Source organism: Flavobacterium silvaticum (assembly GCF_012911565.1).
GTDB lineage: Bacteria > Bacteroidota > Bacteroidia > Flavobacteriales > Flavobacteriaceae > Flavobacterium > Flavobacterium silvaticum.
On record NZ_JAAMPU010000107.1, the window covers coordinates 173,015 to 230,685 of the forward strand.

General features: G+C 43.9%; 53 protein-coding genes and 1 tRNA gene (2 of these 54 running past the window's edge). 27 read left to right on the forward strand and 27 right to left on the reverse strand.

What is annotated here, in order from left to right:
• On the forward strand, window positions 1-10 hold the 3' end of the coding sequence (locus tag G6047_RS12545; RefSeq protein ID WP_169527973.1) for a PLP-dependent cysteine synthase family protein. It extends 1,031 nt beyond the left edge of the window; the window shows 10 of its 1,041 coding nt (coding positions 1,032-1,041); its start codon lies beyond the left edge, outside the window; the stop codon is at window positions 8-10.
• A 58-nt stretch (window positions 11-68) separates the two neighbouring features.
• Here the strand turns inward: G6047_RS12545 and G6047_RS12550 are convergent, their stop codons facing one another.
• The 6 genes from G6047_RS12550 to recG form a co-directional block, all read right to left on the reverse strand.
• A complete protein-coding gene (locus G6047_RS12550) occupies window positions 69-308 on the reverse strand; it encodes a cytoplasmic protein (RefSeq protein WP_235946542.1) in 240 nt (79 codons plus the stop codon).
• A 97-nt stretch (window positions 309-405) separates the two neighbouring features.
• Entirely contained in the window at window positions 406-1,269 is an 864-nt protein-coding gene (locus G6047_RS12555; RefSeq protein WP_169527974.1) for a bestrophin family protein, read from the reverse strand.
• Window positions 1,270-1,345: 76 nt separating this feature from the next.
• Window positions 1,346-2,674, reverse strand: a complete 1,329-nt coding sequence (locus G6047_RS12560) for a TolC family protein (protein ID WP_169527975.1) — start codon at window positions 2,672-2,674, stop codon at window positions 1,346-1,348.
• A complete protein-coding gene (locus G6047_RS12565) occupies window positions 2,671-5,775 on the reverse strand; it encodes an efflux RND transporter permease subunit (RefSeq protein WP_169527976.1) in 3,105 nt (1,034 codons plus the stop codon). The genes G6047_RS12560 and G6047_RS12565 overlap by 4 nt, the downstream gene beginning before the upstream one ends.
• Entirely contained in the window at window positions 5,772-6,836 is a 1,065-nt protein-coding gene (locus G6047_RS12570; RefSeq protein WP_169527977.1) for an efflux RND transporter periplasmic adaptor subunit, read from the reverse strand. Before G6047_RS12570 ends, G6047_RS12565 begins: the two co-directional genes overlap by 4 nt.
• A 115-nt stretch (window positions 6,837-6,951) precedes the next feature.
• Window positions 6,952-9,057, reverse strand: coding sequence for an ATP-dependent DNA helicase RecG (recG, locus tag G6047_RS12575; RefSeq protein ID WP_169527978.1), 2,106 nt, complete (start codon window positions 9,055-9,057; stop codon window positions 6,952-6,954).
• Between the two features lie 143 nt (window positions 9,058-9,200).
• On the opposite strand from recG, the gene G6047_RS12580 reads away from it, so the two are divergent.
• The 3 genes from G6047_RS12580 to G6047_RS12590 all read left to right on the forward strand — a co-directional run bounded on the left by G6047_RS12580 (window position 9,201) and on the right by G6047_RS12590 (window position 14,132).
• The gene (locus G6047_RS12580) at window positions 9,201-11,291 is read left to right on the forward strand and encodes a M1 family metallopeptidase (protein WP_169527979.1); all 2,091 of its coding nucleotides are present in this window, start codon (window positions 9,201-9,203) and stop codon (window positions 11,289-11,291) included.
• The gene (locus tag G6047_RS12585) at window positions 11,288-12,193 is read left to right on the forward strand and encodes a patatin-like phospholipase family protein (protein WP_169527980.1); all 906 of its coding nucleotides are present in this window, start codon (window positions 11,288-11,290) and stop codon (window positions 12,191-12,193) included. Before G6047_RS12580 ends, G6047_RS12585 begins: the two co-directional genes overlap by 4 nt.
• Window positions 12,194-12,389: 196 nt before the next feature.
• Window positions 12,390-14,132: a carboxypeptidase-like regulatory domain-containing protein gene (locus G6047_RS12590; protein ID WP_169527981.1), complete on the forward strand. Its 1,743-nt coding sequence runs from the start codon at window positions 12,390-12,392 to the stop codon at window positions 14,130-14,132.
• A 100-nt stretch (window positions 14,133-14,232) separates the two neighbouring features.
• Here the strand turns inward: G6047_RS12590 and G6047_RS12595 are convergent, their stop codons facing one another.
• Entirely contained in the window at window positions 14,233-14,754 is a 522-nt protein-coding gene (locus tag G6047_RS12595) for a DUF7935 family protein (RefSeq protein ID WP_169527982.1), read from the reverse strand.
• 148 nt (window positions 14,755-14,902) lie between these two features.
• Between G6047_RS12595 and G6047_RS12600 the strand changes: the two genes are divergently transcribed.
• The 3 genes from G6047_RS12600 to G6047_RS12610 all read left to right on the forward strand — a co-directional run bounded on the left by G6047_RS12600 (window position 14,903) and on the right by G6047_RS12610 (window position 18,964).
• On the forward strand, window positions 14,903-15,652 hold the full coding sequence (locus G6047_RS12600; protein ID WP_169527983.1) for an OmpA family protein: 750 nt from the start codon (window positions 14,903-14,905) through the stop codon (window positions 15,650-15,652).
• A gap of 33 nt (window positions 15,653-15,685) precedes the next feature.
• Window positions 15,686-16,501 (forward strand): alpha/beta fold hydrolase, encoded by an 816-nt coding sequence (locus G6047_RS12605; protein WP_169527984.1) that lies wholly within the window; start codon window positions 15,686-15,688, stop codon window positions 16,499-16,501.
• Window positions 16,502-16,633: 132 nt separating this feature from the next.
• Window positions 16,634-18,964, forward strand: coding sequence for an ATP-dependent helicase (locus tag G6047_RS12610; protein WP_169528275.1), 2,331 nt, complete (start codon window positions 16,634-16,636; stop codon window positions 18,962-18,964).
• Here the strand turns inward: G6047_RS12610 and G6047_RS12615 are convergent.
• Window positions 18,954-19,934, reverse strand: coding sequence for an alpha/beta fold hydrolase (locus G6047_RS12615; protein WP_169527985.1), 981 nt, complete (start codon window positions 19,932-19,934; stop codon window positions 18,954-18,956). The genes G6047_RS12610 and G6047_RS12615 overlap by 11 nt on opposite strands.
• 44 nt (window positions 19,935-19,978) lie before the next feature.
• Window positions 19,979-20,833: an aldose 1-epimerase family protein gene (locus G6047_RS12620; RefSeq protein WP_169527986.1), complete on the reverse strand. Its 855-nt coding sequence runs from the start codon at window positions 20,831-20,833 to the stop codon at window positions 19,979-19,981.
• A gap of 96 nt (window positions 20,834-20,929) precedes the next feature.
• On the opposite strand from G6047_RS12620, the gene G6047_RS12625 reads away from it, so the two are divergent.
• On the forward strand, window positions 20,930-21,211 hold the full coding sequence (locus G6047_RS12625; protein WP_169527987.1) for a hypothetical protein: 282 nt from the start codon (window positions 20,930-20,932) through the stop codon (window positions 21,209-21,211).
• A gap of 38 nt (window positions 21,212-21,249) precedes the next feature.
• Here the strand turns inward: G6047_RS12625 and G6047_RS12630 are convergent, their stop codons facing one another.
• Window positions 21,250-21,732 (reverse strand): energy transducer TonB, encoded by a 483-nt coding sequence (locus tag G6047_RS12630; protein ID WP_169527988.1) that lies wholly within the window; start codon window positions 21,730-21,732, stop codon window positions 21,250-21,252.
• 142 nt (window positions 21,733-21,874) lie between these two features.
• On the opposite strand from G6047_RS12630, the gene G6047_RS12635 reads away from it, so the two are divergent.
• On the forward strand, window positions 21,875-23,107 hold the full coding sequence (locus G6047_RS12635; RefSeq protein ID WP_169527989.1) for a T9SS type A sorting domain-containing protein: 1,233 nt from the start codon (window positions 21,875-21,877) through the stop codon (window positions 23,105-23,107).
• Between the two features lie 446 nt (window positions 23,108-23,553).
• Here the strand turns inward: G6047_RS12635 and clpB are convergent, their stop codons facing one another.
• The gene (gene clpB, locus G6047_RS12640; RefSeq protein WP_169527990.1) at window positions 23,554-26,160 is read right to left on the reverse strand and encodes an ATP-dependent chaperone ClpB; all 2,607 of its coding nucleotides are present in this window, start codon (window positions 26,158-26,160) and stop codon (window positions 23,554-23,556) included.
• A gap of 152 nt (window positions 26,161-26,312) precedes the next feature.
• On the opposite strand from clpB, the gene ytxJ reads away from it, so the two are divergent.
• Window positions 26,313-26,699, forward strand: a complete 387-nt coding sequence (gene ytxJ, locus G6047_RS12645; protein ID WP_169527991.1) for a bacillithiol system redox-active protein YtxJ — start codon at window positions 26,313-26,315, stop codon at window positions 26,697-26,699.
• Here ytxJ and G6047_RS12650 read toward each other — a convergent pair.
• From G6047_RS12650 to G6047_RS12660, 3 genes are read right to left on the reverse strand one after another with little or no spacing between them, the layout of a single operon-like run.
• The gene (locus G6047_RS12650) at window positions 26,696-27,874 is read right to left on the reverse strand and encodes a hypothetical protein (protein ID WP_169527992.1); all 1,179 of its coding nucleotides are present in this window, start codon (window positions 27,872-27,874) and stop codon (window positions 26,696-26,698) included. The genes ytxJ and G6047_RS12650 overlap by 4 nt on opposite strands.
• Window positions 27,875-27,917: 43 nt before the next feature.
• Window positions 27,918-28,652, reverse strand: a complete 735-nt coding sequence (locus G6047_RS12655) for a hypothetical protein (RefSeq protein WP_169527993.1) — start codon at window positions 28,650-28,652, stop codon at window positions 27,918-27,920.
• A 5-nt stretch (window positions 28,653-28,657) separates the two neighbouring features.
• Entirely contained in the window at window positions 28,658-30,700 is a 2,043-nt protein-coding gene (locus tag G6047_RS12660; RefSeq protein WP_169527994.1) for a T9SS type A sorting domain-containing protein, read from the reverse strand.
• Window positions 30,701-30,772: 72 nt separating this feature from the next.
• Between G6047_RS12660 and G6047_RS12665 the strand changes: the two genes are divergently transcribed.
• Window positions 30,773-31,666, forward strand: coding sequence for an EamA family transporter (locus G6047_RS12665; protein ID WP_169527995.1), 894 nt, complete (start codon window positions 30,773-30,775; stop codon window positions 31,664-31,666).
• Window positions 31,667-31,726: 60 nt separating this feature from the next.
• Here the strand turns inward: G6047_RS12665 and fahA are convergent, their stop codons facing one another.
• Window positions 31,727-33,010 carry a fumarylacetoacetase gene (gene fahA / locus G6047_RS12670; protein ID WP_169527996.1) on the reverse strand — a complete coding sequence of 428 codons (1,284 nt, stop codon included), beginning with the start codon at window positions 33,008-33,010 and terminating at the stop codon, window positions 31,727-31,729.
• Between the two features lie 119 nt (window positions 33,011-33,129).
• On the opposite strand from fahA, the gene glyA reads away from it, so the two are divergent.
• The 5 genes from glyA to G6047_RS12695 all read left to right on the forward strand — a co-directional run bounded on the left by glyA (window position 33,130) and on the right by G6047_RS12695 (window position 38,344).
• A complete protein-coding gene (gene glyA / locus G6047_RS12675) occupies window positions 33,130-34,404 on the forward strand; it encodes a serine hydroxymethyltransferase (RefSeq protein ID WP_169527997.1) in 1,275 nt (424 codons plus the stop codon).
• 116 nt (window positions 34,405-34,520) lie between these two features.
• Complete coding sequence (locus tag G6047_RS12680) at window positions 34,521-36,962, forward strand: TonB-dependent receptor (protein ID WP_169527998.1); 2,442 nt, start codon at window positions 34,521-34,523, stop codon at window positions 36,960-36,962.
• Between the two features lie 31 nt (window positions 36,963-36,993).
• The gene (gene miaE / locus G6047_RS12685) at window positions 36,994-37,587 is read left to right on the forward strand and encodes a tRNA-(ms[2]io[6]A)-hydroxylase (protein ID WP_169527999.1); all 594 of its coding nucleotides are present in this window, start codon (window positions 36,994-36,996) and stop codon (window positions 37,585-37,587) included.
• Window positions 37,587-37,850: a zinc ribbon domain-containing protein gene (locus tag G6047_RS12690; RefSeq protein ID WP_169528000.1), complete on the forward strand. Its 264-nt coding sequence runs from the start codon at window positions 37,587-37,589 to the stop codon at window positions 37,848-37,850. Before miaE ends, G6047_RS12690 begins: the two co-directional genes overlap by 1 nt.
• Before the next feature lie 5 nt (window positions 37,851-37,855).
• A complete protein-coding gene (locus G6047_RS12695; protein WP_169528001.1) occupies window positions 37,856-38,344 on the forward strand; it encodes a GNAT family N-acetyltransferase in 489 nt (162 codons plus the stop codon).
• Here the strand turns inward: G6047_RS12695 and G6047_RS12700 are convergent.
• A complete protein-coding gene (locus G6047_RS12700; protein ID WP_169528002.1) occupies window positions 38,341-38,625 on the reverse strand; it encodes a hypothetical protein in 285 nt (94 codons plus the stop codon). The two genes, G6047_RS12695 and G6047_RS12700, sit on opposite strands and share 4 nt — an antisense overlap.
• Window positions 38,626-38,810: 185 nt before the next feature.
• On the opposite strand from G6047_RS12700, the gene G6047_RS12705 reads away from it, so the two are divergent.
• The 3 genes from G6047_RS12705 to G6047_RS12715 all read left to right on the forward strand — a co-directional run bounded on the left by G6047_RS12705 (window position 38,811) and on the right by G6047_RS12715 (window position 39,510).
• Window positions 38,811-39,212 (forward strand): hypothetical protein, encoded by a 402-nt coding sequence (locus G6047_RS12705; protein ID WP_169528003.1) that lies wholly within the window; start codon window positions 38,811-38,813, stop codon window positions 39,210-39,212.
• A gap of 5 nt (window positions 39,213-39,217) precedes the next feature.
• Entirely contained in the window at window positions 39,218-39,364 is a 147-nt protein-coding gene (locus G6047_RS12710; RefSeq protein ID WP_169528004.1) for an SsrA-binding protein, read from the forward strand.
• 72 nt (window positions 39,365-39,436) lie between these two features.
• Window positions 39,437-39,510 (forward strand) — tRNA-Arg (locus G6047_RS12715).
• Between the two features lie 230 nt (window positions 39,511-39,740).
• On the opposite strand, the gene G6047_RS12720 is transcribed toward G6047_RS12715, so the two are convergent.
• Window positions 39,741-40,217: a DinB family protein gene (locus G6047_RS12720; RefSeq protein ID WP_169528005.1), complete on the reverse strand. Its 477-nt coding sequence runs from the start codon at window positions 40,215-40,217 to the stop codon at window positions 39,741-39,743.
• A gap of 115 nt (window positions 40,218-40,332) precedes the next feature.
• On the opposite strand from G6047_RS12720, the gene G6047_RS12725 reads away from it, so the two are divergent.
• Window positions 40,333-41,544: a hypothetical protein gene (locus G6047_RS12725; protein WP_169528006.1), complete on the forward strand. Its 1,212-nt coding sequence runs from the start codon at window positions 40,333-40,335 to the stop codon at window positions 41,542-41,544.
• A 191-nt stretch (window positions 41,545-41,735) separates the two neighbouring features.
• Window positions 41,736-42,296, forward strand: a complete 561-nt coding sequence (locus tag G6047_RS12730) for a pentapeptide repeat-containing protein (RefSeq protein WP_169528007.1) — start codon at window positions 41,736-41,738, stop codon at window positions 42,294-42,296.
• A 47-nt stretch (window positions 42,297-42,343) separates the two neighbouring features.
• On the opposite strand, the gene G6047_RS12735 is transcribed toward G6047_RS12730, so the two are convergent.
• From G6047_RS12735 to G6047_RS12745, 3 genes are all read right to left on the reverse strand, one after another.
• Window positions 42,344-44,287 carry a M56 family metallopeptidase gene (locus G6047_RS12735; RefSeq protein WP_169528008.1) on the reverse strand — a complete coding sequence of 648 codons (1,944 nt, stop codon included), beginning with the start codon at window positions 44,285-44,287 and terminating at the stop codon, window positions 42,344-42,346.
• 1 nt (window position 44,288) lies between these two features.
• Entirely contained in the window at window positions 44,289-44,648 is a 360-nt protein-coding gene (locus G6047_RS12740) for a BlaI/MecI/CopY family transcriptional regulator (RefSeq protein WP_169528009.1), read from the reverse strand.
• Between the two features lie 139 nt (window positions 44,649-44,787).
• Entirely contained in the window at window positions 44,788-46,011 is a 1,224-nt protein-coding gene (locus tag G6047_RS12745; protein ID WP_169528010.1) for an MDR family MFS transporter, read from the reverse strand.
• 93 nt (window positions 46,012-46,104) lie between these two features.
• On the opposite strand from G6047_RS12745, the gene G6047_RS12750 reads away from it, so the two are divergent.
• The 5 genes from G6047_RS12750 to G6047_RS12770 all read left to right on the forward strand — a co-directional run bounded on the left by G6047_RS12750 (window position 46,105) and on the right by G6047_RS12770 (window position 49,408).
• A complete protein-coding gene (locus tag G6047_RS12750; RefSeq protein WP_169528011.1) occupies window positions 46,105-46,710 on the forward strand; it encodes a DUF1684 domain-containing protein in 606 nt (201 codons plus the stop codon).
• Window positions 46,710-47,351, forward strand: coding sequence for a TatD family hydrolase (locus G6047_RS12755; RefSeq protein ID WP_169528012.1), 642 nt, complete (start codon window positions 46,710-46,712; stop codon window positions 47,349-47,351). Before G6047_RS12750 ends, G6047_RS12755 begins: the two co-directional genes overlap by 1 nt.
• A 17-nt stretch (window positions 47,352-47,368) precedes the next feature.
• Complete coding sequence (locus tag G6047_RS12760; RefSeq protein ID WP_169528013.1) at window positions 47,369-48,091, forward strand: tRNA threonylcarbamoyladenosine dehydratase; 723 nt, start codon at window positions 47,369-47,371, stop codon at window positions 48,089-48,091.
• 93 nt (window positions 48,092-48,184) lie between these two features.
• A complete protein-coding gene (locus tag G6047_RS12765) occupies window positions 48,185-48,712 on the forward strand; it encodes a hypothetical protein (protein ID WP_169528014.1) in 528 nt (175 codons plus the stop codon).
• Between the two features lie 27 nt (window positions 48,713-48,739).
• Window positions 48,740-49,408: an HAD family hydrolase gene (locus G6047_RS12770; RefSeq protein ID WP_169528015.1), complete on the forward strand. Its 669-nt coding sequence runs from the start codon at window positions 48,740-48,742 to the stop codon at window positions 49,406-49,408.
• A gap of 92 nt (window positions 49,409-49,500) precedes the next feature.
• On the opposite strand, the gene G6047_RS12775 is transcribed toward G6047_RS12770, so the two are convergent.
• Entirely contained in the window at window positions 49,501-50,790 is a 1,290-nt protein-coding gene (locus G6047_RS12775) for a cryptochrome/photolyase family protein (RefSeq protein ID WP_169528016.1), read from the reverse strand.
• Window positions 50,787-51,263, reverse strand: coding sequence for an SRPBCC family protein (locus G6047_RS12780; RefSeq protein WP_169528017.1), 477 nt, complete (start codon window positions 51,261-51,263; stop codon window positions 50,787-50,789). Before G6047_RS12780 ends, G6047_RS12775 begins: the two co-directional genes overlap by 4 nt.
• Before the next feature lie 124 nt (window positions 51,264-51,387).
• On the opposite strand from G6047_RS12780, the gene G6047_RS12785 reads away from it, so the two are divergent.
• Complete coding sequence (locus G6047_RS12785; RefSeq protein WP_169528018.1) at window positions 51,388-52,230, forward strand: DUF2911 domain-containing protein; 843 nt, start codon at window positions 51,388-51,390, stop codon at window positions 52,228-52,230.
• Window positions 52,231-52,294: 64 nt separating this feature from the next.
• Here the strand turns inward: G6047_RS12785 and G6047_RS12790 are convergent, their stop codons facing one another.
• The 5 genes from G6047_RS12790 to G6047_RS12810 all read right to left on the reverse strand — a co-directional run.
• Window positions 52,295-52,654 (reverse strand): DoxX family protein, encoded by a 360-nt coding sequence (locus G6047_RS12790; protein ID WP_235946543.1) that lies wholly within the window; start codon window positions 52,652-52,654, stop codon window positions 52,295-52,297.
• A 17-nt stretch (window positions 52,655-52,671) separates the two neighbouring features.
• Window positions 52,672-54,390, reverse strand: coding sequence for a sodium:solute symporter (locus G6047_RS12795; RefSeq protein ID WP_169528020.1), 1,719 nt, complete (start codon window positions 54,388-54,390; stop codon window positions 52,672-52,674).
• Window positions 54,391-54,493: 103 nt separating this feature from the next.
• A complete protein-coding gene (locus tag G6047_RS12800) occupies window positions 54,494-56,992 on the reverse strand; it encodes a PIG-L family deacetylase (RefSeq protein WP_169528021.1) in 2,499 nt (832 codons plus the stop codon).
• A gap of 94 nt (window positions 56,993-57,086) precedes the next feature.
• The gene (locus G6047_RS12805) at window positions 57,087-57,455 is read right to left on the reverse strand and encodes a hypothetical protein (RefSeq protein WP_169528022.1); all 369 of its coding nucleotides are present in this window, start codon (window positions 57,453-57,455) and stop codon (window positions 57,087-57,089) included.
• A gap of 166 nt (window positions 57,456-57,621) precedes the next feature.
• Window positions 57,622-57,671, reverse strand: the final stretch of a protein-coding gene (locus tag G6047_RS12810; protein WP_169528023.1) for a hypothetical protein. Its footprint extends 367 nt past the window's final position; the window shows 50 of its 417 coding nt (coding positions 368-417); the start codon falls outside the window, past its right edge — the gene reads right to left on this strand; its stop codon occupies window positions 57,622-57,624.

The window sequence follows — 57,671 nt, forward strand, 5'->3', positions numbered from 1 at the left end:
CATCAAGTAATCGCTTTATGGTATAGAATAAAAAATCCGGATTGAATGTCCGGATTTTTTATGTCGTATCAGAACCAATACAGATGCATCTCGGCCAGAAAGTGTTCATCGGTTACCGGAAAGGCTGAACCCAATACGGAATCGATGCCGCATTTGGGACAAATAGCTGTTTCTGTCCCGTCTTTTTCCCTGATCCAATCCTGGATCTCCATTGGGCTGAATGTCTCCATGAAATGGAAACAGCCGCATAAGTGATCGCCCAAAAGATCAGCCTTGTTACGCATCGATTCTTTATGGGCGAATTCCAAAAAATCGTTGGTATATTTTTTCGGACATGGGCGATGGGTGTTTTCTTTTTTAAGAACCTAATAATCGTGACTTACCCACATTCAACAGAATAGGAAATCAGATCAACTCCGCCACATGTTTTGAAATATTCTCCGATATCTTCTGTGTCGGCAAATCGTTTTCATCTGTCCCGAACGGATCTTCTATTTCTTCGGCAATCAATTCCAGACTTGCCAGAACATAAAAGATAAAAATGACGATCGGCCCAACGAGATAGCCAAGGCTGAACGCATAGCCAAACGGAAGCGTGATGACGTAAAAGAAAATAAATTTCTTTATAAAGGCACTGTAAGAGTAGGGAATAGGCGTATTCTTGATTCGTTCGCAGGCGCCGCAGATATCGGTAAACGAAAGCAATTCAGGATTGATGAACAGCAGTTGCTCGCCGGAAATACGACCTTCACGATACATTTCATTCGCCCGCTCCATCATGGTTTTTGCCACTTGGTTCGGCTTGTGTTTGTGGTGGTCGATTTCAAGATCGAGATCGTCAAACAATTGTTTAGAGGTTTCCTCATCTTTCAAATGGGCGTTGAGCACAAAGGCATAATCGGAAATAGCCTTGCGGAAAAAAGCCCGGTCGTGTTCATTGGCGCTTACCGAAGCGATTTTCATGGCCAGGTTGCGGCTGTTATTGACAAGCGAACCCCACAGCCGTCTGCCTTCCCACCATCTGTCATAGGCCGTATTCGTCCGGAAAACAAGCAATAGCGAAAGCACGAATCCGAGAAGGTTGTGCATCAGGTTGAAATTGCGCAGGTAATGATCGCTTCCCAATTTCCAATGTTCGACTTCGAGATAACCAACGAGTCCGGCATAGATGCCAATTCCCAACATCATTGGGATAAGCTTGATAAACGTATCCGATTTATGGAAATTGAAAATAAACGAAAGCCAGTCTTTGGTGGAATACGAATGCATAAACTCGGTCAGATTGTTTTATGGGTTGGAATCTGAACCAAAAATAAAGCAAATTTCAGAGTTAGCTGCAGCAGGATCAAAAAGAGAGATTTCCCGCAAGTTCGCGAAGCGCTACTTCGGATACTTTTGCATTGTACCTGGCAACACTGTGCCGGACCTGTGCATTGAGAAAATTAAGTTGGGCCGTCCTGTATTCAATGGTCGGAATAGTGCCGATGCGGTATTTGTCCATCGTAATACTGAGGTTTTCTTTTGCGATCTCTTCGTTTTTGGCTTCCAGATCGATCAGGCTGATATTGGTCAGATATGTTTGATACGCCGTACCAAGTTGGGCAATTACGGCCTGGTTTTGTTGTTCGGCGGCTAATTTGGCGTTTTCGATAGCTATTTTTGCTACTTTTTCGTTCCTGTTCTGATTGAAACCGTTGAAGATAGGAACGCTCGCGGTAAATCCATACGTAAGCCCTTTGGCCGATGTGGATGTGGTAAAACCAAGGCTTGATTGGGTTTCGGCAAAATTATATCCGGTACTGACCCCAACAACCGGATAACGTTGCGCTTTGATGACTTTCAAATCGAATTCGGCCACCTGTTTGGAAATAATCGTGGCCTGAAGCTGTGGGTTTTGCCTGAGAGCGGTCTCTTCCAAAGCCGGAAGCAACAATGTCCTGTCCGTCAGGAATTCGTCCCCAACCTTAAAATCGATTTTGGTATCGCGGGCAAGCACCTGGTTCAACTGGATCTTGGCGCTGGCGAATGTTTCTTTCTGGCGCAACAGATTGGTTTGGTCCGTATTCAGGTCGACCTGTGCGTTCAGCACTTCAAGCTTGCTGGCCTTGCCGATGGTATAACGGTTGTGGGCCAGTTCTACCCGCTGTTTTGAAATCACAAGAGTCGTATCCAACGATGCCAAAACCTGTTGCTGTTGTACCAAATCATAATATCTGTTGACGACATCAGAAATCCGGTCGAGTATCATTCCCTGTAATTCGGCCTGACCTAACTTTTCCAATTCCTGCAAACGGTCGTATCTGGCGAACATCCCGAGGCCGTCAAAAACCGTCCAGCCCAAACTGACGCCATATTGCAGGCTGTTGTTTTTTGCGTTGTTGAGTTCCGTACGTGTTCCGTCGCTTCGGACCTGGGTGCTGTTCTGAAGTCCGTTATTGTCAACCAGATTGGCATTTAACTGAGGCAAAGCACCTGCATTTCCCCAACTTACATTCGTCTGGTCAATCTTTAGATCGTTTTTGGAAATCCGGATATCGAAATTATTTTCCAGGGCGATTTTTATGGCATCGGAAACGGTCAGCAATGGTTTTTCCTGCTCTTGTTCCCTGACCGTAGTTTGGGCCTGGCATATTCCAGATGCAGCTATCGCGATGTATATCAACACTCGTTTCATATTCCTGCCTGTGCTTCTTTTTCGTATTGTTCGGCGTGTTCGAATTCCGGACGATGGACACGTTCACGTGACCACATGGAATAAATGGCCGGGATGACAAACAATGTAAGTATAAGTGAAAATATGGTTCCGCCTACAATGACGACTCCCATCCCTATACGACTTGTGGCTGCGGCTCCAAGTGATAATGCAATCGGTAAGGCACCGAGTGAAATAGCCAGAGATGTCATTAAAATGGGTCGTAAACGTGCTTCCGATGCTTCGACAATCGCTTCCATTTTGGATTTCCCCTGTTCGCGAAGCTGGTTGGCGAATTCCACGATCAGGATTCCGTTTTTGGTTACAAGCCCAATAAGCATCACGGTCCCAATCTGGCTGAAGATATTCCACGTCTGCCCGAAAAGCCATAGCGAAAACAAGGCTCCGGCAACTGCCATAGGAACGGTCAGGATGATAATCAGCGGATCGAGGAAACTCTCGAATTGAGCCGCAAGAATCAGGTAAATCAATAAAAGCGCGAGGCCGAAAGCGAATAAGGTATTTGAGGAACTCTCGACGAAATCACGTGATTCGCCTCCAAGATCTGTCGTAAAGGTATCGTCGAGCACTTTGGCCTTGATGCGATCCATGGCATCGATTCCGTCGCCCATGCTTTTTCCGGGAGCAAGGCTGGCGGAGATGGTTGCAGACATATATCTGTTATTGTGATACAACTGAGGTGGATTGCTTTTCTCATCGATTTTGACCACATTATCGAGCTGTATCAACTGGCCCGAAGTATTCTTTACAAACATTGAGGTCAGGTCCAGTGGCTTGGCGCGATCCTGCTCCTCGAACTGCCCCATGACCTGATATTGCTTGCCGTTCATCATAAAGTAACCGAAACGCTGGCCGCTGAGCGAAAGTTGCAGCGTTTGTGCCACATCAAGCACCGAAATTCCAAGGCTTTGCGCTTTTTCCCGATCGATGGTCACGTTGAGTTCGGGCTTGTTAAATTTAAGATTAACGTCGGTGTTTGAGAATGTCGGATCGTTGGCTGCTTCATCCATGAACTCAGGGATTTTCTTTTGTAATTGTTCGAAATCCTGTGCCTGGATTATGTATTGTATCGGAAAACCTCCGCGTCTGTTGACCGCAATGGTAGGTTGTTCCGAAACACTGACACGGGCTTCAGGATAACGCTTTGTCCATTTGGTCAAATCGGCTGCAATTTCCTTTTGGCTTCGGGTTCGCTCGTCGGGTTCGGTCAGGGCGATGCGGATTCTTCCGCTGTTTACGGCAGAGGAACCGAAACCTGGCGATGTAATGACCAATGCGACTTTCTTTTCCGGGATCGAATCGTCGATCAACCGCGACATTTCATTCATGAACCGATCCATGTACTGATACGTTGCACCTTCGGGTCCGGTTACGTTGACACCGACGAAACTCCTGTCGTCATAAGGTGCGGTTTCTTTCGGAAGGATAGAGAAGAAGAGTACGATAAGGCCAAGACATACTAATATGATAGGGAAACTGAGCCAGCGCCTGCCCATGAATTTCTTTAATGAAGCGGCATAGCCATCGTTCATTTTCTGGAAATACGGTTCGGTCAGGTCGTAGAATTTCGATTTTTTATGGACACCGCCTTTCATCAGGTACGCATTCAGCATTGGTGTCAACGTGAGCGATACGAATGCCGATATCAATACGGCCGCCCCAATCACGACACCGAATTCGCGGAACAATCGGCCCACAAATCCTTCAAGGAAAATAATAGGCAGGAAAACCGCGGCAAGCGTAATCGAAATGGAAATGACGGCAAAGAAGATTTCATTTGATCCGCGAATGGCCGCTTCAATAGGCGACATGCCTTCCTCGACTTTCTTGAAGATATTTTCGGTGACGACGATTCCATCATCCACAACCAAACCTGTCGCGAGAACAATGGCCAGAAGCGTCAGTACGTTTACCGAAAATCCCATCAGGTACATGATAAAGAACGTCCCGATCAGTGAAACCGGAATATCAATCAGCGGACGGAAAGCAATGGCCCAATCCCTGAAAAACAAGTAGATAATCAGGATTACCAGAATCAATGCGATAATCAGCGTTTCGGCTACTTCAGTTACGGAACGTTTGATGAAAACCGTATTGTCAATGGCAATATTGAGTTTGAAATCAGGAGGCAACGTCTTTTGCAGATGATCATACTGCTTATAGAATTCATCGGCAATGTCAATGTAATTCGTACCTGGTTGCGGAATGATGGCAAGGCCAACGAGGGGCAAACCAGATTCCTCCATGCTTGTCTCAAGGTTTTCAGGGCCTAATTCAGCATAACCGATGTCGCTGAGTTTGACGATGCGATCGCCTTGTGCCAGGATGATGATATTGTTGAACTGTTTCGGATCGGACAGGTTTCCCATCGTTTTGACCGTAAGCTCCGTGTTCACGCCAGTGAGTTTACCCGATGGCAGTTCGACGTTCTGTGCTTCAAGTGCCGTACGCACATCAGAAACTGTCACGCCGTATGCATTGAGTTTCACCGGATCTATCCACAGCCGCATTGCATATTTTTTCTGTCCCCAGATTTGGACGGAACTTACGCCGGGAATCGTCTGCAACCGTTCCGCAATCACGTTTTCGGCATAATCGCTGAGTTGCAATACATCACGTGAATCGCTTTGGACAGTCATCGTGATTATAGGTTCTGAATCGGCATCTGCTTTCGAAACCACCGGAGGCGCATCGATATCCTGTGGCAAACTTCGGACAGCCTGGGAAACCTTGTCGCGAACATCGTTGGCCGCTTCTTCAAGGTTTTTTTCGAGCTTGAATTCGATGGTGATATTACTTGAGCCCTGGTTACTCGAGGATGTAATGTTACGGATACCGTCGATTTGGTTGATCGCTTTCTCCAGAGGTTCGGTAATCTGTGATTCGATGATGTCCGCATTCGCACCGGTGTATGTCGTACGAACCGATATCTGGGCCGGATCGATAGAAGGAAATTCCCGGATTCCTAAATACGTATAACCAATCACGCCAAAAAGAATGATCGCAAGGTTCATCACTATCGTCATCACCGGACGCTTTATGCTCGTGGTAGAAAGACTCATTTGGTGATCTGTTTTTGGATCGAGACTTTTACCGGCGTACTGTCTTTGAGTGTCATGACTCCCGTTGTGATTACCGTATCACCGGCTTTGATACCGCTTAAAACCAATATCTCAGCTTGTGTGCGTGTCGCGGTTTCAACCATGACTTCTTTCGCTTTTCCATCTTTTGAAATGAAAACCTTCTTTCCGTTCTGGACTGGGACGACGGCTTCGGTAGGAACCACGATGGCATTGGCAATCTGTTGTAACGGCAAAAGCACATTGGCAAACGTTCCGGGCAAGAGTTTACCATCGGGGTTTTGTGCAATGGCACGAAGACGCAACGTTCTGGTGTCTGTCGCGATTTCAGGTTCTATTGCGTAAATTTTGGCAGAGAATTTTTTGTCCTGTCCGGCAATGGTAAAAGCTATTTCAGAACCCGTCTTGATTTGTGATGCATATTTTTCAGGAACCGAGAACGTAATCTTGACCTGTGAGCTGTTGACCAGTTTGGCGATGACAGTCGTAGGATCTACATATGTTCCGGGGGAAATGGCACGAAGCCCGATGGTTCCTGAGAACGGCGCACGCACACTCGCTTTGCCAATCTGGGCCTGGATCAATTGGGTTTCCGCTTTTGCCGATTTGAAATCTGCGGTCGCGATATCGAATTCCTCTTTGCTGATGGCTTCTTTGTCGAGAAGCAATTTGGCGCGCCTGGCATTTTCCGAAGCAAGGCTCTGTGCTGTTTGCGCTTTTGATAATTGGGCGCGCAGTTCAATGTCGTTTACGGTGAATAATACCTGTCCCTGGCTCACGTGGTTGCCTTCTGAAAACAATATCTTTTCCACGATTCCCGATACTTCGCTCCGTATATCGACCTGTTCGTTAGCCTCGATTGACCCAGCAATTTCAAGATTGTTCTCAAAATTCTGTGGTGTCGCGACAATGCCGGAAAGTGCCGTGGGTTTCTTTGGGCCGTTATCTTTGGCGGTTTCTGATTTATTCTCAGAGATCCGATGATAAATGAGATAGGCAAGACCAAGTGCCAGAATGGTATAGACAATGTATTTTATCTTCATATATAAAGGCGTAAACCGTTGAAGCAAAACTAAGGTTCTGACAAAGCCCTGACGAAACCGTTAGAAATTTTTTAACATCAAGTTGCTTATAAATCTGACGAAATGCATTCGTCATTTAACTGATGTAATTCCAGATGTTCGATTTTCGTGTCAGTTCGTGATAGACTTTTGCAACAATAGCGTGTTCCGGCTTTACCAATGGGGCATCTTCTTTAAGTAATTTGAGTGCGACATTTCTCGCAAGCTGCAGAATATCCCTGTCCCTGACGATATCGGCGATGCGAAGGTTCAAGACGCCGCTTTGCTGTGTCCCCATCAAATCACCAGGGCCGCGAAGTTTAAGATCGACTTCGGCAATTTCAAATCCGTCGTTGGTGCGCACCATGGTTTCCAGACGGGTTTGCGTGTCCGACGACAATTTGAACGACGTCATCAAAATACAATAACTCTGTTCGGCCCCACGACCCACACGTCCGCGCAGCTGATGCAATTGGGACAACCCGAAACGCTCGGCACTTTCAATGACCATGACACTCGCATTCGGGACGTTGACACCCACTTCAATCACCGTTGTCGCTACCATTATGTTGGTTTTGCCTTGGGAGAAGCGTTCCATTTCGGCATCTTTTTCGGCAGGTTTCATCTGTCCGTGCACCATTGAAACCGAATATTGGGGCAACGGAAAATCACGTGAGATGCTTTCATATCCGTCCATCAAATCTTTGAAATCCATTTTTTCTGACTCCTGTATCAGTGGATAGACGATGTACACCTGTCGGCCTTTGGCAATTTCATCCTTGAGGAATTTCCAAACTTTGAGCCGGTTCGAATCATACCGATGCACCGTCTGTATCGGTTTTCTTCCGGGCGGCAATTCATCTATGACCGATACATCCAGATCGCCGTACAAACTCATGGCAAGCGTCCGCGGGATAGGAGTGGCCGTCATGACAAGAACATGGGGAGGTATTTCACTTTTCTTCCAAAGCTTCGATCGTTGCTCGACCCCAAACCGGTGTTGCTCATCAATTACGGCCAGCCCAAGGTTTTCAAACTGCACCTTGTCTTCCAAAAGCGCATGGGTACCTATTAATATATGCAGCTTTCCGGTGATGAGTTCTTCGTGGATGAGTTTGCGTTCGGCAGTTTTGGTCGAACCCGTCAATAGCTTTATGTTGATGCCAAGGCCGTTTGCCAAATCAGATAATCCCCGGAAATGCTGGTTGGCGAGGATTTCCGTAGGTGCCATCAAACAACTCTGGAAACCGTTGTCTAGCGCAATCAGCATGGACATCAAAGCTACGATTGTCTTTCCGGAACCTACGTCGCCCTGGAGCAATCGGTTCATTTGTGCATTAGTCGCCATGTCGTTGCGGATTTCCCTGATGACTCGTTTTTGGGCATCGGTCAGTTCAAACGGCAAATGCCTGTGGTAAAATGCGTTGAAATAGTCGCCTACGACCGTAAAGGCATGACCCTGGATTTTGTGTTTCCGGATCAGGTTGTTCATAAGCAGGCGAACCTGGATGTAAAACAATTCCTCGAATTTGAGCCGGAACTGCGCCTTTGCCAGATGTTCGTTGCTTTTTGGGAAATGGATGTTGAACAAGGCGTCCGGTTTTTTCATCAGGTTCATTTGCTCAATCTGGTAATCGGGCAAGGTTTCGGCAAAATTTCCACCGGTTTCCAGAAAAAGATTTTGCATCATATTCGAAACCACACGGGAAGTGATATTTTTTTTACTGAGGTTTTCGGTAGACGGATAAACGGCCTGCAAAGCCGATCTCAATTGCTGCTGATGCTGGTCGAGCGGCTCCATTTCCGGATGCGCCATGTTGACCTGGTTCCCGAATTGGTTGATCTTTCCGAAAACAACCATCGGAACGTTGATTTTTATGGTGTCGCGGATCCATTTCTGGCCCTTGAACCAAACGAGTTCGAGTTGGCCGGTATCATCAACAAAAGTTGCAGTCAACCGATTTTGTCCGCGTTTGCCTTCGATGGTCTTAAGATGCACTATTTTGCCGATAATCTGGACTTCGGCCATAGTGTTGCGAAGTTCAGCGATCTTATAGTATTTGGTCCGGTCGATGTATCGGGTGGGGAAGAATTGCAATAAATCTGCGTAAGTACTTATTCCGAGTTCCCTGCGAAGCAACTGTGCACGGTTCGGCCCAACGCCTTTGAGATATTCTATGGGAGTTTGCAATTGGTCAGACATAACTGTATGGCGAATAAAAAACGAATATAAGACATTTGGGAATCCGGAAGAAACCGTGACGTTAAATTGAATCAGATGTGCCGGTCGTTTTCGTCGGTTTTGCGTATTTTTATCGGAACCAATCTTCGAATACGATTTCCTGAATGAAATATTTACTGCTGCTTTGCTTTACTTTTTGCTTTGCCCAAAAATCAGCTTCGGACAAAAAACAACAAATTGATTTTGTAGACTTTAAATCGGTTCACGCGAATCTATCGTTCCATTTTCAAAAACAGGAAGTTTCCGGCGACGTCACCTTTGAGTTCGAGGTAAAAAAGAATCCCGATACCATTTCGATCGATGCCGTTTCGATGGAAATCCCCGATGTTACCCTCAACGGTAAAATTTCACCTTTCATCAATTCCGGCAAAAAAATAAAACTGTACAAGGGCTACAAAAAAGGGAAGAACACGTTGGTTTTCCATTATTCGGCTCACCCAAAACAAGCATTGTATTTTGTATCGGCACCTAATAATAACATTCAGATCTGGACTCAGGGACAAGGAAAATACACGAGTAACTGGTTCCCGAGTTTTGACGATGCCAATGAAAAGCTGATCTTTTCCCTATCGCTGACATATGCTTCCGATTATACGGTAATCAGCAACGGTCAGCTTAACAAATCGCGTGAATTCAACGGCCAGAAAATCTGGGATTATAGCATGGATGACCCAATGAGTTCCTATCTGCTTATGCTCGCCATTGGAAAATTCGATAAGAAAACCATAACGGCAGACAGCGGAACGACATCCGAACTTTATCTCGAACCTACCGAAATGGCTGATAAATGGGAACCGACATACAGGTATTCCAAACAGATTTTCGACTTCCTTGAAAAAGAAACCATTCCATACGCGTGGAAAATGTACCGTCAGATTCCGGTTCGGGATTTTTTATACGGAGGCATGGAAAATACCTCTTCGACTCTATTTACAAGGGATTATGTGGTTGACAGTATTGGGTTCAACGATCGCAATTATGTGAATGTAAATGGGCATGAACTTGCGCATCAGTGGTTCGGTGATTTGGTTACGGCAAAATCAGGCGAGCATCACTGGCTTCAGGAAGGATTCGCGACTTATTATGCATTGTTGGCCGAACGCGAGGTTTTTGGGGACGATTACTTCTATTGGAAATTATACGAAAATGCAGAAACCATCCAGCAAGCCTCAAAGACCGATACGATTCCGATCCTAAATGCCAAGGCCAGTTCGACGACGTATTATCAAAAAGGAGCGTGGGCGCTGCACATTTTAAGGGAAACGGTAGGGGAAGATAATTTCCGCAAAGCCGTGAGGAATTACCTGGACAAATACAAATTCACGAATGTCGATACAAAGGAATTCCTTGACGAAGTGTACAAAGTGAAATCATTCGACCGCGACCGATTTGAAAAAACGTGGCTTAAGAGCGGAAAATTCGAAGTGGCCGAAGCCTTGCAATCGTTATCTAAAAATCAATTCATGCGCGATTATTTCGAACTTGGGAGCCTTGCGGACAAACCATTTGCAGATAAGAAAAACCGGTTTATGGACGTATTGCATTCGGATGCCTATTACCCGATAAAACAGGAAGTCATTTATCAGTCCATCGAAATCCCTTTTGAAGAAAAAAAGGAATTGTTGCGTGCGGCAATGGCCACAAAAGACGTGGAAGTGCGACAGGTTGTGGCCCAGACACTCAAGAAAATACCTGCTGAATTCCAATCGGAATATGAAAGTTTACTGACGGATGCATCGTACATAACCCGTGAAATAACGTTGAATGCCTTATGTCGGGAATTCCCTGAAAAACGTTCTTTCTATCTGGACCAGACTGACGGACAGATTGGCCTCAACGACAAAAACATCCGGTTGCTCTGGCTGACGCTGGCTTTGAAGACTGAGGGTTATCGTCCGGATAAAAAAGCAGCGTATTACGATGAATTGCTTGCAAATGCCCAACCGGGCGAAGAAGGAAGCGTGCGTCAAAGTGCCATGCAGAAGTTGCTTTTCATAGACAAAGGCGATTCCAATGTATTGCCGTTACTCGCAAAAGCACTTGTCCATCAAAAATGGCAACTGACGAAATTTGCCCGGGATACCATCCGCGAAAAACTCAAACTGACAAATACCCGAAAGTTTTACGAAGAGCTTCTGCCTTCATTGTCAGCAGATGAACAAGTCCAACTTAAAAGATTACTCGACGAAAAATGAGGGCACTTGTCATATCAGGAGGCGGCAGTAAAGGTGCATTCGCAGGTGGTGTCGCACAGTATCTAATGGAAGAAAAAGGGTATTTGTATGATTTGCTTATCGGCACATCTACAGGAAGTCTATTGATCCCGCACCTGGCATTGGGGAATGTGGATAAAATCCGGAGCATCTATACCAATGTCAGCATGGAGAAAATTTTCAACATCAATCCGTTCATCGTCAAGAAGCGCAATGGTGTTGAATCTGTAGCCATCAATCATTTTAATGTCATCTGGCAATTCATACGCGGCAGGAGGACGTTTGGCGAAAGCAAAAAATTGCGTTCCTATATCCGCAAGAATTTCACCAGGGCGGAATTCGACCAGCTTAAAGCCTCGAACTGCAATATCGTGGTCACCGTAACCAACCTGTCGCGAAATGAGGTAGAGTATAAGTGCATCAAAGATTTCAATTATGACCAGTTTTGCGACTGGATCTGGATTTCATGCAACTATGTTCCGTTTATGAGCCTGGTGCGTAAACAAGGTTCGGAATATGGAGACGGCGGATTTTCAAGCCTTGTTCCGATTCGGGAGGCTATCGAACGCGGTGCAACCGAAATTGATGTGGTAATCCTGGAGACTGAAACGTTGGCATCTCCAAAAGCCATCGGGAAGAACCCTTTTTCTCTTATGGTAAATTTGTTTGGCACGTTGCTCGACCAGGTTGAAAAACACGACATCACCATTGGAAAACTCGCTGCCAACAACAAAAACGTCAAGCTTAATCTGTACTATACGCCAACCTCACTGACTACCAATGCCTTGGTTTTCAATAAACACAGCATGACGCGCTGGTGGAGAGAAGGGTATGAGTATGCGCAGAATAAGAGTGAATTGATGAGCGAAGTTAAGGCGCTTTAAATAATAATCCTGCGCAACCTTCTGAACCGTTTGTGACAAAAAAAATATTTTCAAAAAATTGTCACACCAACTGTGACAAAAAAATATTTTTAAAATAAATGTCACACAACCTGTGACAAAATTCTGTTTTGATTTTTTTTGTCACGCAACCCTTTGAGTTATCTCTCGTCCGGTTATCACAACCAATAAATAGCTCATGAAAAAGATTCTTTTACTGATTGCAGCCTCGTCTTTGCTGTTTTCCTGTGATCCGGTTGACGACGGTTCTTCCTCATCCGGACAATCCGACACCACATTCCGCCAGAATTTCGGCCCATCGGTTTCCCGCGACTTCATCGGCCAGGTGGTTGATGCATCGAACAGTCCGATTGTATCGGCAACCGTAAAAATCGGCTCGACGTCTGTGCAAACCGATGTCAATGGTGTTTTCATCATCAACGGGGCATCCGTCAATGAAAAATTCGCTTACGTAACTGCTACCAAAGCTGGTTATATAGATGGTTCGCGTTCGTTGGTTCCGACATCGGGCAAAAACAATGTAAAGATTATGCTGATCGAATCGGGTTCGCTTCAAACCGTGCATTCCGGAGAAGCCAGCGAAGTTTCTATTTATTCCGGAACCAAAGTCAATTTCGATGGTTCTTTCGAGGATGAAAACGGAATTGCCTATTCGGGAGATGTCGCTGTTTCCCTGTTCCATCTCACGCCATCAAATCCGGATGTTTCAAGCCTGATGCCGGGAATGCTCTATGCCGAAACAGCTACCGGAAGTGAGGCCGTTTTACAGACTTTCGGGATGATCAACGTTGAACTGCGCGGATCTGCAGGGCAAAAACTTCAGATTGCAGAAGGCCATACAGCACAGATTACGTTACGGATTGACGACGATCAACTGGCAAACGCACCAGCTACGATTCCATTATGGCATTTCGATGAAGAAGCCGGTTGGTGGAAAGAGGATGGACAGGCTGCGAAACAGGGGAATTATTATGTGGGGAATGTTGGGCATTTTTCGTGGTGGAATTGTGATGCGCCGTTTCCGACGATAGCTTTAACGGTCACTATACAAGACGCTACCGGCCAACCTGTAGCAAATGCGGGCGTGAAGATTCAATCTGCGTTAGGCAACAGCGAGATAGGTACTACAAACGAAAATGGTCAGATTTCCGGACAAGTACCATCTAATATGCAGTTAATGATTGAATTGTTTAGTCCATGCGGCAATGTTGTCAGCACAATGCAGATTAATTCCCTGACCTCAGATACGATTTTGCCACCGATGATCATGTCAGCGTCAACAACAACTATTGTGCAGGGATCATTGTTGCAATGTGATGGCAATCCAATTACCAACGGTTATCTTATTTACGGGAACGACGTGATTCCATCCACCACGGTTCCGGTCACTAACGGCAGCTTCAGTTTTTCGATTCCGACATGTTCAGAGGATAGTGTTATAACAGTATTTGCATATGATGCAAATAATCAGAAGTCTACAGGTAATATACTTTATACTATCCAATCCATCCCTATCACAAATCTAGGAAGCATCCCCGTTTGTTCAAGTGATAGTGAATACTGGTCATATCAAATTGATGATGGACCAGTTATACTGAATCCAGGAGGTGAATTCTCATTGCTATACTCCAATAATGTAGTCCACTATTTTAGTTTTGGCTTTTCAAATGCTCAGCAAACCGGATTTGAAATTTATAGTCCCGAGGCCACAGTCGGTACTTACACAACTGCTGACAATTTTAACATCACAGGCGAGTCAAATGGTATTACAGTTAATGCCAGCACGCCTAATACGTTATTATTTGTTATTAGTTCGGCATTATTAGGAGGATATGTCGATTTAACCATCAACGGCACTTTTCAAGATTCGCAAGGAGTATGGCACACATTAAACGTAACCGCTCATAGATGGCTGTACTGATTACAAGATGAAAAGCCTCTGCAACAACAGAGGCTTTTTTTATAGTAACACGTAAATAGATCTTCAAATTAACAAATCGTCAGATTAACAAAAAACAACTTTAAATAATCTCCCTTACCTCATTCCGTATAAAAGCCAAAGCCGCCGAACTCGGGCTTGGGTTATCAAACGATTCGCCCAAAACCTTTTCACGGAATTTATCGGCTTCCGTTATGGAAGCATCCGATGCTGCCTTGCGCAACACCTGTATCGTGGCGTTCTTGGCAGTCGAAATAAAACCCCAGCATTCGTCCGAAATATAAATCTGTTGTGTCAGGTTATGTTCGAATTCCTGTTCGATCTGCGCAATGACATAATCAACGTAATGTGATTTTTCATCAGATATAGGAGTGACGCGGATAAGCAATTTCGCCGGATCGATTCGTTCCAGGAACAACGTCATTCGCTCATAAGCCTGGAGTTTAAGCGGAAGCGTATCTTTTCTGTTTTGCCTAAGGATCATGAATTTGCGCTTGTTGTCTTCGTTCTCCACGAACATCTGGAAAAAATAATAGGCTACTCCGCCTGTAATAAGCGCCGGAATGCAATAGAATAAAAGCTCGATGACTTTGTCTGTGTTCATTTTGGTAGAATTTGAACGCAAAAATAGTTCAATTAGATAATTGGGCAATTAGAAAATTGGATAATTGGCAAGTCGGTAAAAATCTTAACTTGGGTTTTTATTTGGAGCCGATCCGGAAGGTGAAATACAACAACCAGTTTTATATAGTATGCCCCGATTCTTTATACAAGTAATGTTGCTTTCCACCACGATCGGATTTGCCCAAAACAAAATCGAAATTTATTTTGAAACCGACAGCTCACAACTGACGGCATCAGCCCAAAGCCAGCTCGAACACATTACCGCAGACAGCCAAATAGCTTCCATTTACGGCTATTGTGACTTTCGCGGATCTGAGAAATACAACGACAGTCTTTCGCTTAAAAGGGCAGAAAGTGTCTCTGCATTCCTGACAAATCGCGGATTATCGGTAACGAACAATCAAATTAAAGGATTCGGTGAAAGTCAGGCCCAAAAAAAGCTTTCAGGTTCCGACAGGAAAGTTGTGCTTACTTTCTCTCAAAAATCAACAGATTTCAAATCCCGGATATCGTCTGCCCAAACCGGAAATAAAATTGTGCTTAAGAATCTTAATTTCCACAACATGAGCGATAAATTCCTGCCGGAATCGATTCCCGTAGTGCAGGAACTTCTGGGCATTATGCAGGCCAATCCAAAACTCCGTATCGAGATTCAGGGACACATTTGCTGCACCATTCAGTCCAATGACCACTATTATGGTGTCTCTACTGCAAGGGCCAAAGCGGTTTATGATTTCCTGATCCAAAACGGGATAGATAAATCACGACTGTCATATAAAGGGTTTGGTGCCACGCGGCCGCTTCATCCAATACCCGAAAAAAGCGAGCAGGAGCGCAGTGAAAACCGTCGTGTCGAAATAGAAATCATCGCCAATTAAAATAAAACGAAAATTATGTAAAATCAGTGGTCAATGCCTGTAGTATTTTGGCTTCAAATTCCAAAGACAATGCAGTTCGACCACACCTCAGGCAAGATCGTTTCGATCGATGATGCCGACTTGTACTATGAAACCAAGGGTAACCCATCCAATCCCATCTTATTGCTGCTTCACGGCGGTGGCGGTACCATTGAAGATTTTAATCCGGTAGTTGAATATTTATCCCGATATGTTTACCTCATTGGGCTTGACAGCCGGGGGCATGGACGTTCATCTGCGGGCTCGGAACCACTCACATATGAACGGCTGCAACATGATGTTGAAATTTTTATTTCCCAGGCCCGCATCGGTAAAGTTTGTATTTTGGGTTTCAGCGACGGCGGGATTGTCGGGTATCGCATAGCCATAGAAAAAAAAGTCAAAATCGAGCACCTCATAACCATAGGTGGTACCTGGAGCCATGAAGATGTGACTTCCCAAAAAGATTTATTTGAAGGTTTTACCGTAGATCGCTGGAAGGAACTGATGCCGCGTACTTTTGAAATCTATGCCGATTATTTTCCTGATCTGGATATGGAAACCCATCTTGAAAAGATCAAGAAAATGTGGTTGGATATTTCTGATTCCGGTTATCCGGACAACAAAGTAGGCCAGATTAAATGCCAGACCCTTGTTGTGAGAGGAGATCAGGATCATATGTTCTCCAGGCAAAGTGCCGTGAGGCTTTGCGAAAGTATAAACGATTCCATTTTTTACAATATGCCCTTTGCCGGCCACGGTGTCATACAAGAACAAAAGCAAGCATTTCTGGATGTATTCTGTACATTTCTCAGACTCCGGAAAAAGTAATCGCTGAGAAAACCTGACCTGTTACTGATAGTATTCCTGAAAGCAATAAGCGGATCAAAAATAGTTTCCAAATTGACAAACCTGCTTGGGAATTGGCAGTCGGAATTCGTACTTTTGCCCGTCTTGGAAAACATTCAGAAACATATAGCCCAACTCAACGAAGCCCAGGCCGCACCGGTCTTGCAAAAAGACGGTCCCATGATCATCATTGCCGGTGCAGGATCCGGAAAAACCCGTGTGCTTACCATCCGGATCGCTTATCTCATGAGTCTTGGTGTAGATTCGTTCAACATCCTGGCACTTACGTTTACGAATAAAGCGGCACGTGAAATGAAAAACCGTATAGCGGCTATCGTGGGAAATAATGAAGCGAAGAATTTATGGATGGGAACGTTCCATTCCGTGTTTGCAAGAATTCTTCGGGCCGAGGCTGACAAACTCGGTTATCCGTCGAACTTCACCATTTATGATGCACAGGATTCCGTCCGCCTCATTGGTGCCATCATCAAGGAAATGCAACTGGATAAAGACATTTATAAACCAAAGCAGGTATTCAGCCGCATTTCGTCATATAAAAACAGCCTGATCACCGTTAAGGCTTACTTCAATAATCCGGAGTTACAGGAAGCCGATGCCATGTCCAAAAAGCCCCGACTTGGTGAAATCTACCAGAATTACGTGGAAAGATGCTTCAAGGCTGGCGCAATGGATTTTGACGATTTATTACTTAAGACAAATGAACTTCTTGCGCGTTTCCCGGATGTCCTTTCCAAATACCAGCAACGATTCAAATATATATTGGTAGACGAGTATCAGGATACGAACCATTCACAATACCTTATTGTGCGTGCGTTGTCAGATCGTTTCCAGAATATCTGCGTCGTGGGTGACGATGCACAAAGTATCTATGCGTTCCGTGGTGCCAACATTAACAACATCCTCAATTTCCAGAAAGATTATAACGATGTGCAGACGTATCGTCTCGAACAAAATTACCGTTCGACCAAAAACATCGTAGAAGCCGCAAATTCCATCATCGATAAAAACAAAACCAAGCTAGACAAAATTGTCTGGACGAATAACGATGACGGGCCAAAGATAAAAGTACACCGTTCGGTAACCGATGGGGAAGAAGGGCGTTTCGTAGCTGGGGAAATCTGGGAGCAGAAAATGCAGAACCAGCTTGACAATGGGAAATTCGCTATTTTATACCGGACTAATGCCCAATCAAGGGCCATGGAAGATGCTTTGCGCAAACGCGATATTCCGTACAGGATTTACGGTGGCTTGTCTTTCTATCAGCGAAAGGAAATCAAGGATGTGCTTTGTTATTTAAGGCTTGTCATCAACCCGAACGATGAAGAGGCTCTTATCCGTGTAATCAATTATCCGGCAAGAGGAATAGGGGATACGACCATTGAACGGCTTACCGTAGAGGCCAATGAGCGCAAGGTTTCGATGTTTACACTTATGGAGAATCTCGATAAGACCGACATCAAGCTGAATTCCGGAACACGTAACAAACTGCTTGATTTTGTCGTGATGATCAAAAGTTTCCAAATCATCAACGAAACACAGGATGCCTTTTACCTGGCAGATCACGTCACCAAAAAAACCGGCCTGGTCCAGGAACTTAAGAAAGATGCGACGCCGGAAGGAATCGCACGCATCGAAAACATCGAAGAGCTTTTGAACGGTATCAAGGATTTTACCGAAGGCCAAAAAGAAATCGACGGGGCAAGAGGCGCGTTATCTGAATTCCTCGAAGATGTAGCTCTGGCAACAGATCTTGACAAAGATACAGGCGATGACGATCGTGTAGCCTTAATGACGATCCACCTGGCAAAAGGACTTGAATTTCCATACGTTTTTATTGTAGGCATGGAAGAAGATTTGTTTCCGAGCGCCATGAGCATGAATACAAGAAGCGAACTCGAAGAAGAACGCCGCCTGTTTTATGTAGCCTTGACAAGGGCAGAGAAACAGGCTTACCTTACGTATGCCCAATCGCGTTATCGCTGGGGAAAACTGACCGATAGCGAACCATCGCGTTTCATTGAGGAAATCACGCCCATATATCTCGAATACCTGACGCAGCCTGAAACCAATTACAGGTACAAGCCTATGATCGACATCGATATTTTTGGGGATGTGGACAAATCGAAGTTACGACAGAGCAAACCGGTAAGTTCGACACCTCCAAAATGGATTACGGACAACCAGCCGAAACCAGATACGAATATCCGTCGCCTCAAACCAATGGGCAGACCTTCCAACGGACAGATTTCGTTTGATGAAAGCGGCCTGGCTCCCGGGAATGTGGTCATGCACGAACGATTCGGCAAAGGTGAGATCCTGAGCCTTGAAGGTGTCGGGGGCGATAAAAAAGCAGAAATCCGATTTGAAGTAGGCGGAATCAAAAAGCTGTTGCTTCGGTTTGCAAAGCTTGATGTCATCGGCTGAGGAACTGGCTTACGACACGATTGACTTCTTCAGGCTGATCTGTCGACATAAAATGTCCTGAATCCGGAATTTCGACAAAAGTCATATTGCTAAAATATTTTTTGGCTTTCCGTACCGCTTTTTTACCGTTCATTACGTCCCGCGAACCTACCATATACAAGACGGGAATTTTTATTTTCTCCAAATCGGAACCTGAGAACGGGGTCATATGGGTTATCTGCGCCTTGCTGTTTCCGGCCTGGCTCGCGAAAAGGAATTGATCTTTATATGCCTGCTCGATTTTTTCCGGATGCGTCGCAAAAACAGCGAGCGTATTTTTAAGGCTGTTTCTTGTGGGGAACATTTTAAATACGATAGCGGGCCATATGGCAGGTTTGACCATTCCGCAAACCTGGGCCGGGCTCATAAGTACCAGATTTTCGACCCGTTCCGGAATTTTGAGCGCCAGGTAACAGGCAATCCACCCGCCACGTGAAGTGCCAAGCACCGATGCTTTTTTTATTTTGAGCTGATCGAATACATCACTGTAAAAAAGTGCGATTTCCTGTTTCCGCAACGGGCCGTTCTTTAAAACAGATTTCCCGGCATCCATGATGTAATCTATGGCGATGACCCGGAATGAATGGCTCCAGTATTCCATATTCGGATACCACATGGTAGAACTGGCATCCATGCCGTGGAGCAGAATAAGCGGAGGGGATTTTTCATCGCCCATGACTAAGACATGGGCCGTTCCAAAGCGCGTAGGTACATCTGCTTCTGTTGGCTTGACAGGAAATAAATCCAAAGTTGCCGCATATGATTTGAGATAACGCTGCTTTTCTTTTTTGGTATGAAAGAGGTAGGCGTGCCTGTATTCCGGATCGATACTATCTTTAGTAGCAGAACAGCCCGTCAAGGTTATGGAAACCAAGGCAAATAAAAAATTCAGGAAGTTTGGTTTATTGGTGCTGAATCCGGGATGCTGCATAAATAGAGTGGTACTTACTCAAATATAGGCATTCCAAAACCGCGTTAAAATAGCTCTATTCCAAAATTGGTGTTAAATACGCCTCCGGGTTCGAGTGTCAAAAGGCTTTCTTTTTCAAATAAGACGCCTGATGAATCTACAGGATCGGAATATCCGTACCAGGGTTCGATGCAAAGAAAAGGAGCGTTGTTTACGGTCCAAAGCCCAAGATGCGGAAATCCGTCGAATTCAATACTGAGTTCTTTTTGCCCTTTATGGAATAGCGAAAGTTTTCTGTGCGAATTGTTCTTTAAGATTAAAGCATCGTTTTCAAAAAGTGAATAATCAAGTGCAAGGCAATGATTTTTGTATAACGGCAGTATTTTGGACTGTTTGGAAATAAGACCGCCTTCAAGTGTACTGACTTGTAAAGATTCTGCTTCACCGAAATCTATGGCATAATCTGAAAATTTTCCATCAAGAAGAAAAGCCGGATGTGCGCCAATGGTAAATGGCATCTTTCGGTCGCCATCGTTTATCACACTGTAACCAATGAGAAGCGAATTGTTCAACAGCCTGTAATTAATCTGGAGCCAGAACCGGAACGGATACATTTCCAGCGTCTGCGCATTGTAATGCAGCGAAAATACTGCCTGATTTTCCGAATGATGCGTCAGGTCGAACGATTGGTCGCGCGCAAATCCATGCCGCGGCATTTTATATGTCTGGCCTTGATAGGAGTAGTTCCCGTCCTTAAGGCTTCCCACAATAGGAAACAAGACTGGGGAATGCCTATTCCAGAAAGCAGGATCTCCATTCCAGATGAATTCTTTGCCGGAAGGATTTTTGAATGATAGTAATTCGGCTCCTTTAGAATCTATTTCTACAGAAAATCCGTTATGTCGTAATGTTGTTTTCACAGTATTCTCTTCTTTTTAACATATTTTTTCGGAACGTATTCTTTTTTTTATAAATTTACAATCCCTCAAATCATTATTAACCTACTAAAAAAGATTATGATACCAAATTTCGAAACCATCCACAAGGAGCAAATCCCCGAATTACATTTTCCTAAGGCAGACGTCCTGCCTGACCGGGATGCCCAAAAACAAAGATCGTCTGACTTGCAACGTGCACTCGCGCTGGGCAATCTGGAACATTCAAAAATAAAGATTTATTTTGAAGATGCCGAATCCAAAAAAGTAGTTGAGACTACCGTTTGGGGCGTGACCGACGACAGGGTCATTCTCAAAAAAGGAGTTGGGATTCCCATCAACAGGATTTACGAATCTTATTAATAAAAAAATCCATCTTAGACAGATGGATTTTTTTTTGCCTATTCCAGATTGAAATTAATAGGATAATTATACTGGCATCTTACCGGTTTGCCATTCTTAATCGCCGGATTCCAAGGTTTTTTAAAACCGGATATCACCCGGACCGATTCGGCTTTCATGGTATCCAACAACTCGGTTTCTTTTTTCTTTTGCTCCGGTGTCTGGGCCGCATCCGTTCCTTCTTTAAGAGGAGTCACACTTTGATGGATGAACTTTACATTTGAAATGGTGCCGTCTGTTTCAACAACAAAACCTACGAACAACTTTACCTTTTTGTTGTGTACGTCCGGCAATTTAAAATTCTGGCTTACATATAAAGGTAAGATGTACATACCTTCCTGTATTTCCGGTTTTGAATCTACTTCTGGTGTTCGATAGAGCTTTTCCTCGGCATTTCCAGGGGAAACGGTAGGGGCAATTGCTGTTTTTTGGGCAAATCCGAACTGCAAAAACAGGCAAAACAGAAAATAAAATTGTTTCATAGGGGTACACAATTGACTCGCAATATATTCATTTAAAATTTTTTAACATTCTATTCTTGAAAAAAAAATTGTTAAGAGCGAATATCACTATTGAAAAAGCAAATAATTATCCTTATGTTTGAAAAAAAATAACATATTCATCATGAAGAAAATTACACTTTTATCTTTATTACTAGTTTCCGGGTATGGTTTTGCCCAGGATACATGTGCAGAAGCTGTCCCGGTTAGCCTTGGTCTGACTGTTGTCGGCGACATTGACGGGAACCCTGCAGATGAGACATCTGAATGCTGGGGAACTCCTGGTACCGCTGCAGAATGGTACAGCTACACACCTACGGAACTTCAGGTTCTTAAAATCAGTACTGCCGGTGATGTCAATCCATTTGACAATGACGCTTACGATACACGTTTGAGTATCTATACAGGTACTTGTGATGCACTTACTTGTTTCAATGGTAATGATGATGTCTCGGACAGCGACTACCGCTCAGAACTTATTTTTGTTGCAGAAGCAGGTGTAACTTATTATTTTGCCTGGGATGACAGATGGTTGGCTTCAGGATTTACATTCAGCCTTGAAGTACTTAATCCAGATTGTAGTACAGCACTTCCTTTCACAGAAGATTTCGAAGCACCAGAAGATTTTTACGGTTGTTATCAAACGTATGACCTTGACGGTAACGGAGCTGCTATGATCCAACAAAATCTTGATCTTGATGGAGATGGTGAAGACGAAACATTCCTTACTGCAGGTGTTGCTACTACAGATGATGCCAATGACTGGACTTTCTCTCCTGCAATTGCAATGGTGGCAAATGGAACATATAATGTAAGCATTGCATACAACGGAGCTGATTCAGATGCTGTTGGTGATGCAAATGAAGCATTTGAATTGGTTTGGGCAGATGCTCCAAGCCCAGATGCACCTAACCAAACAGTTGTTGGTACTTACACTGACATTATCCAAAATGGTCTTTTCGAAGAACTTCAATTCAACGCGACTGTTTCAGATTCAACTCCATTCACACCACCAGCCGCAGGTAACTATTACCTTGGAATCCACGTAAATTCTATCGTTGGTGGAGGTTTCCTTTTGATATTCAACTATACAGTTACTGAAACTCTTGGAACTCAAGACGTAACCCGTAACGTATTCTCTACGTATCCAAATCCAGCTAAATCAATGTTGACTTTGGTACAAAATGAGACTATCAATTCTTACGAAGTATTCGATATGTTGGGTAACAAAGTAATGAGCGAAAAAGTTAACGCTTCTTCTGTAAACGTTAATGTTACTTCACTTGCTACAGGAACTTATGTTGTGAAAGCCCAATCAGCTAGCGGAACTCAGGTTTCTAAATTCGTTAAGTCTTAATTACAAGATTGACATAAATAAAGAGCCACCTTTTTGGGTGGCTTTTTTTATTGTCATAAGTGTGCAGTGTTTTATTTCGGGCGGCTTTCTCAAGCTACCGCCTTTAGTCCTCGCACCACATTTAAATTTTTGTGAATTTGGCGCGAGCTCCCATGGTCGCTGCGCCAAATCTCAAAAATAAAAAATTCGGTTGCTGCGGGCTATCGTCTCATATCTTGGCCGCGCACCTATCACGCGAGGAATAAACTTTCAGCCTGTAACGTTAATCCCACGACTGAATATCAAATTAGCTACAAAAGTTCCATTTTCCTGGCGTTAAACACATATTTCAGTATAAAAAACAAACCATCGAATAGCTAATTTGCTATAAAACTGTGAGTCATAAAAAATGCCCGCAAAACCCGCGGGCATTCAATCACTAATTGTCACGGGCTAACTATTACCCGTTAACTGTTCACGACCTCGGTCTGATTCCTGAAAACCAATTCCCCGTCAAAGCTATCGAGTAATATTATGCTTTCGGCACTTACCTTACCGGCTAAAATCTCTTTTGAAAGTTTATTGAGCACTTCACGCTGAATGACACGTTTTACAGGTCTTGCACCAAAATGAGCATCAAAACCTTTATCAGACAAATATTCGATTGCTTCAGGAGTTGCATCGAGCGTAATGTTTTGCTGTGCAAGCATTTTAGTCACACTCTTTAGTTGCAGACTTACAATTTGGTTAATATTTGCTTTGCTCAACGGTGTGAACATCACAATTTCATCGATCCGGTTAATGAATTCCGGACGGACGGTTTGCCTTAGCAAAGCCAACACTTCTTCTTTAGCTACTTCGGAAGCAGCTTCAACACTTCCTTTTAAATTCTCGAATTTCTCCTGAATGATCTGGCTTCCCATATTGGAAGTCATGATGATTATCGTGTTCCGGAAATCAGCCAGACGACCTTTGTTGTCGGTCAATCGGCCTTCGTCGAGAACCTGCAACAGGATATTGAACGTATCGGGATGCGCTTTTTCTATCTCGTCTAACAGCACTACGGAATACGGTTTCCTGCGAACGGCTTCGGTCAATTGTCCGCCTTCGTCATAGCCCACATATCCCGGAGGCGCGCCAACCAGACGACTTACGCTGTGTCTTTCCTGGTATTCGCTCATGTCGATGCGGGTCATGGCATTTTCGTCGTCAAATAAATATTCGGCAAGCGCTTTCGCCAATTCGGTTTTACCAACGCCTGTAGTACCAAGGAACAGGAAAGATCCTATTGGTTTTTTGGAATCCTGCAATCCGGCGCGGCTTCTGCGGACAGCGTCTGAAATCGCTTCAATGGCTTCTTCCTGACCGACGACTCTTCTGTGCAATTCTTCTTCAAGATGTAACAGTTTTTCACGTTCACCCTGAAGCATCTTTGTCACAGGAACGCCTGTCCATTTGGCAACTACTTCGGCAATATCTTCGCGCGTGACTTCTTCTTTTATCAGTGAAGCACCGCTTTGGTTCGCGGCAAGTTGTTGTTGCAATTGTTCAAGTTGCGTTTGTGCATCCTTGATTTTTCCATATCTCAATTCGGCTACTTTTCCATAGTCTCCATCGCGTTCGGCCCGTTCGGCTTCTGCCTTGAAATCCTCGATTTGGGTTTTGACGTTCTGGATGTTATCGACCACATCTTTCTCGCTTTTCCATTTGGCGAAAATCTCGTTGCGCTCTTCTTTCAGATTGGCGAGATCCATTCCAAGGATTTTGAGCTTACTTTCATCATTCTCGCGCTTGATAGCTTCAATTTCAATCTCAAGCTGCATGATTTTACGATCCAAAACATCGAGTTCTTCTGGCTTGGAATTGATTTCCATTCTAAGTTTTGAAGCGGCTTCATCCATCAAATCGATAGCTTTATCCGGAAGGAAACGATTTGTGATGTAACGTTGCGACAATTCAACTGCAGCGATTATCGCTTCGTCTTTGATCCGGACTTTGTGATGGGTTTCATATTTTTCCTTGATGCCGCGAAGTATCGAAATAGCACTTTCGGTATCGGGTTCATCGACCAGAACCTTTTGGAAACGGCGTTCGAGTGCTTTGTCTTTTTCGAAATACTTTTGGTATTCGTCAAGTGTCGTGGCACCTATGGCACGTAATTCACCTCTGGCCAATGCAGGTTTTAAGATGTTTGCGGCATCCATCGCGCCTTCGCCACCGCCGGCTCCGACCAATGTATGTATCTCGTCAATGAAAAGCACGATATCTCCATCTGAAGTCGTGACTTCTTTGACGACAGATTTCAACCGTTCCTCAAATTCGCCTTTGTATTTCGCCCCGGCAATCAAAGCACCCATATCAAGCGAATAGACAATTTTATCTTTAAGGTTATCCGGAACGTCACCATCGACGATTCTGTGGGCGAGACCTTCGGCTATAGCGGTTTTACCAACTCCTGGTTCACCTACGAGCATCGGATTGTTTTTGGTGCGACGTGTCAATATCTGTAACACACGACGGATTTCTTCATCACGCCCGATTACCGGATCGAGTTTTCCCGTACGAGCGAGCTCATTGAGGTTTTTGGCGTATTTGTTCAGGGAATTGTAGGTTTCTTCGGCAGACTGAGAGGTGACACGTTCGCCTTTTCTAAGTTCGTCTATAGCCGACTTCAGGGCTTTTTCGGTTACGCCCTGGTCTTTCAATTGCTGAGCAACTTTACTTGACGATTGTAAAATCGCAAGCATGAGGTGTTCGATAGAAACGAATTCATCGTTCATTTTCTGGGCGATGATTTCGGCTTGGTTCAGTGTTTTTCCTGCCTCCCGTGAGAATTGGATATCGCCTCCGCTGACTGTCGGGAAGCTTTGTATCGTGGCATCAAGAACCTGTTGGAACAATGGGACATTGACATTTAATTTTTTAAGCAGGAAAGGAGCGACATTTTCATCGACCATAAAAATGGCTTTCATGATATGTTCGTTCTCTATCTGCTGCTGGCCGGAAACCTGTGCAAGCTGATGTGCCTGTTGGATAGCTTCCTGGGATTTGATCGTAAATTTATTTATGTTCATATTTTACTTTCTGATTAACAGTCGTATTGTGATTTGTATCTTATTTTTGTTTTTTCCGCCTGCTTGTCAATTGGTGTTCCGATACGTAATTTCTGACAAAATAGCAGTTCGTTTTCAAAATTAAATGTCAAATTGACTTAAATCACGACAGAATGGGACTTTTTTCCTTTACTAAAGATACAAACCAAAGCAGCCTAGACTGGAATGAATTAACACATTTGAAACAGTTGGATCGGCTGTCGGAAGAATCATTCCGTAATCCGGTCGCCATTTTCAAGCACAGCACGCGCTGTGGTATCAGCCGGATGTCACTAAAGACTTTCGAATCGGAAATGCCACAATTGGAATCTGATATTTCGTTGTATTTCCTTGACTTGTTATCGCATCGCGATATTTCATCTGCAATAGCCCAAAAATTTGGCATTACTCACGAATCGCCACAAATCATCCTGATCCGCAACGGAAAAGCGATATTTCATGAATCACATTCAGGAATTGCAGCCGGGGATTTGGTCGAAGCCTCTAAAAAAGAAAATTAGTTCCTGAATTTATTACGGATAATGATGTCCTTGAGTTTCGCCTTGAGGTCTTCACCCGTATCGTATACCATTTGCTCATTAGTAGGAAATGGCAACGGACGCTGGTTTAAAAACGGCAGATAATCTTTATCGATGGCTCTTTTGTCACCTTTGTAACGCGCATAACGGTTGCTGAAAACAAACTCGCTGCTGACTGGAAAAGTCTGTAAGAGCTGATTCGTACGCACATCGGAATAATCCACTTTCGCAACAACCTGGCTCGCTTTGTACTGTTCGTATTCCACAACGAAAGCTTTTACCTTTTTAAAGACATCGATCATAACCGCATGACCCAGGCTGTCTTTTACCACATGGCCACGAACGATTTTCTTTTGCTGTCCGACCTTTATTTCCTTTTCAAAGGTACGCTGCGTTTGGTTGACACGTTCCGGACTGATGTTTATCTCGCGAAAATTCAACCCTATTGAAAAGTCATACTCCACGTTAGGCTGTGGATTGCTTTGATAAACGGTCCATTTATCATTTAACCCGTAAGTGCTGAAATCGAGAAGGTCGCGTTCCAATTGAACCGGAATCATGATTCGCGTTTCGTTGCGGGAAACCACTTTTACATAATCGGTTCCTTTTTGCAACGCTTGTTGCATCAGTTGCGGAACATCACGGAAATTCGGGTTGATCTGGTTTAAGTAATTCAAATCCTCATACGCACGCCGGTAATTCATTTTATCTTTTGTCAGTAAAAGCGCTTTTGTATTATCGTACAGATACTTGGAAAGCGCATTTTTACTGTTGGCTATCTGATCTGAATAATCGCTGAACTCGAATTTCGCATCGCGGTTTTCCTGGGCTTTATGCAACGGAAGCAACGGCCGGATTTTTTCCTGGCGGTTGTTCATCTGCACATAGGTATTGAAAAGTTCCTCCAGGTTGCGTGGGTTGGCATCTTTACCCAACAACTGAACCTGTCTGTTATCGCGATCCACTGCTTTTGCATATGCATCTTCCAGAATGTAGATGTATTCCTGGTTTCCTTTCTTGTCTTTGTTCTTTGAAAGGGCATAGGCCGCGCGGTCAATTGCATTGTCATAATCGCCGGAACGCAGCATTTCCTGCGTATTTTTCAATCCGCAGGAGAAAAGGAGGAATAAGAAAGCGTAGGGTAGAAGTCGGTTCATTGAAGTTGGTTTGGTGGCTTAAAAGTAGGATATTTTAAAACGCTTAGTGCTTATACAGCCCAAAATCGTCTGTCAATTTCGCAGCAATATTGTATATGATGGCAAATACGAGCGGAAGCAACCACCAAATCTTTCTTTTGATCCTGTAACTAATATTCTTGCTTGTCCGGATTGCATAAAATCCATATCCTAAAATGCCGAGCAACATGATTCCGGTTGTAATAACTATAAATTTGTTTGGGGAAAGAGCCTGGATAAAAAACAGGATGATCGCAAAAACGGGAAGAAGCGGTATCAGCTTATCGAAACCATTTTTGGGATTGGGTGGTGTAATGGGATGAATGTCATTCAAAACTTTTTCAAGGCGCTCGTGATCCGTGATTAAAGAAGGGATAATGAATATTTTCAATCCGGATTTTCCTGTAATGCTAAGACTTCCGTTTGCGTAAGTTGTAATTTTAGATATGTCCTTGCGTGGAATCGACACTCCAGGCATATTGAATTGTTCGCGACGAATTGATTGATCATCAATAGTCAAGACAAAACTGTCGATCATTTTTTTCTGCATTTTCAAATTCCGCATGACAGAAAAATAAATCAGGACCGCCGCCAGGCAAATTCCTGCCGCAAATGGAATCGGGTTATCCAAGGCTTTTGCATTGAATGCGGCAATTGTCAGGAAAAGCCCCGCGAAAAGGATAAAAATCGGAATGCTTTTACTCAATTTCTGTTTTCTGGCAATCTGGAATTTGTCCGGATTAAAGAAAAATTGTTCCATGTAAATCAGTTTATAATAAGTCGCTTAACAGAAGTACTGTCTCCCTTTTTTATTTTTAGCAAATAATTCCCGGAAACCATGTCCGATAGATCAAGATGTAGGGAATCGACGGAAATCATTTCAGATTTTATCCTGCGTCCGTCAATAGAAAACACTTCAATCAAAGCTGATTGATCAATTCCTTTAAAATTAAGTATAGATTTGGCAGGATTCGGATATATGGTAATTTCGTCAGATGAAAATTCCGTATCAGATAACACAAATTCGCCCAAAACAGAAGCCCCGTTCCCAGCCATAAGGAACGATCCGCAACCACTTTCTTTAACCGAAACCGGACGCACCATATACCAATAGGTGTGATGATAATCGGCAATCTGGTACGTATTTCCTGTGATCGGTGCCGATGTAAGCCGTTCATATTTCCCAAATTCAGTCACCGATTCATAAACATGGTAACCAATGGTTTCTCCATTGACGGATTCCCAATCCAGGACCGCCTGATTGCCAACTTCCGAAAGAGTGACGGAACCAATTGCCGGAACCTGATACAACCGTATCGTCGGGTCGCCATTGAAAGCGAAATGTGTCCGGTTCTGCCAGGCGGCCGTATCCCAATTTTGTGGTACGCGTTCCAGTTTGTTATTCTGGGCGTTGTGATTCATGATTTCACGCACGGCAAACCCAATCGGTTCTCCTGAACATGCCTGCTGAAACGTATTAACTCCTGTCGTGGTCCAGATAGTCGCGACAACCTTTGTTGGAGTTGCCAACAACGCGCGGATGCGGCTGTAGATATAATTGTCCTGAGGCACATCGTTCCAGCCCCAATAACTCTGGTCACTTGAATAAATGGCGGCTTCCATTCCATAGGTATTCCATTGGTTCATATCGGGAACTTCCTGGTTCTGCATATAGAATTGGAACGGGCCGTTCTGGGAAACCCATTGCGGATGCGTCTGGCCGGACGGTTCCTGAAATACGTTTTCTGGTTTTGAGATATTTGGAAGGCTTCTGTAGGATCCGTCGTTGGAATTATCGTATCCTATGAAGAATGCCGATTTTTCACCCATATTCCAACCGGCGGCAACCGTTTTATAATTGTGGAGTTTGTCGAGATAGGTTTCCATCATCGTCAATTCAGATCCGGCCACATCGTCAACATCTTCAAAATCGACACGACCGAAAGCCATTTCAACATCGGAAGGGAAAAAATCCTGGTCCCATTTAAAATCGCCGGGAAGATTTATAGCCAGCGGAGTCTGTAATCCTCCGGGATTAAAGGTTTGTGTATCGGTGAAAATTCCGTCCACATCGGCATAATAGGCATCGCAACCACGCGCACCTTTGTTCTGGTCGTGTTCATCGGGAGCTACCGCAGACCCTGTTCCCGAACGCGGCATCGGCACATGCCCGAGGATAAAAAGTGCTTTGGGTTTGTCATCGGATGGTGCTTCATTATATACAGCTATTATCTGATTCCGGATTCCAACCACTGTATTTCCGCTGTCCCAGGAAGTCGCTTTGGGAACGATGATTTCATCAATCTGCCAGCCATCACCTGATAATTCCTTTTTAAGCCGATGGTATTTTTCTGCAAGACCCGATGCAATATTGTCTGCAACAAGTAAAATGACCTGGCCAGAATAGTTCGTATGATCCGACAACAAAGACCCGATCGTGTATCCGATAGCATCATGTGATTCACCCGCATAAAACCACGTATTGGTTCGTCTGGCCTGATATTCCCAGGTTTCACCGGCATTGACGTTGGTATCTGTCCATTGGACTGTTCCCGCCGGAATCGCATCGGCAACCAAAACCCAATCGGAGCCGTTCCCAAACATCGGCCGGCGATACAAACGCGTAGGATGATTGGTATTCGAGGCCGCATCAAGAAATTTTATCGTAACCGATGGCGCTTGCGTATCGACTTCTGCCGAAACCAGGCAAACACGTTGGCCCGTGGTGTTGAAATTAAAATTGAAATTCTGTCCAACAGACTGAAAGCAAACGGACAAGACGATGATTTGGAGTAGTTGTTTTACCATGAAGGCTAAAATAACAATTTAACCAGAGGTTAGGACAGGGGTAAAGCCAGATTGTTTCCTGATATTTGCAGCGTGAAATCCAAATACTACCTTTCGGCAATTACGGCTTATTCGGTCTGGGGCTTGTTTAGCCTTGTGCTGCGGCCATTGAAGACCTTTGTGCCACTTGATATTTTGTACAATAGGGTAGCCGCATGTACAGTAATCATTTTTCTGATCATTGTTTTTTTCAGAAAAGAACAATTGAGACAGCTAAAGCAAAAATTCGCGTCGCTTTCCAAAAAAGAAAAAGTCAAATTGGTGCTCTGGAACATTTTCATGGGCCTTTTACTCACCGGAAACTGGTTCCTGTTTATTTACGTGATGAACTATATCAGTGTCCGGGCCACATCGCTTTCCTATTTGGTGTGTCCGATATTGACCGCTTTGCTAGCCGCGATTTTACTCAAAGAAAAATTGGATACGTTTCAATGGTGCGGGATTTTCTTAGGTATCTCAGGTTGCGGTATTTTATCATTCGGGCATTTTTACGACCTGATGCTGAGTGTTCTCGTTGCTTTATCCTATGCATTGTACCTGATTTTGCAAAAGAAGAATGCAGGCTTCGATCCGGTTTTGTTACTGTCGTTCCATTTCCTGATTGCTTTGGCGGCCTTGTCACCTGTGGCTGGCTTCCATTTGATGGAATTTCATCCCACGATTTTTTATATACTCATTGTTGTCATCGCGGTTTTCTTTACCGTGATGCCGCTATGGCTGAATCTGTTTGCACTCAAAGGCCTTGATTCGGCGACGGTCGGGATGTTGATCAACGTAAATCCGATCATTGCATTCACGCTGGCGATTCTTTATTTTAGGGAAAAAGCGAGTGTATTGGAAATTGTCGGCTATTCGGTGGTTTTCGTATCTGTAATCGTATTTAACCTGAAGGCGATTTTGGGCAGACGAAAAACGCAAACACTTTAAAACAAAAATTCCGGATGAGCAATCGTCCGGAATTTATATTAGTTATTCATTTTAAGTAGATCAATTTCTCGCAAAAGGCGGCAACAATTTACTTCTGACTTCACCGAATCCGATACGTACCTCGTGATTCTTACAATAGCCGCAAATGGTTACGGTATCATTGTCGTTGATGAATTTGCGTTCGGTTCCGTCTTCCATTTTGATTGGATTTTTTCCGCCCCATGTCAGTTCCAGCATCGATCCAAAACTGTCCGGAGTTGGGCCTGAAATAGTTCCCGAACCCATCAAATCACCCGAATTTACGCGGCATCCATTAGATGTATGATGCGCCAACTGCTGGCTCATGCTCCAATACATATATTTGAAATTGCTTTTGGAAACCACGGTCGGTTTTGCGTTTTCAGGCTCGATTGAAACCTCTAAATGAATATCGAACGATTGTTTTCCTTTTTGTTGCAGATACGGAAGTGGCATAGGATCCTGTTTCGGGCCTTTGGTTCGAAACGGTTCCAAAGCATCCATCGTAACGATCCATGGAGATATGGACGAAGCAAAGTTCTTGGCAAGGAAAGGACCAAGCGGAACATATTCCCATTTTTGTATATCTCGCGCACTCCAGTCGTTCAACAGCACCATACCGAAAATATGGTCGGCGGCTTCGTGGACGGGAATATTTTCGCCCATGATGTTGGCATCGGTCGTGATGAAAGCCGTTTCGAGTTCAAAATCGACGAGTCGGCTTGGCCCGAAAACCGGGGTTGTTTCTCCATTCGGAAGCGTCTGACCCATTGGCCGGTGAACCGGAATACCTGAAGGGACTATCGTGGAACTGCGCCCGTGATAGCCAACCGGAATGTGAAGCCAGTTCGGAAGCAACGCATTTTCCGGATCGCGAAACATTTTACCTACGTTGGTCGCGTGTTCACGGCTGGAATAAAAATCGGTGTAATCGCCAATCAAAACCGGCAATTGCATCTCGACATCGGCCATATTGAAAATGATGATGTCACGGTGTTTCGGATTATCCCTCAGTGTCGGGTTTTCAATGTCGAAAATATCTGCGATACGGTTACGCACGAGACGCCAGGTTTTCTTTCCGTCAGAAATAAAGTCGTTGAGCGTGTCCTGCATGAACATATCGTCGGTCAGTTCGATACCGTCAAAGTAGTCTAGTTGCTGCAAGGCTCCCAAATCTATCGCAAAATCCCCGATCCGGGTTCCGATGGTTACGACGTGTTCTTTGGTGAGGAATACGCCGAATGGGATGTTTTGTATCGGAAAATCGCTGTCAGGTGCTGTTTCCAGCCATGATTTGCGATGGGGATCGTTTGCGGTTATAGGCATTTTTGTGTGTGATTTGTATGGTTTTTTGCCGCAGATTAGGCGTACCAAATATAAAATTAACATTCAGTTTCCCAAACGGATTTCGTACTTTTGACGGCACTTTAACGAAACTTTATTATATGCGTCAGGATCAGGAAATTTTTGATTTAATACTTGATGAACAAGACAGGCAACAACATGGTTTGGAGCTTATCGCGTCTGAAAACTTCGTAAGCGATGCAGTCATGGAAGCCGCCGGAAGCTGTCTTACGAATAAATATGCCGAGGGTTATCCGGGACGTCGTTATTACGGCGGATGCGAGGTTGTGGACATTGTCGAGCAGATTGCGATAGACCGGGCCAAGGCGCTTTTTGGAGCCGAATATGCCAACGTCCAGCCGCATTCAGGTTCACAGGCCAATACAGCCGTTTATGCCGCTTGCCTGAAACCCGGCGATAAGATTTTAGGTTTCGATTTGTCCCACGGCGGACACCTGACACATGGTTCGCCTGTGAATTTCTCAGGGAAACTATACCAGCCTGTTTTTTACAGCGTTGAAAAAGAGACGGGGCGTTTCGATTATGATAAGATCCAGGAAATCGCCACTCGCGAACAACCAAAGATGATCATCGCAGGAGCGTCTGCTTATTGCCGCGACATGGATTTCAAAAAATTCCGCGAGATTGCCGACAGCGTTGGAGCTTTGTTACTTGCCGATATTTCGCACCCGGCCGGGTTGATTGCAAAAGGTCTCATGAACGATCCTGTTCCACATTGCCATATCATCACCACAACAACACATAAAACACTTCGTGGCCCACGCGGCGGAATGATTCTTATGGGTAAAGATTTCGAAAATCCCTGGGGATTGACCGGGCCGAAAGGCGATATCCGCATGATGTCTGCTTTACTTGACCTGGCTGTATTTCCGGGTAATCAGGGCGGTCCATTGATGCATATCATCGCTGCAAAAGCGGTTGCATTCGGGGAAGCATTGAGCGACGAATTTTTCCAGTATGCCATGCAGGTACAAAAGAACGCCAAGGCTATGGCTGAAGCTTTCGTGAAAAGAGGTTATGATTTGATTTCAGGCGGAACCGATAACCACATGATGCTTATCGATTTAAGAAACAAGGGCATCACTGGGAAAGAAGCTGAAAATGCTTTGGTGAAAGCAGAAATTACCGTCAATAAGAATATGGTTCCGTTTGATGATAAGTCGCCTTTCGTAACTTCCGGAATCCGTATCGGGACGCCGGCGATCACAACACGTGGCCTTGTGGAATCAGACATGGAAACCGTTGTGGATCTTATCGATCGTGTGCTTATGAACATCAACGACGATGCTATCATTGAGGAAATCGGGGAGGAAGTAAGCGACATGATGAGTGAACGCGCTATGTTCGTTTTTTAGTCCGTTTACCATATAAATTAAAAAAGCCTGCTTAATAAGTGGGCTTTTTTGTAACTAAATGTCTCATCAGCATACAAAGGTTACAATCATCAATCAACCCATCATCAATCTAATCAATGAAAAAACTAATCGCGCTGGTGTTCCTTTTTTGGAACCTGTCCGGCATTGCCCAAAATCAAACTGAAATTTCCGGATCATTCCAATTCCCTCAAGGAGCGAATCCTTCCGAAGTAGCCATTTCACTACTGTCTTCCGGAACGAACGAACTCGTAAAAACACAACTTTCCGATACTTCCGGAAACTTTACTTTTTCAAATATCGAATATGGAAGCTATCTGATCGTAGTGGAAGATCTGGCTTTTGAACCGTATCAAACGGAAGCTATAGTTGTATCTGTAGAAAATCCAATCTTAAAAATCCCATCGATCAAGCTTTCCAAAGCAGCCACCAATCAACTGAATGAGGTCACGATACAACGCAAAAAACCTATTGTAGAAAACAAAATCGACAAAGTAGTCGTGAACGTAGATGCCATGATTTCAGCGGCTGCGGGCGATGCACTTGAAGTATTGCAGAAATCTCCGGGAATCATGGTCGATCAGAACGGGACGATTACATTCAAAGGAAAATCAGGGGTTTCTGTTTTCATCGATGGAAAGCCCACTTATATGTCCGGGGCCGAACTCGAATCTTATTTAAAATCATTGCCAGCAAGCACGCTCAACCAAATCGAACTCATGACGAATCCGCCGGCTAAATATGATGCGGCTGGTGGCGGCGGATTGATCAACATCGTCACTAAAAAATCCAATGCTCGTGGTTTCAATGGAAGTTTCACGTCGGCATTTACACAGGGAAAACGCACGCGGACACGGCAAAACCTGAGCCTGAACTATCTTAATGACAAGATCCGCATCTTTGGAAACATCGGTTACAGCTATTCCGATAACATAAACGACCTGACTATCTACAGGCGTTTTCGCAACGAGGACAATTCGGTTAAAGGCTATTTTGACCAAAACAGCATCATGACCAATACCTCAAGATCCGGCAACCTGAATTCCGGAATCGATTATTATATGTCTGAAAAAACGACTATCGGAGCCAGGCTTACCGGTATTTTGAGATCATCCGACGGGAACTCGGATGTCAACAGCATCATAAAGAATGCGGCCAACCAACTTGATTCCACTGTAGTCGCGAACAATGGAACTGCAAATCAATTTAAAAATCTCGGGGTCAATCTTAATGTCCGACATGAATTCAGCAGCACAAGTAAGCTTACCGCAGATGGCGATTATCTGTCCTATAAAAATACGACGGACCAGATTTTCAGGAATTTCATATACGAACCGGACGGCACGCTGAACAACCAGGATCAGTCGAACGGGTATTTGCCATCGGACATCGATATTTTTTCGTTCAAGACCGATTACTCGAAGCAGTTCAAAAACGATATTACCTTTGAGGCCGGTTACAAAATCAGTTCCTCCAAAACAGATAACATAGCCGATTATCGCGACCTGATCGATGGCGCATCGGTTCCGAATTACAACCAGAGCAACCATTTCAAATACGACGAAACCATCAACGCGGCTTATGTGAATGGAAGCGCGAACTACAAACGGTTCAGTTTCCAGCTCGGGCTACGGCTTGAAAACACAGTATCTAAAGGCAACCAGCTTGGGAATCCGGAACAGGCGCCGTCAAAATTCTCACGCAATTATACCAACTTGTTCCCGACGGCTTATGTGATGTGGAAGCTCGATTCGATTGGCGATAATTCGGTTGTGATGAATTACGGAAAGCGTATCAATCGTCCGTATTACGAAGACCTGAACCCGTTTATCAGTCCGTTGGACAAGTTTACTTTTTATACCGGAAACCCGTATCTGAACCCGTCTTTTGCCAACAACCTCGAATTGTCTTATCGGTATAAAAACTATTTATCTGTAACCACGAGTTACGGATTCACCAAGGATGACATCAACGAAACCATTGAAATTCGCGACGGAATCTATTACAGCCGGCCCGGAAATATCGGCAAGAGTCGATTCTACAGTGTAAATGCGAATTCTGAAATCCCGTTTGCTGACTGGCTGACGACGAATGTGTATTCAGAAGTGACGCGAATGGAATTTGAAAGTATCCTATATGATGAACCGCTGAATTCCGCCGGTACGTTCTGGACCATAAACGTCAACAACAGCCTTAAATTCAAGAATGACTGGAGTGCGGAAGTCAGTGGCTATTATGTGACCGATGTGGTGTCTACCCAATTCGTACTCGGTTCACGTGGCGGCATGAGCCTCGGTGTGCAGAAAAAAGTCCTCAAAGGAAAAGGCAATGTCAAACTGAACCTGAACGATGTTTTCTACACGAACATCTACACCGGAACGATCAACAACCTGAAGCTGACCGACGCGACGTGGGTAAACAAACCGGATTCACGTTCGGTGTCGCTGACGTTCAACTATAGTTTTGGAAAAGCGTTCCAGCAAAAAAATTCATACGATGCCAGCGGAGCCGATAGCGAAAAGAGTAGGGTAAAAGGCTAATTGTTGTAAATTAGGCCTTCAAAATCTTGTTATGTCCACATTCCGGCTGCAATTGAAAACAGACCCACGCTGGGTCAATATCGTAGAATCAAACATAGAGGAAATCCTTACCGATCATGCGTGGTGCGAGCAAAAAGCTGCTACGAACGCCATTACAATCGTAACCTTAAATTCGGAATATGAAGACTTGGTGACCGATATGATTGCGTTGGCCAAAGAAGAACTCGAGCATTTTGAACGGGTTTGCGACCAGATCAAAAAACGCGGCCTTAAACTTGGGCGCGAGCGCAAAGATCATTACGTCGGTGAATTGATGGCATATATGAAGTCAAGCTCGGATGGGACGCGTGAATCCGGTTTTGTAGAGCGTATGTTGTTCTCTGCCATGATCGAAGCCCGCAGTTGCGAACGTTTCAAGGTATTATCACAAAATATCAAAGATTCTGAATTGTCTGAATTCTATCGTGAACTCATGGAAAGCGAGGCTGGTCATTATACCACGTTTATCGCTTACGCCCGGAAATACGCAAGTGCGATCGACGTGGAAAAACGCTGGCGCGAATGGCTCGATTTTGAAGCCGGCGTCATCTCCAAATACGGTACATCTGAAACCATACACGGATAATGGAAAAAGTCTATAAGAATTGCCAGAGTTGCGGAATGCCGCTCAGGAAATCGCCCAACGGTGGCGGAACCAATGCAGACGGATCGATCAGCACCACATATTGCAGCCATTGTTTTGAAAACGGATCGTTCACGCGACCTGATGTCACGGCGGATGAAATGCAACAAATCGTGATTGGCAAAATGAAAGAAATGAAGATCCCGGGATTCCTGGCTAAATTCTTCGCCAAAGGAGTTCCGAACTTACGGCGTTGGAAAAACTAAACGGAATGCAAATCAGAAATGCTTCTGAAGCGGATGCGGCCGTAATCAGTCAAATCGCTTTGGCTACGTGGCCTGATACCTATGGGGAAATCTTATCCGCCGATCAATTGGAATACATGCTTGACAGATTCTGTTCGGCAGATGCCATACTTGCCAATATGCAAAACGGCCAGCAGTTTTTACTGGCTTTTGATGAAATGGATTCGGCAGTTGGATTTGCCGCTTTTACGATCAAAGATGATTTTTCGGCACATTTGAATAAACTATATGTCCTTCCGGCAACTCAGGGTAAAAATCTTGGAAAATTATTGCTTGGAGAAGTTTCCAAAAGAAGTTCGGTTGCAGGCTGTACCAGACTGACACTGAATGTCAACAGATTCAATAAAGCCAAAACTTTTTATGAGCGACTAGGTTTTTCCATAATCTCAGAAATCGACATTCCGATAGGAAACGGCTGGCTTATGGAAGATTTTGTGATGAGCCGTGACATTTAATTCTGGGCTGGCGCCACCGGTTCTGTCCGGTTATCAGGATTGTCTTTAAGACTTTGGTTTCGGTCGAGTTTATCGGCGGGAATATCTTTGGCAGTCGTCATTCCGCTTCCCTGAACATTTTCATTTGTGCCTGCCGTGTCGACTTCGGTTTTGGATTTTTCAGGCTTGACCAATTTTTCCTGTCCCGTTTTTTGTGATGTTTTCTTTGCAGATGCCGCTTTCTGTGCCTGTACTCCGGACAAACAGAAAGCAAATATCAGTAAGCTGTATATCCATTTCATGACTGATGTTTTCTTAAAGTTAAAAACGGATGGCTAAAAATTGAAATGTATTTGCATTTTATTATGACGAAACCTGCAATAAATCAAATCCTGCAACCATTGAAATGAATACTGTAAGGACATTGATGGCTGTTTTTAGTCACTTTGTATCTATAACACTCGGGTAAGAGTAAATAAAAATTGCAATGGAAGCTCCCCAAGGTTTACTCATCAGGCTTACAGCAAACTTTCCAGACCATACGTATACGGATCATTCAGATTTCAGGGATGTCGCCTTGAATTCTGTTTTAGATGTATTGAAAACGACCAATGCAGAACTTATCTATGCCTGCCAACTGGATTCAAATGAACAACCAGGCGTTGTAGATAAAGGCAAAGCGGTTTTTATCGTAAGACTTAGTATCCGGAAATCAAGGATTTGGGCAAAAACGGGTTTGGATGACAAACAGGAAATCCTTAATTTGTTCGTTCATAATTTTGAACAGCGTTCTCACAGCAACGGTATCAGGCAAATGATTTCAAAGGAAGGTTCTGATGTTATCGATTTTGAAGTAGAGTGGAACCAGTTCCTCATTAAACACGGATAAGTACGATGTTTCAATTTCTCGCCAGACTGAACAAATGGCTTTTACCGAGCCTTACCAAAAAACATACGGATATTTCCAAAGCATCCGGATTCCAAAAAGCATTATTGGCCTGGCGCTATTATGTGACAACCAGAGCCTTATCTGAAAAGTGATATTTATATGGCTTTTTTTATTTAAGAATGGTTGTTTGGTTTAAATCAATTCTTATATTTGCACCCGCAATAGGCCTCGTAGCTCAACTGAATAGAGCATCAGATTACGGCTCTGAAGGTTTCAAGTTTGAATCTTGACGAGGTCACGAATGAGAGTAAAACCCAGCCTAAAGGCTGGGTTTTTTCATTTGATTAAAATTGCGAAAGCTTTGCTTTCAGGCAATTTTAATCAAATGAAAAATGTCAGCTTGCCACAGGCAAGTTGGGTTTTACTCTTTGACTGAGTGAAAGTCAAGCTCGCGAAGCAATCTTGACGAGTTACAAACAAAATCAACCCTTCAAGTTTGTTTTTCTTCCTTGACGAAACAACAAGTCTTCAAAATCTTTTTTCCACTATCATCTTCCGGATCAACACCACCTGACCCAAATGATAATAACTGTGTTCGATAATGCCTTCTATGTTGCGCAGGTAATTTCCGTATTTAGGGTCAATAAAAGGCTCATCGAATTTTTCATCGGGCATCTGTTCTACACGTATGGCGAATTCAGTTGCATTTGTGAGGAAAGAATCGGTAAGGTTTTTCCATTCCGCATCTGAACCAATTTCAGGGACATCGAAACTAAATGGGTCACTTATATCGAGTTTTCCCGTATCGAATGCGCGAATCAGGCCATCGAGGTAATAATTGATGTGGAAAGTCAAAGCCGCAATCGTATTGAGATTTCCGACTTTTTGAATTGCTTCTTTCCAGGTAACATGCGTAATCTGGTCCTTGAAATTCGTATTGGCAATCCAGGTTCCGTCCAACAGCACTTCCCTGATTCGGTTTGAAATAAAAATATTGCGTTCCATTTTTTGATTTTGCGAATGATTCGGTTTACTTCAGATAATGCTGTCCGGAAATAGTATCTTCGTTAAAGACATTGAAAAGTATGGATAATTTTATCGCCAGGAACAATTTTTCGGTATGAGGGCATTCCTAGTTCCTGTTGTAGCGATTGTGTGGTGTGTTGTTTTTGCGCTTATCCTTAACTTACCCGGAAATGTAGCGCTTCAGGGAGATGAAGTAACATACTGGGCAGCAGCCAAAAACATTTATTCCAGTTTTTCCCCAAGTGAAACCCGACCGCTACTTATTGCGTTGATACATGGATTTCCGCTCTTGTTTGGGATTACTTCTTTGGTTCTGGTAAACACTTGGGTTGTTGTTTTAAATTTGATGCTTTGGGTTTTGTCAATCCTTCTGGTTTATAAGTTAACATTGGGAAAAGCAAAAGCGAAAGCCTCAATTTTATTGGGATTCGCATTACTTTTTTGTGTCGGTTATCTGGCAATTTGCTTTAAATTCCTGTCGGAATCGGTGTTCATCTTTATGCTGGTTTTCTGTATTTATCTGGTTCGGAAATTCATCATAACACAAAACCATAATTTCCTGTCGGCTTCATTTGGAGTATTGTTGCTCTCGATTCTCGTAAAACCGCTGGCGCTTGGACTGGTTTTAATTTTCACAGTTTTTTTCTTCAGGCAGGTATTGAAAATTGTCTTAAATAAATACTCGGCAATTTCAGTTGTAGCACTTATACTTATTTTTTTCCAGATGGATTCACTGCGTAAAAACCAAGGCGATTTCACAATAAGTTACATTGATTCGTTCACCTATTACAATTACCTTGGAGATAAAGCCGAGTGTTTTAAAAATGGAACACATTACAGGCAATGCAAAGGCAAACGATACGAGGCATTCGTAAAGCTAAATAACTCCCAACAAAAAAAAGCAGCTGCAAAAGACTTTACAAATCAGATACGGCACAATTTCCCAAACCTGGTTAAAGCGTATTTGTATAACCTCTATGCAAACGCTTTTGGAGGAAGCCGGATCATAGATACGGCACATTCCGGAAATGAGTCCATTCAAAAAATATTGTTCCGGATTTCAAGGATCCAGAATGTTTTGTTGACGTTTATTGGTGTTTTTATTTCGGTTATAGATGTATCCCGATTCCGTAAAACAAGTATTTTTAATTTGTTGCTGACTTTTATATTCGGGTATATTTTAGTCGTTTCTGGAATTTCCGGCAATCAGGGCGACCGTTTCTCGATAGTTTTTTATCCGATTGTCATCTTGCAGATGGCTTACAGTGATCTATTAAAGGCCCAATTTACAAGGTTGCGCGAATGATGCGAGCGGTTAGCCTTTTGGAAAAACGACCTGCTTTTTAGCAGTTGAAGAGGCGACTAACAGAAGCCACTCCAACAATTAAAAAAGCGTTAGTTTTGCCAAAAGCTACAAGCGGGCAGCATGACGGCGGCACAAAACTGTTTCAGTCTGGCCAAAAGGTATTGCCGCCGACGCGCCATAAAAACAAATCCATGGAATATATCCACGATAAAAGATTCACGCAGATAGGGCGAGATGAAATCATGTATACTGATTTTGAAGGCTGTGAATTCGCGGGCTGTGATTTGAGCCGATGCGATTATACGGGAACGGCCTTTATAGATTGCCGCTTCATCGATTGCAATTTTGCCGGTGCGAAGATCAATTATGTGGCTTTTCGCGACGTGTCGTTTTTCAACTGTGATTTTTCCGATGTGAATTTTGCGATGGTCGATAAACTGCTGTTCATCATTTCGATGACGGGATGCAATTTGGATCGGGCCAAATTCTACACGCTCAAGCTTCCGAAAACCGTATTCACCGATTGCAGTTTTGTCGCCACCGATTTTATGGCGGCCGATCTGACCGATGTGATCTTTGACAACTGCGATCTTCATAAAGCGGTTTTCATCGATACGATCGCCAACAAAACCGATTTCCTGTCGAGCCGGAATTTCACCATAGATCCGGAACGCAATAGACTCAAACGCGCCATTTTTTCAGAAAGCGGTTTGCGCGGTTTGCTGGCTAAATATGATTTGGTGATAAAATAGAAACCCGCTTGATTAGGGCGGGTTCTCAAAGGCAACTAACTCAAAATCTATTTCTTTTTAGCGCGTTCGGCTTCAAGTTCGGCTCGGGCTTTATCCATTTCGGCTTTTGCTTTTTTCATTTCCTCCTTGGCTTCTTCCATTTGATGACGCGCTTCCTGCATGGCCCTTTCCATTTGTTCGCGTGATTCTTCACGCGCTTTCCTACTCTGGTTTTTATTCATTTCCTTGTCACGCTGCACATCTTTATTAAAATCCCGCGTCGCTTTTTCTATTTGGATGCGGCTTTCCTGCATGGCACGACGTATTTCTGGCTCGGCACGTTTGACTTCATCTTTTGCCAGCTTCATCGCTTTTTTTATTTCTTTGGATGTGATTTTGGATATGTTGGTAACCAAAGCATCTCCATTAATCCGGATGTTGTCGTTGTCCGATGTGATTGAAACGGAAGCGATGTCGTCCGGATTGATTTGGGCAATGATGTAGTTTGAACTGAAATTCATAGCATCGTCTCCACTGATTGTGCGTGTCTTTCCATCTTTTGTCGTGATAACGATAGTCTTGTTGTCCGAACCGGATTTCGACCAACTGAATTCCGGCGGCTCAGGAGCTTCCGGTGCTTCACCAATTTCCGGTGCTTCCGGTGCTTCCGGTGGTTCAGGGACTTCTACGGCAAGGCCATATGTAAAGCTTTCATCTCCGTTATCACCTTCGTTATCGGCATTGTCACCTTCGTTATCTGAATTGTCGTCTTTAAAATAAACGAAACGGGAATCGCTAGGTTTTCCAAAACCGGCAAGACCATTAGAATCGCGGAAGAAACGAATTGGTTGTATGGGCTGGTCGCTTTCAACCTGGGTGGTTCCGGTCTTTCCGTATTTATCCTTGAATTCTACTTTTATGGCGATTATCTCACCTTTCGCATTTCGTTTTACTTTATTGATTTTAAGCTTGATGTCGTTTCTTTTGGCTTCCGTGGTGAATTCCTTGAGTTCTTCATCAGATGTATTTTTAGTGATGCGGATGTCGATCTCATCCATTGAAAAAGCTTTTCCAACAATAGCTTTGAGCGGTTTCTCCAAGCTGATGGTTCGGACCTGAAAACTCAAAAGGAAAGCTGCCAACACCGGCAATATCAACAGATACTTCCAGGAATTCCACTTGCTCGATTGATTCTTGTTTAACATAACGATTCGTTTTTTGATTAATGATTGAAAAAAATGATTGCTGATTGTCGTCTTCGACAGCCCATTCACAGGTGTCGTGATTTTTAATAAAGTATACTGATACGATCTTTTGTCGCCTATTTCGCGGATCGCCTCACTGTCTGCTATGAATTCAAGGTTCTGCAGGATGGCTTTGTGATAGAACCACGAAATTGGATTCCACCAGAAAAAGATGCAGAAAACACGTGATAACAACACATCCACCGAATGCCATTGAGAACTGTGGACGCGTTCGTGCCTCAATATATTATCGAGCTCTTCCTGTGTATAGAGGCTTGAATTGAATACGATATTTCCAAAATAAGAGAAAGGCGTAATGTCTTCCGGTACATCGTAAAATTTGAGTCCTTTGTTCGAATCTGCTGATTTTCCTTTGAGCAACCTTTTAAGCTGGAAAAACTCAACCCCGAGTTTCATCAGCAGGAAAGCGGCAATAAGGCAATAGATAACGGTGAGCAACAACATCCAGTTGAAAGGTTCAGCTTCGACAGCAACCGGGTTCATTGTGGAAATGGCCGAAACGGGCAGGGCGGAAGCCGTATCTGAAAAGGTATCTACCGGAAAATTGACCGGGATATTTTGCGGCTCGACATAGACGATTTTTTTAAACTGGACGAATGGCAACACCGCCGCGGTCAACAAACCCGCAAGCAAATACCATCGGTTGGCCAAAAAGAACGTCTCTTTTCTCAGGAACACATAATAAGCCAGGAAAAACGCCACCAGCAGCGCCCCTGATTTTAAACAGTATAATGTTACGGCTTCCATACTATTTCTGTTTTTCGATCATGTTGAGTATCTCGCGCAATTCATCTGCCGATATCTTTTCTTCTTTCGCAAAGAACGATACCATATTCTTATATGAACTGCCAAAATAATTCTCGATGGCATTGTTCATGAAACCTTTTCTATAGTCTTCTTTTTTTATGACCGGAAAGTACTGGTGTGTGTTCCCAAAAGCACTGTGGCCTACATATCCTTTTTCTTCCAGGTTGCGGATCATTGTAGAAATTGTGTTGTAATGCGGCTGTTCATCGGTAATTTCAGCCATTACTTCTTTGACGAACGCCTTTTCGAGACGCCAAAGGATATGCATTACTTCTTCTTCTTTGTTTGTCAACTTAACCATGGAATATTCTTTATTAGGTATTCTTAATTATTTATTTGGGCCGAAGCTTATCCGTAACTCAGCCAAACCTACAACTATATTTTTAGTTACGCAACTACAATTTTAGTTGTTTAACTATTTTTTAAGGATTATTCCTGAATCAGGAAAGTTGTTCTCGTTTGTAGAGTATCATTATATATACAGTCAGTCCAGCGATGACCAACCCGAATGTTCCCATGAACACCCAGTTCCAAAAGTAGCCCAGGCTTTTGACGGAAACGATCGCCAATCCGGTTTTGGCACTTAGAATATGTGCCAGGCTGAAACTCATAGTATAAAGCCCCATATAATTCCCGACCTGGCTTTTAGGCGCCCGTGAAAGCACAAAGGCGTTTGAAAACGGAAACGCGAATATTTCCCCGAACGTCAAAAACAAAATGTTCAGTACCAATAAATTGGAGCTGAATTCAGGAAGCAGCACAAAGAAACCCAAAGACATACAAATCGCACCGAACAATACAATCCGGAGCTTCGGGAAATGGATGCGTTCAAAGAAACCGACAATCGGCATTTCGAGCAGGAAAACAAGAAAACCGTTGAGCGTCATCAACAATCCTGTCTGTAGTTCGGTCAATCCGTATTTTTCGTGGTGATAGAGCGGGAGCGTACTGAACAACTGGAAAAAAGTCATCGCCGTACCAAAACTCACAAAAAGGAACAGCCAGAAAATATGGTCTTTCATAACCGATTTCTTTGGTTCATCTGCCAACTCGAGATGTTCTTCGGGTGTTTTCTTTTTCTCTTTGACGAGCAAGGCGAAAATCCCGATTGAAAGGATACACGAAGCAGCATCAGCCCAAAACAAACCGCTGTAGCCAATATTCATGATAATCAATCCGCCCAAAGCCGGACCAGCAGCAAAACCCAGATTTACAGCCAATCGGACAAGGCTCAACGCCCGTGTCCGGTTTTCCGGTTTCGCATAGACACTCAGCGATACGAACATGGCAGGCCGAAACATATCTGCTACAACCATAATCCCGAAGAATGCGGCACATAGCCCATAGAACGAGGTCACGAACTGGACTGAGAAAAACAAAATACCGGTACTGAATAAACTGAAAACCATTATTTTGTAAAACCCAATCTTATCTGAAAGTTTACCTCCAAGCCACGAACCCAGCATAGAGCCCGATCCAAAACAAACCATGACCCAGCCTACCTGACCATAGCTGAATCCCAGGTCTTCTTTAAGGTATTTGGACAGGAACGGAATTACCATGGTACCTGCCCGGTTGATAAAAGTAATGATGGCAAGAATCCACACTTCGCGTCGAAAACCTCTGAAATTGTTTATGTAGCGTTGGGCCGCAAGCTTGATCATTATTTTGATTGATTACATACAAAAATACAAAGGAGCGGGCGAGCGGTTATCAACAATATGGGAAATCTTGGAACGGATTGTTATTTTTGCCCAATGAAACCAGTAAAAGTAGTCGTTGTAATTTTTTTGTTGTTGACTTCCGTTGTCCAATCACAGGCGTTCGATGCTGCAAAATCAAAGGCGGCACAGGACAAACTCGACTCGGAGTATGCCAATCCGGCCGAAAGTCCGTTAGAGGAAAAAGACCTTAAAACTTTTCACGGTCTTGATTTCTTTCCGGTTTCAGGCGATTATTATATTATCGCAAAGTTCAAACGCACCGAGAGCGAGTCGCCTTTCGAGATGAAAACAAGCACCAAGCGTCGGCCTATGTACGTCAAATACGGTGAAGTTGAATTCAGTATCGATGGAAAAACCTGCAAACTCAACGTATATCGCAACATCGAACTCTCCAAAAAAGAGGAATACAAAGATCATTTGTTTTTGCCTTTCCGCGATGATACGAATGGGGAAGAAACCTATGCCGGCGGCCGATACATTGATTTGAAAATTCCTTCGGGCAATACGATGGTGATTGATTTCAACGAAGCCTACAACCCGTATTGCGCCTATAACCACAAGTATTCATGTCCGATAGTTCCATCTGAAAATATCCTCGAAGTCGCCATCCGCGCAGGCGTAAAGAAATTCCACGATTGATGCAATTGATAAACCTTCATACACACAAGGTTTCGGGAAATGCTTCCGTCATTGAAATCGTCAACCAATATCCGGATGAGTTTTCAAAGACCAAAAGGTTTTCGATTGGCATACATCCGTGGCGCATCGAAACCGATAAAATCGGGCAACAACTGGACTTTATCGAATCTCAACTTAAAGATCCATCGTGCCTTGCCATAGGCGAATGCGGCCTGGACAAACGGATTGAAACTCCTATGGATGTACAGACGGACGTTTTCATAAGTCAACTGGAACTGGCTCAAAGTTTCTCAAAACCGGTCATCGTGCATTGTGTCGCAGCCTATCAGGAAGTCATAGAAATCTGCAGACAAAACAAAATAACGGTCCCAATCATCATCCATGGGTTTTCCAAAAATATCCAGGTTGCAAAAACGTTGGTAGCTGCTGGCTTTTACGTATCTTTTGGAAAATGGCTGATGCAGAATCCGGAATTAGCCTCAGTTTTAATAGCTGTTCCGGATAACAGCTATTTCCTGGAAACCGACTCTTCAGATTATGGGATAGCTTCCGTTTATGAAAAAGCGGCTATTGCAAAAGGTTTGGATAAAGCCGAAATTGCGGCCCAGATTGAAATGAATTTCAATACCGTATTTAGCTAACAATAAAGATTTGATTCATGGCGAAGTGGAAAGAAAGGGCCGAGATTCTATTCAAGGCAGAAGGCATCAAAAAACTCAATGACAGTAACGTTCTAGTCGTCGGTCTTGGCGGAGTCGGATCGTTTGCGGCTGAATTCCTCGCGCGTGCCGGCGTTGGAAGCATGACTATCGTTGATGGCGATGTGGTCGATATTACCAACATCAACCGTCAATTGCCTGCGTTGCATTCCACGGTCGGGCAACCAAAAGTAGATGTGGTCGGCGACAGGCTCATGGATATCAATCCGGAACTGAAACTCACAAGGCTCAAGGAATTCCTGTCTCCGGAACGCGCGTTTGAAATCGTGACCGATGAATTCGATTACGTACTCGACTGCATCGACAGTGTCACCCCAAAACTCAACCTGATCATTTCGGCCAAGCGAAAGAAAGTCAAGATCGTAAGCAGCATGGGCGCAGGCGGTAAAGTGATCGCATCCAAAGTGAAGGTTTCCGATATCAGTAAAACCGAGAATTGTTTCCTTGCCAAAACTATCAAGAAAAGGCTCAAGGAAGTCAAGATCGATAAAGGAGTCAAGGTGGTTTTTTCATCGGAAATACAACGCGAAGACAGCCTGATCCGAACCGATGGCAGCAATTTCAAGAAGTCATTCTACGGAACCTGCAGCTATATGCCGGGATTATTCGGGTTATACGCGGCTGAAACGGCCATCCGCCATTTGGTTGGAGACCAGATTTAATCGAAAAGCCGGATAGTGAAGCAACTAAATCAAAATACAGTCCTATCAATCAATTCCGGGAAAACAGGATACTTATAAATCAAAACAATGCGCATGAAAATAGGCAAAATAATTTTATTTCTGTTTCTTGCTTTCAATCTGGCACAAGCCCAGGATTGCAAGCTTGCCAAAAATGAAACGGATAAATTCACCAAGAGCAAAACGGTTTACACACAGCCTGTAAAAGTAACGGCAGAGCGGATCAAGCTCAAAAATGCCTATTCGATTGACAAGGTCGAATTGCAAATCAAGGTTGAAAACCAAAATTATCTCATACATCTCGACTATTTTTTTGCAAGCGGCCTGTCTGTTGCGAACACTTCCAATAAATTGATCCTGTTACTGGATGACGGATCTACCATCGATGCGCCGTGTATACAGGATATGCCAAGCCAGAGAGGAAGTGCCTTTACGGCAATCATATCTTACGATTTTAAAGTAGCGGCATCGGATTTTGTAAGGCTCATAAAATCGGACATTACGGATATCCGAATGACCGCACAAATCAATCCGATAGACTTTTCCATCTCAAAAGAGATACGGACATCGAAATTATTCAATTGTGTCATCCAAACGAACTGATGTTTTGAAACCGTCAGCTTTTACCTCATGATCAAAACCGTAATCTTTGACATGGACGGTGTCATCGTCGATACCGAACCTGTCCATAAATATGCGTATTACGAACACTTCAAGCAGCTCGGTATCGACGTGCCCGACGAAATGTACAGCACCTTTACAGGAAATTCAACAAAGAATGTCTACCAGAAACTGCGTGATACATTTGGCATCGATACCGAAACGAACGATTTGATCCGGGTAAAACGCAACCTGTTCAACGATGCATTCGATACCAAAGAAGATTTGTATCTGTTGCCCGGAGTCGAAAGCCTGATAAAAGATTTATATGCAAACGGAATGCAGCTGATCCTGGCATCTTCTGCAGCGAACGTCACGATTGACAGGGTTTTCACGCGATTCAACCTGCACCAATATTTTACCCATATCCTGAGCGGGGAAGATTTTGCCCAATCGAAACCAAATCCAGCGATATTCATCAAAGCGTGGGAACTTTCCGGCGATGACAAAAGCGAATGTGTCGTGATCGAAGACAGTACGAACGGAATCAAAGCCGCAAAAGAGGCCGGTTTATTCTGCATCGGGTACGACAGTGTCAACTCAAAATCACAGGAACTTGGAGAGGCAGATGTGATTGTCGCCGATTTTGCCGAACTCGACTATCAAAAAATACGGACAATAAGAAATACACTGGAATAGAAATCCATTATCACGACTTAGTGTTTCCTAAAATGCTGTTTACATTTTTTTGTAAACGACTTCTTTGTAAACAGAAAACGAAGTCTTGATTCCTATCGGTTCAATCCTTCCTTATAGACTTTTAGGCAACGGTCACGCGCTTCTTTGTGATCGACCATTGGTTGCGGATATTCGTCTGATCCGAATTCGGGAACCCATTTTTTGATGTACTCGAAATCTTTGTCGAATTTTTTCTGTTGTTCCGATGGATTGAAAATCCGGAAATACGGAGCCGCGTCCACACCGCTTCCCGCAGCCCATTGCCAGTTCCCGATGTTGCTTGACTGTTCGTAATCAAGTAACTTTTGGGCAAAATAAGCTTCGCCGCGTCTCCAGTCGAGCAGCAGGTGTTTGCATAAAAAACTTGCGGTGACCATACGGACGCGGTTGTGCATGTAGCCGGTTTGGTTCAATTCGCGCATTCCGGCATCCACAATAGGATAACCTGTTTTTCCCGATGCCCATTTTTCAAAATCTTTGTCCGAATACCGCCATTTGATATTGTCGTATTCCGGTTTGAAGGCATGGGATACGGTTTTGGGAAAGTGCCATAGAATCTGCATAAAGAATTCACGCCACACGAGTTCTTTCAGATACGTCTTGTTTTTATGGCCGGCCGCTTTATGGACGAGTTTTCGGATACTTACTGCCCCGAAACGCAAATCGAGGCTGACATGCGAAGTGGCATCGAGAGCCGGAAAGTTACGGTTATCTTCATAGGATTCTATGGTTTGTGGCTTCGTGTCTGGCGTTGGAAAATCCGTATCTGACTTTTCGAAGCCGATATCTTTGAGCGACAAAAACGGATACTCATGCGTGATACAATTACCGATTTTGCCCTGAGATGCATAGCTATCGATTTTACCTGCGTCGAACTTTTCAAACCAACGTTTGGAGTAAGGCGTAAAAACGACGTATGGTTCTCCATTGTCCTTTACGATTTCGTCTCTTTCAAAAATAACCTGATCCTTAAACGTTTCAAAGTTTATATCATGTTGCCTAAGCAACGACCGGATCGATTCATCACGCTTTATCGCATAGGGCTCATAATCGTGGTTGGCGATGACTTTTTTGATTTTTTTCTCACGGATCAGTTTTGTGAACACCTTTTCAGGATCGTCGTGGAATGTCGCCAAAGAGCGATTATGTTCGCGAAGGTCGTATTGGATAGCTTCCAATCGGTTATGGATAAACGTGACACGCGCATCGCCTTTTGGCAATTCATCGAGGATATTCGGGTCGAAAATAAATATCGGCAGCACTTTATCTTCGGCCGAAAGTGCTTCATACAGCCCGCGATTGTCGCCTGTCCTCAAATCGCGCCGGAACCAAAAAACCGTCATAGTGTTTCGTTTTTGATTTCACCGAATAATCCGGAAAGCACTTTTTTCCGATAGTCAAAGATGTGTTCGAGTTTTGGACGGACGAGAATCGGGTGGACCATCCTTCCCAAAAATCCCAAAGGCACTTTATAGTGGACAATGTCGGTCATTTCTGTACCGCCTGCAACTTCCTTCAGGAAATGCTGGTGATGCCAAAACGAGTATGGCCCGAAACGCTGTTCGTCCACAAAATACTCATTGTCTTTGACATGGGTAATCTCGGTTACCCAATCCATCGGAATGCCGAGCAACGGTTTTATGGTATAGGTTATAATCTGGCCCGCGTATGTACGGTCGCTTTCACCGGAAACAGTCGTAAACTGCATATCGGGAGGCGTGATTCGGGAAAGATTTTTAGGGTTGGACATAAAATCCCAGATTTCAGTTACAGGCCTGGGAAAAATCTGGATGGCACGCAGTTGATATAATTTCATATGGAAAGGTACGATATCCTTTTTTTAAAGCCGGTTATTAGCCGGTTAAATACGGTTATTAGGCATTTCTTAACAAATGAGGCTTGCGTAATTCGTACTTTTGGGCAACAAAATCAATGACAACATGAGAAAAATTATTTTTACACTGACCGTTCTTCTGGCCAATCTTACCATCCAATCCCAAATCAAGACGCCTCAGCCAAGCCCGAAAGCTGTAGTTAACCAGGTCGTCGGCCTGACCGATGTGGAATTGGATTATTCGCGTCCGGCCATGAAAGGGCGTACTATTTTCGGAGACCTCGTTCCGTTCAACAAAATGTGGCGGACAGGTGCCAATGCCAACACTACAGTTTCGTTTAGCGAAGATGTCGTCATTGACGGAAAAACCCTTAAAAAAGGTAAATATGCTTTATACACCAACCCAAAGGTCGATAGCTGGGACGTTTATTTCTACACCACTACTGACAATTGGGGAACGCCGGAAAACTGGGAAGATTCCAAAGTCGCTTTGAAAACCACTGCCAAACCGGAAATGCTGAACCGCGCCGTTGAAAGTTTCACCATCGGCATCAACAACATTACGAATGATTCGGGTGTGCTTGAAATTTCGTGGGAAAAAACAGTCGTTCCTGTAAAATTCGAAGTTCCGACGGCTAAAACAGCCATGGCAAGCATCGATAAAGTCCTTGCCGGCCCATCTTCCAACGATTACTTTTCTGCCGCTCAATATTATTATCAGTCAAACGGCGACATGAAAAAAGCATTGGAGTATGTGACCAAGGCCATCGACATGAACAAAGACAAACCGTTCTGGATGACACGCCAGAAATCATTGATCCAGGCAAAACTGGGTGATAAGAAAGGAGCTATCGAAACCGCTAAAATTTCACTTGCGGCTGCACAATCGGCCAAAAACCAGGATTACGTAAAAATGAACCAGGAGAGCATTGCCGAGTGGAGCAAATAATCCTTTAGGTATAAAATGAAAAGCGCCCACAACCAGGCGCTTTTTTTATTCATAGGATAGTGTTTCAATTCGCCACGACCTTTTTTAATTTGTGGTAATGAAAATACGAAAGCCCCAGAATGCCGAGGAAAATCAGTGGAAGCACAGCCTGAAACCCAAAGCCATCAACAACGGTGTGGCTGATGGCGGCAAAAGTCAGCGTGTATGCAAAACCGGCATAGGCGAATTCCTTTATTCGTTGTGAAGCAGCTGGAACAACAAGGACCAGAGCACCAATAACTTTGAAAATCACGAGAGCGTTTCCAAAATAAGCAGGATAGCCTAAATGTCGGATGCCTTCCCTGGCAATATCGGTTTGGGAAGTGAAAGCAGGAAGCACACCTTCCATAAGGAAGATGATGATTGTTGCTGTCCAGAAAATCATTTTGCTTGTTTTCATTACTACGTAGAAATTGTGTGATGCCTTTTTCCCTTCAATCCAAAGACCTGGAGTAAAAATGCAAGGACGATGACCATGACGGCCCCGATGAAATTCAACCAAAGGAACCCTATGATTTCCACCTTATAAATATAGAAATAATAAATAAAGAAAATGGTGATTTGGGTGATCACCGAACTCCAGAATATAGCCTCGGCCTTGATGTATTTGATGTAGAATCCGGCGAGGAAGATTCCGAGGACGACCGGATAGAAAATCGATCCGACGATATTTACCAATTGAATCAGGTTTTCAAAAAGACTTCCCAGACACGCAAAAACAATGGCGATGATCCCCCAAAGCAGCGTGAAGAATTTGGTCGCGTTTACAAAATGTTTTTCAGATTTACCTTCGGTCACATTACGCTTATAAATGTCGATTGCAGTAGTAGAGGCAAGTGCCGTAAGCCCGGAAGCCGTAGACGACATGGCCGCTGAAAAAATGACCGCCAATAACAGCCCGATCAATCCCTGAGGCAGGTAATTGAGGATGAAGTGCAAAAAGATATAATCCTTATCGTTCGTAGTCGCTTTCGGATCTGCTTTGGATATGAGGTCGCGCGCTTCTTCACGCAGGTCGCTCTCGCGGCTGGATAACGCAACCAACTGTCGCCTTAATATGGGATTGTCATAGCCCTGGTTCAAGTGATCCATATAGATCAGGTTGAACTCTTTTTTTTCCTCCGACAATTGGTCGAGTCTGTTTTCCAGCTCTTTATATTCCTCCTTGTATTTGGAATGTGCGATGATTTCGCGGTTGTTCGGGTTGAAATTAAGCGGCACCGGATTGAACTGGAAAAATACGAATACCATGACGCCTGTCAACAAAATAAAGAACTGCATCGGCACTTTGAGAAAACCGTTCATGATCAATCCCATCTGGCTTTCCCGGATTGATTTACCCGACAGATAGCGGCCCACCTGAGACTGGTCTGTCCCGAAATAGGCGAGCATCAAAAAGAAACCGCCCGTGATTCCGCTCCATAACGTATACCTGGTTTCCGGATCGAAAGACAAATCGACGATGTTCATTTTTCCGTTCGCACCGGCAATATGCAAAGCGTTCGTGAACGTCATATCGTTCGGCAGGTAATGTAAAATCAGGAAAAACGTAATGAACATTCCGGCCATGATAACGAACATCTGTTGTTTCTGGGTCACATTCACCGCTTTGGTTCCGCCGGAAAACGTATAGATGATGACCATGATCCCAATCAGGATATTCAAAACCGTAAGGTTCCAGCCGAGCAACGTGGATAAAATAATCGCAGGTGCATAAATGGTCAGTCCGGTTCCGAGCCCACGCTGTATCAGGAAAACCACGGCTGCTAATGATCTCGTCTTTAAATCGAACCGGCCTTCAAGATATTCATAAGCGGTAAAGACCTTTAACCTCGAATAAATAGGGATGAAGGTGAGGCTGATGATGACCATGGCAATCGGCAATCCGAAATAGAATTGCACAAAGCCCATTCCGTCCGCATACGCCTGGCCCGGGGTAGAAAGGAACGTGATCGCGCTGGCCTGGGTTGCCATGACTGACAATCCGACCGTCCACCAAGGTGTCTGGTTGTTGCCCAGAATATAATCTTCGACATTCTTGCTGCCGCGTGTTTTATAGACTCCGTAAAATACGATGAACAGCAGCGTAACCGATAAGATGATCCAGTCGATTTGTTGCATCAGGAGAAAATTTGCATGAGGAAATAGAAAATCAGTATGTAGCACAAATTGGACAGCAACACCCAAGTATAGCTTTTTTTCCAACCGGAAGCATTGTTGTCCCTCATGGATTCTTTGAGTTTGAGGCCGATATGAGGTTGGCCATTAAACGATAGGCACCGGTCACGCCTTCCGGCAATTCGCGAAAGAAACTTAGTCCGGTATAAATGTATGTCCCTTTGCCGTAACTGGCCACCAGGATAGAACTTTCTTTGGCAGATTCGCCAGTGTCTTTCATGGAAATGACGGGTTTGAAAGCGCTGTCCCATTCGTTTGGAAAATACAATCCGCGTTCCTGGACCCAGCCGTTGAAATCTTTTTCGGTGATTTTGTTCGGATAATTGAGGATTGGGTTTTTCGGGTCGATAAATTTCACCTCGCAGTCTTCACGTGTCACACGGTCACGCGATAATTTGAGCTTATACGGAGACATATCGGGTGCAACGAGGTCATCAAGCGTGTTATATTGGACAATCATGGTTCCGCCATTGTTGACAAAATCCAGTAATTCGGCCTGATGCAATGCCAGTTCCTTTATAGTATTGTAGGCCCGGATTCCGGTGATGACCACATTAAATTGTTTGAGTCGCGGAGCCGAAATTTCTTCCGGTGCAATCAAAGTCACGGCGTAACCCATCTGACGCAGGCAATCAGGGACTTCATCTCCGGCGCCCATGATATAAGCGATTTTTTGGTTTCCGATGACAATCTCCGGTTTGATCAGTCTGGCTTTCGATTCCTTGAAAACCAATTGCCTTTTGATGTGTGGATAATCGATGGTGATTTTGTCAGCCCGAAGCGTATCGTTCCCGATTATGGCAACACAATCCAATGTCGATTCAGATGCTGATGGGGGCGGGGTTACCGTAAAGCTGAAATCGGCTATTCCGTCTTTTTTGTCAATTGAAAAATCTATTGCCGATGGAGAAATTTTCCAGTCTTTGCCTGCAGAAAGCATCAACTTTCCCTTGGCAGGTACTTTCTCACCCACGACTTTGACATGGAAGGTGCGTGGTTCGTTTGAAGAAAAGAACATATTCCTGTCAGACAGCGAAATGGTAACCTGAGGTACAATGTCAAAAGGTGTGTAGACTTCTCCTTTTACATCATCGTTGAATTTGTAAACGATTTGCCTCTCAAAATCAAGCGATGTCCCAAGTATGTCGACTGTAAATACAGCCTTTGCCTGACGTGGGCTTTCGGGTTTCCCTATCAGCGACGCATCATCGACTTTATACATCCCGACCGTTCCTTGTTTCACAAGCCAATACGGTTGCGTAAAAGAAAAATCAGCAGGAATCGTGAGTTTCAGATCGATTGATTTATCTGTATTGGCATCCAGCGGAGCAGGAGTAGGGCCTTCGCTTGCCGGAGTTGTGGTTATTGATTTTAATTGCATCGGCACACTGCTTCTGTTGATGGCTTCCGCTTTGACTGTTACCAAATCACCCGGAGATGCTTGCCCGGTCATAGAAACCGCTTCAAGGAACAATCCGGTGCAGGCGGCGATGATTTCTTTTACTTCCGATAGTTTTATCGTTTTCCAATACTCATCTTTTATTGCAGAAATCATATTGTAGGCCTTCACCAAATCGGTGACGCTTTTCTCCGGATGCGAATAATCGTATTGTTTTTCTATCTTTTCTATCAGCTCACCGATGGCTTTTCCGCCGGCCACCCGATTCCAGCTTGTGTCGATGCCGTAGAATAAATCTGTGGATCCGTTGGATTTTTCACCTTTTAGGAATTCGAGATACTCCTCGTCCTGTCCACGTACACCGGAACTTCCAAAGCCTTGTGATTTGTGGCTGCTTCTGCTCAATGCCGCGATTTCCTGATTCGACTTTCCGAATTCCGGGTAAAATGTTCCTGTTGAAATTTTGATCAGATTTGTTTTATCGGCCTTATCGAACTTTTCTTTGCTGCCGTAAAACCACCAGGATGTATTCATGTACAGACGTTTCGGTTGCCATGCAGGTAGCTTCATCAATTGCGGAAATGAAGATTCTTTACCGGCAAGGTCAAATGCCTCAAGGCTGAGGATTGCTGATGATGTATGGTGGCCATGCGTGCTTCCGGGCGTACGCGCATCGAAGCGGTTGATGATGACATCTGGCCTGAATTCCCGGATTACCTTAACTATGTCCTGAAGCACTTCATCTTTGTTCCAGATGGCTAATGTTTCATCGGGATTCTTCGAATAGCCAAAGTCGTTGGCCCGTGAAAAATATTGGATACCGCCATCGATTTTACGGGCTTCGAGCAATTCCTGTGTCCGGATCACGCCTAAAAGTTCGCGAAGTTGCGGGCCTATGAGGTTTTGTCCGCCATCGCCGCGGGTCAGCGAAAGATAGGCGGTACGTGCTTTTTTGTCGTTGGCTAACCACGTAATGAGACGTGTGTTTTCGTCATCGGGATGAGCGGCGATATATAAAACCGAACCTAAGAAGTTGAGCTTCTGTATGCGGGAATGGATTTCGGCCGAATTCGGTTTTGCAGGTTGGCTTTGAACCGAAACTACGAATAAGAGTAAGAAGACGGGGATATAAAAGTGCTTGTGCATGTTTGGAAAGTACATCGGATTCCAAAAATACAAAAAAGAGTGCCCGTATGGGACACTCTTTGGTTAAGCACATAAGATTTGGGGCAAAATCGGGTCAGTGCAATGAAGCGGTCATTTTCATGCGCTTCAGGTTTGTATAGGGATACTTTTTTCGGTGTTGGTCCAAAAACTGGACAGGATTGTCATCGTCATAATCATTTATCGCCACATTCGATTTGTTAAAAAGGGAATAACCACGGTATCCGCTTGGGATTGAAGCAGTGGTAGTCCACTTCCCGTTTACTTTGTAAGTAAAGGTATTTTTCTCCATATCGAAATATGCCTCGAGGTTTGGGTAATAATAATACCTTATTTTACAATTGGTTTCAGGATCAAATTTTATCTTTTCATCGGCATTCTGGGTAAACCCTTCAAAACCAGAAAGAACCAAAAACAGGACGAGCATTACTTTTACTGTTTTCATACTGTTGCATTTTGATGTGGTAAAGGTATAGAGTATTCGATAAAAAGCATAAAAAATCGACAAAATACACTAAATCGTTATATTTTGAAAGTAATTTCATTCAAATATAATTTTAGAAAATAAAAAAACAGCCCTAAAGCTGTTTCTAAAATCTACAAGATCGTTATTAATTGGAAGCAAGTATCTTATTATCTGATTCTTTAGTCGGCAATGGTT

Excerpts from the sequence above, each read along its gene's own strand:
- G6047_RS12700 (WP_169528002.1), bottom strand. The coding sequence starts at position 38,625 with ATGAAATGGATATACAGCTTACTGATATTTGCTTTCTGTTTGTCCGGA.
- G6047_RS12805 (WP_169528022.1), bottom strand. The coding sequence starts at position 57,455 with ATGAAAACAGTAAAAGTAATGCTCGTCCTGTTTTTGGTTCTTTCTGGT.
- G6047_RS12655 (WP_169527993.1), bottom strand. The coding sequence starts at position 28,652 with ATGGAACAATTTTTCTTTAATCCGGACAAATTCCAGATTGCCAGAAAA.
- G6047_RS12795 (WP_169528020.1), bottom strand. The coding sequence starts at position 54,390 with ATGCAACAAATCGACTGGATCATCTTATCGGTTACGCTGCTGTTCATC.
- ytxJ (WP_169527991.1), top strand. The coding sequence starts at position 26,313 with ATGGGACTTTTTTCCTTTACTAAAGATACAAACCAAAGCAGCCTAGAC.
- G6047_RS12630 (WP_169527988.1), bottom strand. The coding sequence starts at position 21,732 with ATGAAACAATTTTATTTTCTGTTTTGCCTGTTTTTGCAGTTCGGATTT.
- miaE (WP_169527999.1), top strand. The coding sequence starts at position 36,994 with ATGTCCACATTCCGGCTGCAATTGAAAACAGACCCACGCTGGGTCAAT.
- G6047_RS12590 (WP_169527981.1), top strand. The coding sequence starts at position 12,390 with ATGAAAAAGATTCTTTTACTGATTGCAGCCTCGTCTTTGCTGTTTTCC.
- G6047_RS12730 (WP_169528007.1), top strand. The coding sequence starts at position 41,736 with ATGGAATATATCCACGATAAAAGATTCACGCAGATAGGGCGAGATGAA.
- G6047_RS12565 (WP_169527976.1), bottom strand. The coding sequence starts at position 5,775 with ATGAGTCTTTCTACCACGAGCATAAAGCGTCCGGTGATGACGATAGTG.
- G6047_RS12660 (WP_169527994.1), bottom strand. The coding sequence starts at position 30,700 with ATGGTAAAACAACTACTCCAAATCATCGTCTTGTCCGTTTGCTTTCAG.
- G6047_RS12580 (WP_169527979.1), top strand. The coding sequence starts at position 9,201 with ATGAAATATTTACTGCTGCTTTGCTTTACTTTTTGCTTTGCCCAAAAA.
- G6047_RS12555 (WP_169527974.1), bottom strand. The coding sequence starts at position 1,269 with ATGCATTCGTATTCCACCAAAGACTGGCTTTCGTTTATTTTCAATTTC.
- G6047_RS12735 (WP_169528008.1), bottom strand. The coding sequence starts at position 44,287 with ATGGAAGCCGTAACATTATACTGTTTAAAATCAGGGGCGCTGCTGGTG.
- G6047_RS12695 (WP_169528001.1), top strand. The coding sequence starts at position 37,856 with ATGCAAATCAGAAATGCTTCTGAAGCGGATGCGGCCGTAATCAGTCAA.
- clpB (WP_169527990.1), bottom strand. The coding sequence starts at position 26,160 with ATGAACATAAATAAATTTACGATCAAATCCCAGGAAGCTATCCAACAG.
- G6047_RS12725 (WP_169528006.1), top strand. The coding sequence starts at position 40,333 with ATGAGGGCATTCCTAGTTCCTGTTGTAGCGATTGTGTGGTGTGTTGTT.
- G6047_RS12705 (WP_169528003.1), top strand. The coding sequence starts at position 38,811 with ATGGAAGCTCCCCAAGGTTTACTCATCAGGCTTACAGCAAACTTTCCA.
- G6047_RS12745 (WP_169528010.1), bottom strand. The coding sequence starts at position 46,011 with ATGATCAAGCTTGCGGCCCAACGCTACATAAACAATTTCAGAGGTTTT.
- G6047_RS12780 (WP_169528017.1), bottom strand. The coding sequence starts at position 51,263 with ATGAAATTATATCAACTGCGTGCCATCCAGATTTTTCCCAGGCCTGTA.
- G6047_RS12595 (WP_169527982.1), bottom strand. The coding sequence starts at position 14,754 with ATGAACACAGACAAAGTCATCGAGCTTTTATTCTATTGCATTCCGGCG.
- G6047_RS12680 (WP_169527998.1), top strand. The coding sequence starts at position 34,521 with ATGAAAAAACTAATCGCGCTGGTGTTCCTTTTTTGGAACCTGTCCGGC.
- G6047_RS12790 (WP_235946543.1), bottom strand. The coding sequence starts at position 52,654 with ATGATTTTCTGGACAGCAACAATCATCATCTTCCTTATGGAAGGTGTG.
- G6047_RS12765 (WP_169528014.1), top strand. The coding sequence starts at position 48,185 with ATGAAAATAGGCAAAATAATTTTATTTCTGTTTCTTGCTTTCAATCTG.
- G6047_RS12710 (WP_169528004.1), top strand. The coding sequence starts at position 39,218 with ATGTTTCAATTTCTCGCCAGACTGAACAAATGGCTTTTACCGAGCCTT.
- G6047_RS12635 (WP_169527989.1), top strand. The coding sequence starts at position 21,875 with ATGAAGAAAATTACACTTTTATCTTTATTACTAGTTTCCGGGTATGGT.
- glyA (WP_169527997.1), top strand. The coding sequence starts at position 33,130 with ATGCGTCAGGATCAGGAAATTTTTGATTTAATACTTGATGAACAAGAC.
- G6047_RS12650 (WP_169527992.1), bottom strand. The coding sequence starts at position 27,874 with ATGAACCGACTTCTACCCTACGCTTTCTTATTCCTCCTTTTCTCCTGC.
- G6047_RS12760 (WP_169528013.1), top strand. The coding sequence starts at position 47,369 with ATGGCGAAGTGGAAAGAAAGGGCCGAGATTCTATTCAAGGCAGAAGGC.
- G6047_RS12625 (WP_169527987.1), top strand. The coding sequence starts at position 20,930 with ATGATACCAAATTTCGAAACCATCCACAAGGAGCAAATCCCCGAATTA.
- recG (WP_169527978.1), bottom strand. The coding sequence starts at position 9,057 with ATGTCTGACCAATTGCAAACTCCCATAGAATATCTCAAAGGCGTTGGG.
- G6047_RS12570 (WP_169527977.1), bottom strand. The coding sequence starts at position 6,836 with ATGAAGATAAAATACATTGTCTATACCATTCTGGCACTTGGTCTTGCC.
- G6047_RS12605 (WP_169527984.1), top strand. The coding sequence starts at position 15,686 with ATGCCTGTAGTATTTTGGCTTCAAATTCCAAAGACAATGCAGTTCGAC.
- G6047_RS12560 (WP_169527975.1), bottom strand. The coding sequence starts at position 2,674 with ATGAAACGAGTGTTGATATACATCGCGATAGCTGCATCTGGAATATGC.
- G6047_RS12750 (WP_169528011.1), top strand. The coding sequence starts at position 46,105 with ATGAAACCAGTAAAAGTAGTCGTTGTAATTTTTTTGTTGTTGACTTCC.
- G6047_RS12775 (WP_169528016.1), bottom strand. The coding sequence starts at position 50,790 with ATGACGGTTTTTTGGTTCCGGCGCGATTTGAGGACAGGCGACAATCGC.
- G6047_RS12600 (WP_169527983.1), top strand. The coding sequence starts at position 14,903 with ATGCCCCGATTCTTTATACAAGTAATGTTGCTTTCCACCACGATCGGA.
- G6047_RS12585 (WP_169527980.1), top strand. The coding sequence starts at position 11,288 with ATGAGGGCACTTGTCATATCAGGAGGCGGCAGTAAAGGTGCATTCGCA.
- G6047_RS12755 (WP_169528012.1), top strand. The coding sequence starts at position 46,710 with ATGCAATTGATAAACCTTCATACACACAAGGTTTCGGGAAATGCTTCC.
- G6047_RS12785 (WP_169528018.1), top strand. The coding sequence starts at position 51,388 with ATGAGAAAAATTATTTTTACACTGACCGTTCTTCTGGCCAATCTTACC.
- G6047_RS12690 (WP_169528000.1), top strand. The coding sequence starts at position 37,587 with ATGGAAAAAGTCTATAAGAATTGCCAGAGTTGCGGAATGCCGCTCAGG.
- G6047_RS12770 (WP_169528015.1), top strand. The coding sequence starts at position 48,740 with ATGATCAAAACCGTAATCTTTGACATGGACGGTGTCATCGTCGATACC.
- G6047_RS12800 (WP_169528021.1), bottom strand. The coding sequence starts at position 56,992 with ATGCACAAGCACTTTTATATCCCCGTCTTCTTACTCTTATTCGTAGTT.
- fahA (WP_169527996.1), bottom strand. The coding sequence starts at position 33,010 with ATGCCTATAACCGCAAACGATCCCCATCGCAAATCATGGCTGGAAACA.
- G6047_RS12740 (WP_169528009.1), bottom strand. The coding sequence starts at position 44,648 with ATGGTTAAGTTGACAAACAAAGAAGAAGAAGTAATGCATATCCTTTGG.
- G6047_RS12615 (WP_169527985.1), bottom strand. The coding sequence starts at position 19,934 with ATGCAGCATCCCGGATTCAGCACCAATAAACCAAACTTCCTGAATTTT.
- G6047_RS12720 (WP_169528005.1), bottom strand. The coding sequence starts at position 40,217 with ATGGAACGCAATATTTTTATTTCAAACCGAATCAGGGAAGTGCTGTTG.